The sequence below is a fragment of the Mycolicibacter engbaekii genome (genome assembly GCF_002101585.1).
In the GTDB taxonomy this organism is placed as follows: Bacteria; Actinomycetota; Actinomycetes; order Mycobacteriales; family Mycobacteriaceae; genus Mycobacterium; species Mycobacterium engbaekii.
In genome coordinates this window covers 1-57003 of the sequence record NZ_LQOT01000043.1, presented here as the reverse complement: position 1 = coordinate 57003, position 57003 = coordinate 1, and the positions used below count along the sequence as shown (strand labels likewise).

The following is a 57003-nucleotide window of genomic DNA, read 5'->3' as shown; positions in this document are numbered from 1 at the left end:
GGGCGCACTGCGCACCGTCACCGAGGGAGGTCAGCCGCCCTCTTGCTGATCCCGGAGTTGGCTACAGTGGGGCCGTCAGGGACAACTGAGCTAGGGAGCGTGGCACGTGGGGATGCGGCCCACCGCGAGGATGCCGAAATTGACCGCGCGCAGCCGGATCATGGTTGGCAGCGCGTTCGTCGTGATCGCGCTGCTGTTGGTGGGGCCGCGGCTGATCGACGGCTATGTCGACTGGCTGTGGTTCGGCGAGCTGGGCTACCGCTCAGTGTTCGTCACGACCTTGCTGACCCGGCTGATCACGTTCGTCGTGGTGACGTTGCTGGTCGGCGGGATCGTCTTCGCCGCGATGGCCACGGCCTTCCGGGCCCGGCCGGTCTTTGTTCCCAGCAACGGTGTCAACGACCCGGTGGCCCGCTACCGGACCACGGTGCTCTCGCGGCTGCGGCTGTTCGGGTTCGGGATTCCGGCCGCGATCGGTGTGCTGGCCGGGATCGTGGCGCAGAGCTACTGGGTGCGCATCCAGCTGTTCCTGCGGGGCGGTGACTTCGGGATCACCGATCCGCAGTTCGGCAAGGACATGGGCTTCTACGCCTTCGACCTGCCGTTCTACCGGCTGGTGGTGGGGCTGGCGCTGGCGACGCTGTGCCTGGCCACCATCGCGAATCTGACGACCCACTACATCTTCGGCGGCATCCGGCTGTCCGGGCGCGCCGGTGCCCTGAGCCGTCCGGCGCGCATTCAGGTGGTCAGCCTGATCGGCACCCTGGTGCTGCTCAAGGCCGCCGCCTATTGGCTGGATCGCTACGAGCTGCTCAGCCACACCCGCACGGGCAAACCTTTCACCGGGGCCGGCTACACCGACATCAATGCGGTGTTGCCCGCCAAGATGATCCTGCTGGCGATCGCCCTGATCTGCGCGGTCGCGGTGTTCTCCGCGATCGTGCTGCGCGACCTGCAGATCCCGGCGATCGGTCTGGTGCTGCTGCTGCTGTCGTCGGTCGTGGTCGGCGCGGGCTGGCCGCTGATCGTCGAACAGTTCAGCGTCAAGCCCAACGCGGCGCAGAAGGAAAGCGAATACATCTCCCGCTCCATCACCGCCACCCGGCAGGCCTACGGGCTGACCGAGGATGTGGTGACCTACCGGGACTACCGCGGCGACGCGCGAGCGACGGCGGCGCAGGTGGGCGCCGACGCGGCGACCACGTCCAATATCCGGCTGCTGGACCCGACCATCGTCAGCCCCGCATTCACCCAGTTTCAGCAGGGCAAGAACTTCTACTTCTTCCCCGACCAGCTGACCATCGACCGGTATCGCGACAATGACGGCCAGCTGCGTGACTACGTGGTGGCCGCCCGCGAGCTCAACCCGGGCCGGCTGATCGACAACCAGCGCGACTGGATCAACCGGCACACCGTGTACACCCACGGCAACGGCTTCATCGCCTCGCCGGCCAACACCGTGCGCGGGATCGCCAACGACCCCAACCAGAACGGTGGATACCCGGAGTTCCTGGTCAACGTGGTCGGCGCCAACGGCGGGGTGGTCTCCAACGGTCCGGCCCGGCTCGAGCAGCCGCGCATCTACTACGGCCCGGTGATCGCCGACACCGTCTCCGACTACGCGATCGTGGGGCGCAACGGTCCCGACCGCGAGTACGACTACGAAACCAACACCGAGACCAAGAACTACACCTACACCGGCACCGGCGGGGTACCGATCGGAAACTGGCTGGGCCGCAGCGTGTTCGCCGCGAAGTTCGCCGAACGCAACTTCTTGTTCTCCTCGGTGATCGGCGCCGACAGCAAGATCTTGTTCAACCGTGACCCGGCAAAACGGGTGCAGGCGGTGGCGCCGTGGCTGACCACCGACTCCACGGTGTATCCCGCGATCGTCAACAAGCGGCTGGTGTGGATCATCGATGGCTACACCACGCTGGACAACTACCCGTACTCCGAGCTCACGTCGTTGTCCTCGGCGACCATGGACTCCAAAGACGTCGAGTTCAATCGTCTGTTGCCCGACCGGCGGGTGTCCTACATCCGAAACTCGGTGAAGGCCACCGTCGACGCCTACGACGGAACCGTCAGCCTCTACGCCCAGGACGAGCAGGATCCGGTGCTGCAGGCCTGGATGAAGGTCTTCCCCGGGACGGTCAAGCCCAAGGCGGACATCTCGCCTGAGCTCGCCGAGCATCTGCGCTACCCCGAGGACCTGTTCAAGGTGCAGCGCATGCTGCTGGCGAAGTACCACGTCAACGATCCGGTGACCTTCTTCTCCACGTCGGACTTCTGGGATGTCCCGCTGGACCCCAACCCGACGGCCAGCAGTTTCCAGCCGCCGTACTACATCGTGGCGAAAAACCTTGTGAAGGAAGACGGTTCGGCTTCCTACCAGCTGACCAGCGCGATGAACCGGTTCAAGCGCGACTACTTGGCCGCCTACATCAGCGCCAGTTCGGATCCCGACACCTACGGCAAGATCACCGTGCTCACCATTCCCGGGCAGGTCAACGGTCCCAAGCTGGCCAACAACGCGATCACCACCGACACCACGGTCAGCCAGGACCTGGGTGTGATCGGGCGTGACAACCAGAACCGCATCCGATGGGGCAATCTGCTGACCCTGCCGGTCGCGCAGGGCGGCCTGCTCTACGTCGAACCGGTCTATGCCTCGCCGGGCACCAGCGACGCCGCGTCGTCGTACCCACGCCTCATCCGGGTGGCGATGATGTACAACGACAAGATCGGTTACGGGCCAACGGTCTCCGATGCGCTCACCGGGCTGTTCGGGCCCGGCGCCAGCGCGGCGGCCACCGACATCGCCCCCACCGAAAGCGGCGGTGCTGCGCAGGGCACGGCACCGGCACCTCCGGCGCCTGCCGCGGCGGTACCGACGCCGCCGTCCGCCGAGGCCGGCTTGTCCCCGGCCAAGGCCGCCGCGCTGCGCGAGATCGACGCAGCCATCGCGGCGGTGCGCGACACCCAGCGCCGCGGCGACTTCGCGGGCTACGGCGCGGCGCTGCAGCGCCTCGACGACGCCATGGCCAAGTTCAACAACGCCAAGTAGGGGCCGCGGCACTCAGCGCGGGTCTGCGCCAAGCGGTGTCCTGCCGCCGCGTGCAGCGGCGGCGCCCAGCGCGGCGCGTGCCTTGGCGTTCCAGTGGTGCCGGGGCGTCATCGGCGACAGCCGGCTCAACGTGACGAACTGCCGCAACGACCACCGGTCCGCGGCAGTCACGTTGACACCGGTGAGTTCTCGGGCGCGGGGATGCTGCAGGGCACGGATCGCCGGCTGGGGGACCGCGCGCATCCACCAATCGGTGGGCGCGAAGATCTGCTCGCGGAACGGCTCGAAGTGTGCCCCGGCCACCAGGTGCGCCGAGCAGTAGTCCTCGAAGTAGTCGACGAATTCCAGCCAGGTCGCCGGCAGCGGCCGCGTCGAAATGCCGTATCGGCGATACCAGTCGCAGCACTGCCGATAGAGCTGCTCGTGTTCCTCGGCGTCGAGGGGACGAATGAAGGTGTTGGCCATGAACACCAGCGATTCGACGTAGGCGGCGTGCTGAAAATGAAACAGGTCGGGATTCAGCGCGTGGTACTTGCGTCCCAAATCGTCGACGCCCTTGACATGTTCGTGGGCATAGCGCATCTGGGGACGCAGGTCGAGATCGGAATACGCGTAGTTGACCGCCTGGGTGAACGTGCGCTTCTTGTGTAGCCAGATGCGCCGGGGCGTCAAGGCGTGCTCGCTGATGCCGGCGGCGATGCCGGGATGCAGCAGCAGCAGGCACACCGCCCTCGGGAGTACGAAAAGGTAGCGCCGGTCGGCCACGAGGTGCCACAGCATGCTGTCGGGCCCCAGGGTGTCGTCGTGGTCGGCCGGCATGGTCACAGTGCCGCCCTGTGGCGGCAGCGCAGCGAATCGTCGCGCTCGATGGTCGATACCGGAGCCTTCATCCGGACAGCCTCCTTCGTCGCCGGGTGCAGTTGCGTTGTGGGTCACTGTAGACGGCTGATGTTGGCGACAAGTCCACTGCCACGGCGCTCCGGGACGCGGCATGGCTAGCGGGGTCAGGCCGCCATCGACGGCGCCAACGCGCCTTAGGCCAGGCGATTTGGCCCCAGGCCACTCGTTCGGTAGCCTCATAGATACCGACGCGGGGTGGAGCAGCTCGGTAGCTCGCTGGGCTCATAACCCAGAGGTCGCAGGTTCGAATCCTGTCCCCGCTACTATGCGATGTCGCAAGGCATCGGAATGACCGCGGACCTGGCTTAGGTCCGCGGTTTTTCCGTTTCGGGCCTTTCGGCTTCCGGGGATTCGCGGTCCCCGGCGCCAGTGGAGTCGTGCAGGACCGCATCGGGATCGTGGCGAACCGGCCTCTCTCCGCAGCGCTGCTCGCCGGCCTAGCAGCAGTGCGGCGCTGGCGACGGCGTGGCGCAAGGCAGGCTGCAGAAGCATGAGGAGCGGATGTCGTCGTCAGCCCGGGCCAGGGCGATGTCGCGTTGCGGCCTGATGGCGCGGGCCTGGTCGTGTCTGCCCAGTAGCTCATAGCATCGGTGCAGCCCCACCAGCGCCCACACGTTGTTGGGATGCCGGTTGGCTCGGATCACATCGTCGTTGAGGCCGAGATCGGCTTCGTAGGCGCGGGTCGCCTCTTCGACGTGGCCCTGCTCGAGCAGCAGCGCGCCCAGCGCGTGCCGGCTGGGCATCATCCATCCCCACGGCTCGTCGTAGGGCAGTAGATCTTCGAGTCGCACCGCCTCGCGCAGGTGGCTGAAGGCGGTATCGAACTCGCCTCGGTGGTAGGCGATCTCGCCGGCCAACAGTTCGCGGGCGACGCCGAGTATGTCGACGCAGCGCACATTGTGCAGATGCCGGCTCTCGGGAACCGTGGCCGCGGTCCGTTCGAAGAGGCGCTGCGCGGCCGCCGCGTCATCGTGTTGTTTGAGTGCGGCGTGGGCGACACCCTTGCCGTAGTAGTTCATTGCCGCGGTCATGCAGAACAGTGCCGGATTGTCGGGCAGCGGTGCGGCGATCAGGTCGTGCCAGCGCCCGAAGCGGACGAGCGCATGGGTGCCGATGGACTTGTAGCCTTCGAGCCAGTCCGCCATCGGCGGGCTTTCGATCTCCACCAGTTCGTCGGGGATGGTCTCGTGCATGTCGCGCACCGCGTCCATCGCGGGACCGAACCGGCCGAGAAACATCGCACCGTACAGCTTGAAGTGGTAGTTGTGCACGCGGTAGTTCGAGTAGAAGTTCTGTGCGCCCGCATAACGCCAGTACTTGACGTCTTTCTCAATACCGGTGTCGTTCCAATCGACGACATCCTGGTAGTGCCCGCACAGGATATCGATGTGGGTGGGCATGTGCGCCAGATGTCCCGCATCGGGTACCAGGCGGCGCAATTCGTCAGCAACGCGCAGGGCGGCCTCGGGCGTGGCGGACATTTCCATGAGGTGGATGTACAGGTGCCACAAACCCGGATGGGCAGCCTCACCCCGCGTGCGGCGCCGGGTGATTGCGGTCTCCAGCACCTCTCGGCACTCCAGGGTGTGTGACCCTGCGGTGGGCTCACCGGTACGCAGATCCCACATGTTCCACGGGTTGAGGTTCATCAACGCTTCCGCGAAGAACGTTGCGATGTCGGGGTCGTCGCCGAATCGCGTATAGACCTGCCGCATCGCGTGCGCGTACTGCTCATTCCACCCCTGCAGATCCCCCGAGGGACGCTGCGCCTGATAGCGGAACTGAAGGGCCTCGATCAATGCCTGGTCAGCGGGTGACGCATCCGCGGCGTGGGTCAGCGCCTGGGCGCTCGCCCGCCGTGCGAGCGCGAGCGCCTCCAGGGTCTCGCGCTCGTCGAACAGCTCCCAGGGCTTGTTGTAGTTGGGTCCGGCCGCGTACGCGACGCCCCACCACGCCATGGCGCAGCCGGGGTCGTGGCGCAGCGCCTCTTGGAAGCACGTAGTGGCCTCTTCGTGGTTGAATCCGAATAACCAGTTCAGGCCCCGGTCGAACCAGAGTTGACTCTCGGCGGCGGACGAAGTGGTGGCGCGACTGTAGCTGCCGAGGTCGAAACCATACCTGCTCAACGTGTCTGCTCCTCGTTCATGGCTCATCGCAAGGCCTGATTCCACCAAATGACGGTCGGTCACGTCACCGTGGGGGACCGTGAGCGCTCAGGAGGGCAGCAGGACGGGATCGTCAGTGGTGGACAGCTCCTTCCAGGCGACGAGCACGGCTTCGAGTTGTTCGGGGGAGTGCCGTCCGAGGCCGCACTCGGTGGACAGCCCGAACCGGGGCAGGAATTCGGCAGCGATAGCCGCCCGCCGCCGAGCACCGGCGGCGCCGTCATCGGCGTTGAGCAGGCCGAGATAGAACTCCGTTTCAGGTTCCAGGGCCAGCCCTGCGAGCGGCTGCCAGTGGGCGCGTTTGGTCCAAGTGACCACGGTGGCGGCCTGAATCGCGTTGATAGGGCGCGCGATGTGACGAGCCAGGCCGTTGGACAACGCGACGATCGCGGACGTATCACGCGGCAGGATGTGTCGGCCGCCGCGCGCGGCGGCCTCTTCGGTCGGCGGCTCGCCCATAAACGGTGACGCGCCGAACTTCGAGTCTCCGTAGCACAGGTGAAACGTCAGGTCGACGTCGTCAGCGACCCAGGCCGCCAGCCGTGCGGTAGCCGCGAAGATCGATTCGTGGTCAGGGTAGGGATTGGGGAACCACCCTTCGATGGTGGCCAGCTCGGTGGGCAGGTCCCACTGGATGGCCAGGTCGGCGGCCGGGATCGCTTCCTGGATCGCGTCGACGCTGCGCCGCAGTGCAGATTCGTAGGCCAGGGCCACTTCGACCTGTGATTCGAAGTGGACGAACGAGTTCACCGCGTTGAACGGGGTGGCGATCGACACCAGGAACCTACTGTCGGGCGCAAGGACACCGGAGTCGCGGGCGGTGCGAAAGTCGCGGTAGGACGCAAGCGCCGGCGAGTGGTAGTCGACGTGGCCGAAGGAGACCGCCGTTGCCGGCCGGACTCTGGCGCGGTTGTCGGAAACGTCCAGGGTGGTGTTGGACAGGAAATGGGCCGAATGGTTGAGCACCCAATTCGCGCGGTCGCCGGGCTCACCGTCGGGGACACGGCGCACGCCGGGCTGCAGGCGTTCGCCGACGAGGTGGAACGCGGCCTGGGTCGTGGGGACGTTGATACTGCCGGTCAGATAGAAGCTGGTCACCAGCGCTCCTTCGGATTGTCTTGTCACAGGAGCAGGCCCAGCCGAGGCGGAAGAATTCCGTCGAGGGTATGCCGTCCCAGGTGGACGTATTTCCATCGCGCGGGGTCGTGCAGGGTGTGCACGCGCAGGTTGCGCCAGTGCCGGTCGAGCGCGAATTTGGTGTCGGTTGCCGATGCTCCGGCGAGTTCGAAGATTCCGTTGGCGATCTCGACGGAGTACTCCTGAGCGAGCGCCTTTGCGGCAGCCACCTGAAGAGAGGCGGCCGCCGCTGCCGGGCGAGTCAATACCGGTGCCGCCAGCGCGTCGTCGACCAGGCGCGAGCCGTGGGCCAACAAAGCTTCCAGGGCGTACAGCTTGGCTGTCAGCTCGCCGAATCGGCGGACGACGTGTGGTTCGTCGGCGGCGCGCTCGACCTGCGCCTCGAACCAGGGCCTGCTGCGCGATGCGACGAATCGCGCACCGTCTTCGAGGGCGGCGCGAGCGGCGCCGACATCAATGGCCGTGTGCAGCGCCTGGTCGAATGCCCCCAACACCGACGGGTCCGCCGTGATGGGGTCGGGGTCGGGTCCTTCGTCGATGACGAGATCATCGGCGACGTGCACCTTGTCCAGAACAACTTCCCCGCTGGCCGTGCCGCGCTGCCCGAAGGCTGACCACGCATCCAGGCTCAACGTGACGCCCGGGTCGTCGGGGCGAACGAAGACGGTCGCACCGTGGTCGGTTCCACTGATACGTGCGGCCACTGCGATCCACGTCGCGCCGAGTGATCCGGTGGCGTAGAACTTGGTGCCCTCGAGCACCCAACCACCGTCGGAATGGCGGGTCACGGTGGTCTTGCGTTCCACGCTGGTGCGGGTGCCGCGCTCGACGCTGGCGTTACCGAGTTGGGCGCCGTTGAGGACGTCTCGATAAATCCTCGGGGCGGGTTCACGCGACGCGAGACCGCTGAGAGCGGCGGTCAGGACGTAATGCGACAGCAGTAACTGGCCGACTGAGGCGTCGGCTTGCGCGAGAACGCGCAGCACCTCGACGGCGGTGGAGCGCGGCAGATCCGGTCCGCCGAAGCTTGCGGGCACCAGAATGCCCAGCAGGCCCGAGTTGCTGATCTGCCTGAGTGCTTCGGTCGGCAGGGTGCCGTCGATCTCACGCTGGACGGCGCCCACGGCAACTGACGCTGCGATGGTGGCCGCGGTGTCCAAAACGTCCTCGACCGACCGCAGAACGGGTACGGCGGTGTCGCTGATGGGCATCGCTGATGACTCCTGATGGTGTAGTTCGAGCCTGTCGGAGGAGAAACCTAGGAAAGCGGGGCGGAGTTGAACAGTCGGTTCAAGCGACGCTGGAAGCGTGTGCAGCAACACTGCACACGGCGCTTTCCGCGGTTGCCGCCCCGGCAGCGGCGATGAAACCGATCACGGCCGCCAGAACGCTGGCCGGCGCCGGGGGAGAGGTGGTGGCGATGGCGACCGTGCGCGCGGGACGATGTCCAGAAACCCTTCGCACGGCGACGTCGGGGCGCGACCCCAACGCGGCCAGCGACGGTACCAGGGATACGCCGAGCCCAGCAGCGACGAGGCCTTGCACGGTTGCGTATTCTTCCGCGCGGTAACTGACCGTCGGCTCGAATCCAGCACGCTGGCAAGCACTCCGGAAAACGCGGGTGTCTGGACACTGACCCGTCTGGGTGCTCACCACCCAGTTGTCGCGGGCGAGTTCTGCCAGCGCTACTTCGGCCCGCCCCGCGAGGCGGTGTCCGAGTGGCAGAACAACGAAGAACTCGTCGTTGTACACCCCCATGGTGCTGATGCCCGGAAATTCGGGTCGCTCGCCCGGGACTTCGGTGACCATTGCGGCGTCGGCGTCTCCGCTGCGCAACATTTCGACTCCGTCGTCGGGGTCTACGGCCACCAACTCCACCCCCACCCCGGGCAGCGCGCGGCGGACCTGGGCGATCGCGGGCGGAAGGATTACCGCGGCGGCGCTGGCGAACGACGCAATGCGCACCACACCGGGTCTCGCAGCGGTGATCGATGCGAGGTCGCGTTCGGCGGCGGCAACCGCACCCATGATCGCCGGAGCATGCTCGAGCAGCTTGCGTCCCGCCAGTGTCAGGCGCGCACCCGAGGGGCCGCGCACCAGCAGTGAGCAGCACACATCGCGTTCCAGAGCAGTGACCTGCTGCGACACCGCCGAAGTGGTGTAATTCAGCGCGACGGCTGCCGCGCTCAACGATCCGGCACGCGCGATTTCCTGCAGCACCACCAGCCTGCGCACGTCGAACATCCCGGGAAGGCTAGGGCAGGAGTCTCGTCGTCGATAGGTTTGCGATCACGGCGACGCCAATGCTCAGTAGCTCGAAGCGCCGGAGAGCGGCGGGGTGATTCCGTGATGAAGTTCGGCGACGTCGGGATGCGCTCGGGTGCGGGACTTCCAGGCATTCTCGCCGTAGGTATTGAAGATGGGATTGTCAGGATCGGCCTCGACACCGCGGGCCAGTCTGGCCAGTTCCGGCGGCAAGGTGATCACGGGGATCGTGGCGTCCAGGGCAGGGTTGAGGAAGTACGGGATGGACACCCGGTCGGTGCCGGGCTTTGGTGACAGCACCCGGTGCTGGGTGGCCCGCAGATAACCACCGGTGGCGACCTCGAGAAGTTCGCCGATGTTGACGATGAAGGCACCCGGGAGTGGCGGTACGTCGACCCATTCACCGGTGGTGAGCTCCACCTGCAATCCGTCGGATTCAGGCTCTACCAGCAGCAGCGTCAGCACCCCCGAATCCTTGTGCGCGCCAACTCCCTGTTCGCCGTCGGCGCGGCCGGGGTAGCGCACGACCTTGATCAGGGTCGCCGGCAGAACGAACGCGGCGTCGAACAGGTCTTCGGTTGCCCCCAGCGACACAGCCCACTGCCTGAGCAGCCGCAAGCCGACCGCCGACAGCTGGCGGTCCCACTGCTCGAACGCCTCCCGGAACCCGGCCGGTTGATCGGGCCACAGGTTGGTGCCCTGCAAGCGCCAGTAGCCCTGCGCCTCGGGCACCACGGGTCGCTCTGGACCGATGTCGATCTGCTCGCGCCAGTCGACCAGGCCGTTCGTCAGCTCACCGCCCAGCCGTGAGTAGCCGCGGAACTGCGGACTTTGCAACTGACTGATTCGGTTCTTCTCGGGTACCGGCAGGGCGAAGAACGTCCTGGCCAAGGCCAGGGTGTTCGTGATCTGAGCGGCCGGGACACCGTGTCCGGTCAGGTAGAAGAAACCGAACGTGTGTGCCGCCTCCCGCAACGCAACGCGGAAACGCTCCGGGTCGGTCTCAGTGTCAGACAGGTCGAGCACGGGCAACATGTCATCGACACTGCACCATCGCGAACGTCACGCCAAACCGCGTCAACGAGTCCTTCACAGGTGTGAAGAACTGCCACACAGCCTCGGCGTCGAGGACCCACCAGCGCTCGCCGCCTATCGTGAACAGACCAAATCGATGAGCGGTCGACGTGGGGGATCTTCAATGCCGGACGAGCCGCAGATGCCGGTGCCAGGCGGGGCGCCGCATGCGCCATTGCGGCGCCAGCTGGGTGTCTTCGACGCGGTGCTGATCGGCCTGGGCTCCATGGTGGGGGCGGGAATCTTTGTGGCGATGGCGCCGGCCGCTCAGGCGGCGGGCGGGGCGCTGCTGTTCGGATTGGCCATCGCGGCGGTGATCGCCTACTGCAATGCGACCTCGTCGGCCCGGCTGGCGGCGCTGTACCCGGCCTCCGGGGGCACCTACGTGTACGGCCGGGAGCGGCTGGGCCCCTTCTGGGGATACCTGGCCGGCTGGGGTTTCGTGGTCGGCAAGACGGCCTCGTGTGCGGCGATGGCGCTGACGGTGGGGGTTTATGCGTGGCCGGCGCATCCGCATGCGGTCGCGGCGGCCACGGTGGTCGCGCTGACCGCGGTGAACCTGGCCGGTGTGCAGAAATCGGCGTGGCTGACCCGGGCGATCGTGGCCGTGGTGCTGGCCGTGCTGGCCGCGGTGATCGTGACCGCGTTCGTCGGTACTCCCGCTTCGCTCCCGGTCACACCGGTGCCCTCGGCCCGCCTGGGCGGGGTGCTGCAGGCGGCGGGGCTGCTGTTCTTCGCGTTCGCCGGCTATGCGCGCATCGCCACGCTGGGTGAGGAGGTTCGCGATCCGGCCCGCACCATTCCCCGCGCTATCCCGATCGCTCTGGGGGTGGCCCTGGTGTTCTACGCGCTGACAGCGGTAGCTGCGTTGAATGTCCTTGGCCCGCAGCGCCTTGCCGAATCACCGGCGCCGCTGGGGCAGATCGTCGTCGACGCCGGGGCGCCGTGGCTGGCTCCGGCGGTACGCGTGGCGGCGGTGGTTGCGGCGACGGGATCACTGCTCGCGCTGATCTTGGGGGTGTCGCGGACCACGCTGGCAATGGCCCGGGACCGGTATCTGCCGACTGGGCTGGCGGCGGTGCATCCGCGGTTCGGGGTACCCCATCACGCCGAGCTGGCGGTGGGGGTTGTGGTCGCGGTGGTGGCCGCCACCGCCGATCTTCGGGAAGCGATCGGGTTCTCGTCGTTCGCGGTTCTGGTCTACTACGCGCTGGCGAACGCTTCCGCCTTGACCTTGTCGGCCCGCGAAGGCCGTCCGCCGCGGCTGATTCCGCTCGTCGGGCTGGCCGGGTGCCTCATCGTCGCGTGCGCCATGCCGCGGGTCTCGGTTCTGGCCGGGCTGGCGGTCTTCGCCGTCGGGATCGCCGTCTACGGCGTGCGCCGGTATGCCGCGGCGGCAAGGCGCCGTTGAAGCGTCAGATCACCAACGGGGCAATCAGCGTCATCGCTCCCAACACGGTGAAACCGATGAAGAACGCCACCAGGGTGAAACCCATGACCTGGCGGACATGCAGCTTGGCGATCGCCAGCAACGGCAGCAGCCAGAACGGCTGGATCATGTTCGTCACGCCCTCGCCAACGGCGACGGCCATGGAGACCAGCCCCAGATAACCGGGGGAGTGCTGGCCGATCGCCAGCGCGGAGTCGACGGCGATCGGCCCCTGCACCGCCCAGTGGCCGCCACCGGACGGCACGAACAGGCTGATGATCACCGACCCGACGAAGGTGAGAAACGGCAACGTGTACACGCTCGCGCCGTTCACCAGGGTTTGGGCCAGCAGGGTCTGCAGTGGCTTGGCGCCCTCGGCGCCCTGATAGGCCAACAGCCCGACCAGACCGCCGTACAGCGGATATTGCAGCAGGAGGGGCCCGGAGACCTTCGCCGCACCGGTGAACGCCCGGATGAATCGGATCGGAGTGCGGTGCAGTAGGGCGCTGGTGACGGTGAACAGCATGATCATCGAGGAGACATTGAGCACAAAGCCGCTGGCGGCGAAATAGGTGATGCCCGCGGCGAAGAGCACGACGTTGAGCACCCACAGGTTCTCCAGCCATTCGGCGAACGTCCGGTTGCCCGCACTGTCGACGGCACCCTGGTCGTCGAACACCGCGGGGTCGGGAGCAAGGCTTTCGGAGGGCTCCATGCGCCATAGCGCGACCGCGAGCACGGCCAGTACCACGATCGCCGACAGCCAGCTGTACGGCTGGAAGATGGTCTGGCTCAACGGCACGGTGAATCCGGCGATCTTGTGGATCACGTTGATGGGGCTGCCGGGATCGGTGTTGGCCAGCGCGATCGATGAGGACAGGCCTTGGGTCCAGACGATGAACCCGGTGAACGCCGCGGCGACCAGGTAGCCGAAATGCGAATCGGGGAAGCGGCGTGCGACCTGGCGGGCGATCAGCGCGCCGGAGACCAGGCCCAGGCCCCAGTTCAGCAGGGACAGAACGGCGCTGACCGCAAAGCAGAGCAAGGCCGCCTGGGTTTGGGTGCGTGGCTTTTCCGCGATGCTCGCGATGGCCCGCTTCAGCACGGGCGCTTCGGCCAGCGTGTAGCCCGTCACCAGGATCAGCACCATCTGGAAGGCGAAGGTGAAGATGTTGTCCGGTCCCCACACGCCCGCGTACCAGGCCTGCAGCATGCCGCTGCCCGAGGCGCCATCGACCAGCGTCGCGACCAGTCCCGCGACGATGAGCGTAAGTATCACCGCGAACAGATACGGGTCGGGCATGAGGCGCTCCACATAGCGGACACTGAGCCCGGTGAGCGACTGCATGACGCTGTGCCGCCGTGCCGGTGCGGTCATCGCGCCAACCTCTCGTCTGAACTGCGCGCGCAGCGGTCTAGTGGCGCGTTGTGCCACGATAGATGCCGCAATGGCTCGGGCCGGTGTTTCAGCGCATTGTGGCGTGCAGGGCGTCGGTCATCGCGTCGATGGCGGCTTCGCGCTCCAGCGGCCAGCCGTCGACCAGCCACAGATGCATGAACGAATCGACCATGGTGTACATCATGGCGATGGCCAGCCGCAGCTTGGCCTCGGTGGCGCCGGGCATGACGCCGGCCTCGGTCCACTCGACGACGTTGGCCTCCATCGTCTCTCGATGCGCCGCGGCGAATTCCGGGTCGGCCGCCCGCGCCTGATGCAGGGCCATGTAGAGCTGCGGCGTCCGGGTGTAGAAGTCGACCAGCTTCTCGAAGAACGCCCTGATCGACGGCCGGCCGGACGCGCCACCGCGCGGGGCGTCCTGCTGGGCCCAGACGGTCATCGCGGTGCTGCGCAGCTCGCGCAGCACCGCGGCTTTGGAGTCGAAATGGAGATAGAACGTCGCCCGGCCGATGCCGGCACGGCGCACGATGTCGTCGATGGTGACCGCGACGTAGCCGCGCTCGGCGAAGGCCTCCAGTGCGGCGGCCATGATGTGGTCGCGGGTCATGATGCGCTGCCGGTCGCGCATCGTCAATTTCGCAGCGGCCGGGGCGGTTCCGGCGGCCGGCGCCGGCCCGGTCATTGCAGGATCACCCCGTCGAGCCGGCCCGAGCAGCGCCAGGCGTGCAACATCGCGAAGAAGTCGACGGGCTTGCCGCCGAAGTTGGTCGAGAGCATGCCGTGCGGATTCTCCCGATCGCCCTCGGAGCTCAGGTAGCTCGGCGTGCACTCGGCGTAGAAGGCCTTGGGCTTTTCCGACGCTTCGTCCATGGCGGCCAGCCACTGGTCCTCGGCGGCCTTGGTGGCATCGATGGTGCGTGCGCCCCGCTGTACGAATGTGCTGACCAGGTAGGCGAAGTGGCGGGCGCGTTCTTCGGCGGTGTGGGTGTAGTTGGGCGAGACCCCGGACTGGGTGTAGCCGAGGAAGAAGCAATTGGGAAAGCCGTGGGCCTGCAGGCCGTGCAGGGTCCGCATGCCTTTGGCCCAGGCGTCGCTGAGCCGTACGTCGTTGCGGCCGATGATCTCGAAGCCCAGCCGTCGGGTGAATTCGGTGCCCACCTCGAAGCCGGTCGCGAAGACCAGTGCGTCGACCTCGTACTCGGCCCCGTCGACTACGACGGCGGTCTCGGTGAAGCGCTCGACGCCGCGCCCGTCGGTGTCGACCAGCCTGACGTTGTCCCGGTTGAAGGTGTCGAGGTACTGGTCGTGGTAACCGGGGCGCTTGCAGTTCAGCCGATACCAGGGTTTGAGCGCCTCGGCGGTCTTGCGGTCGCGCACGGTTTGGTCGATCCGCGCGCGCAACCGCTCCATCGCGAGGTAATCGGCGTGGAACAGAAAGTCGGCGATCTCGGTGGCCGTCATCTCACGGCCCAGCCGCTGGGTCTCGCGCACTACGGCGGCCTCGCTCAGTTCGAGTGCCTTGTGTGTCCAGCCGTCGTCGGTGAGGTCGAGTTCCATCTCCACTCCGCAGGTGACGCGGGTGAAGTTCTCCATGCGTTCGCGTTGCCAGCCCGGCTTGAGGCTGGCCGCCCATTGGGGGTCGGTGGGGCGGTTGCCGCGCACCGACACCGTGCTCGGGGTGCGCTGGAACACGTAGAGCTGTTGCGCCCACTCACCAAGGTGCGGGATGCACTGCAGTCCCGTCGACCCGGTACCGATGACGCCGACCCGTTTGTCGGTGAGCTTGGTAAGCCCGCCGGATTCGTCGCCGCCGGTGTAGCCGAAGTCCCACCGGCTGGTGTGGAAGGTGTGACCGCGGAATTCGTTGATGCCCGGGATACCCGGAAGCTTCGGCCGGGTCAGCGAGCCGGGCGATACGGCGACCAGGGTGGCGGTGAAGGTGTCGCCGCGATCGGTGGTGATCTGCCATCGCGTGGCGGCTTCGTCCCAGTGCAGGCCGGTGACCGTGGTGCCCAGCAGCGCGTTGTCGTAGAGCCGATAGTGCCGGGCGATGTTCTGCAGGTGCTCGCGGATCTCCGGGCCGTGCGCGTAGCGCTCGGTGGGGACGTAGTTCAGCTCTTCGAGCAGTGGCAGATAGATGTAGGACTCGACGTCGCACTGCACACCGGGGTAGCGGTTCCAGTACCAGGTGCCGCCGACGTCGCCGGCGGTGTCGATCAACCGGATGTCCTCGATGCCCGACTCCCGCAGTCGCGCGGCCGCGACCAGGCTGCCCAGGCCGGCGCCGATGATCGCCACCTGGACGTGGTCGTGCACCGGGGCCCGCTCGGCACGCTCGGTCCACGGGTCGTCGGCGTAGTGGGAGAAATCCGCGGTGACCTCGATGAACTGGTCCACGGCGTCGGGTCGCAGCCGCTTGTCGCGTTCGAGCGCGTACTTGGCGCGGACCCATTCGGGATCGTAGTGCGCCGGCTGGGGTCCCAGGCGATCAGCCGTCGAGGCCATCGTGTCGCGCTCCTCCCGCCGCAGGGGGCTTAGCTGGACATTGTGTCTAGCGAATGGACTGTCTGACATCTTGGCAGACGAACTGTCTGAAGTGTGCGGATCTGACTTTCGGCGCCCCGCTACCCCCCGTACAGTCGTCGCCGGGGAGGTCACCATGCCGTTCGAAGCGCACCTGGACCGGCGCAAAATCGCCGTGCTGCTCGCCATCGCCGTCACGCTCGTCCTGGCCGGCGTGCACCTGGCCGGGGGATTCGGTCCGGTCGGCCCCATCCGGGGCTGGTCGCCGCAGGCGCTGCGCATCGTCGGGTGGTGCGCGATCGTGTTCTTCGGCCTCGGCGCGGCGGTGCTCGTGGCGCGGCTGGTGCAGTCGGGTGTGGAGGTCCGCATCGACGCCGACGGTGTCTACCGGCGGCGCAACGGCAACCGGGTGATCCCCTGGAGCGCGATCGAGCGGGTCAGGACCGTGGACGCCGGCCGGGTGCAACTGGCGTGCCTCTACCTCAACGACGCGGCCGCGGCCGGCGGCCGCAGCAGGCCGGGAGCGGCGTCATTCGGCGACGTGACGCTCTCGCTGCAGGGCACCGACAAGACGGTGGGCGAGATGCGGGCCGCCTTCGACTACTTCGCGCCCGGCCGGCGTGAAGACGCCAGGAACAACTAGTCGCGCATCCGCAGCACGACCTTGCCGGCCGCGGTGCGATTCTCCAGAGCGGCCAACGCCTCAGCTGCTTGATCGAGGCCGAACACGTGGGGCTGCGGCGGCGCCACCTGGCCCGATGCCAGCAGCAGCTTCAGGGTCTCCCACTGTCGCTCCAGCTCGCCCGGATGGGACGTCACCCAGGCACCCCAGCCGACCCCGACCACGTCGATGTTGTTGAGCAGGAGCCGGTTGACCTTGACCGTCGGGATGTCGCCGCCGGTGAAACCGACCACCAGCAACCGGCCGGCGGGAGCCAGGGACCGCAGCGAGTCGGTGACCCGGTCGCCGCCGACAGGGTCGAGCACCAGGTCCACGCCGCGCCCCCTGGTCAGCTCGGCGACCGCCTCGCGGAACCCCTCGGCGAGCACGGTGTCCGTGGCCCCGGCAGCCCGGGCCACCTCGGCTTTGGCCTCGGTGGACACGACGGCGATCACCCGTGAGGCGCCGAGCGGTCCGGCCAGCCGCAGCGCGGAGGTGCCGATGCCACCGGCGGCGCCGTGCACCAGCACGGTGCTGCCCTCAGTCAGATGACCGCGGGTGGTCAGCGCGAACAGCACCGTCAGGTCGTTGAACAGCAGTCCGGCGCCGGCCTCCAAGGACACCGAGTCCGGCAGCGCGAACACCTGTGCGGCGGGCACCGCGATCACCTGCGCCATTCCGCCGTTGAGCATGGTCAGCACCGCCACCCGGTCGCCGGGGCGCACATGCGCGCCGGCCGGGGCGCTGCGCACCACGCCGGCGGCCTCGCCACCGGGCACGAACGGCAGCTCCGGTTTGTGCTGGTAGAGCCCACGGGACTGCAACACGTCGGGAAACGCCACCCCGGCCGCGTGCACGTCGATGACGACCAGGTCCTCACCGGCCGGTTCGTCCAGCTCGACCACCTGGGCCGCAGCCGGCCCATCGAGTTGGGAAATCTGTACCGCGCGCATCGGCGAGCCCTCCGTCCGTAGTGCCTCCCCGAAAACCTAGTCCACTCCGGCGTATGCTCGCGATGCGGCAGTGTTGCCGCATTACCGATGAGGTGTGGCGATGAGTGCTCAACGGTCCAGCCGGCGGCGGAATGCCGGCACGTTCCCGGCGGCGTTGCCGCCGGCTCGCACCCTGGAGGTCCGGGCTGCCGACGGAACCCGGCTGCACACCCAGGTCTTCGGCCCGCCAGACGGCTATCCGATTGTGCTCGCGCACGGCATCACCTGCGCCATCCGCGTGTGGGGCCACCAGATCGCCGACCTGAGCACCGACCACCGGGTGATCGCCTATGACCACCGTGGTCACGGACGCAGCGGGGTACCCCGGCGCGGCGGATACAGCCTGACCCACCTGGCATCGGATCTGGACTCGGTGCTCGAGGCCACCCTGGCACCGGGGGAGCGTGCCGTCATCGCCGGCCACTCGATGGGCGGTATCGCGATCAACGCCTGGTCGGACCGGTTCCGGCACCGCGTTCAGGAGCGCGCCGATGCCGTCGCGCTGATCAACACGACCTCCGGCAATCTGCTGGCCGAGGTGGACCTGTTCCGGGTGCCGCCGCCGGTGCAACGGGTGCGCGTGGAAACCGCGCGCCGCGCGCTGCTGACCTTCGGCAACGTCCCGATCGCCGGGCCGGCGCACGTGGCGGTTCGGCGATTCGTGCGCATGCTTGCCGTCGGCGGTGAGGCCGACCCGTGGGTCAACGCGCTGATCTGCGACTTGTTCGCCAAGACTCCGGCGGCCGGCCGCGGCCACTGGGTGCGGGTGCTGGCCGACTCGCTCGGGCAGGGGTCTTTCATCAACCTCGACGGGCTGACCGTGCCGACGCTGGTCATCGGCAGCACCCGCGACAGGTTGTTGCCGCTGCGGGTGTCGCACCGGATCGCCGACGCCGTGCCCAACCTCGCCCGATTCATCGAACTCAGCGGGGGACACTGCTCGATCCTCGAGCACCCTGCCGTGGTGAACCGAGAGCTGCGCGCCCTGGCCGCCATGGCCACCGGGTCGGCGGGCGACGTCGCCGTCGGCGCCGAATTCGGCTCGTAGGGACCCCGGAACTGCGTTGAAGGTCCTGGCTGCCCTCAGCGGGCTGACCGGTGTCGTCGCTCAGGCCCGTGAGCTTCGCGATGCCGGCGTCGACGGGGTGTTCACCTTCGAAGGCCCCCATGACGTGTTCGCCCCGTTGACACTGGCTGCCGGCGTGGGCGGCCTGGACCTGATGACCAACGTCGCGATCGCGTTCCCGCGTAACCCGATCCATTTGGCGCATCAGGCCAACGACCACCAGCTGCTCAGCGGCGGGCGCTTCATTCTCGGTTTGGGCACGCAGGTGCGCACCCAGATCGAGAAGCGATTCGGGGCCGCGTTCGACCGGCCGGTGGACCGCATGGTGGAGCTGGTCTCGGCGCTGCGGGCGATCTTCGAGTCCTGGAACACCGGTGCCCGCTTGGATTTTCGGGGCGACTATTACCGGCATACGTTGATGACCCCGACATTCTCGCCGGGGCCGAACCCCTATGGCGCACCGCCGATCTTCGTCGGCGCGCTGGGTCCGCGGCTGACTCGGGCCGCCGCTGAGCATGCAGACGGACTGCTGGTGATGCCGTTCTCCACCAAGCGATTTCTGCACCAGAACACCCTGCCGGCGGTGCGTACCGGGCTCGACCGCGCCGGGCGCCGCGCCGAGGACTTCACCGTGGTCCCCGAGATCATCGTGGCCACCGGCGCCACCGAGGCGCAACGGCAGGCCGCCGAGGCCGCCACCCGGACACTGCTCGGGTTCTATGCCTCGACTCCGGCCTACGCCCCGGTGCTGGCCGCACACGGCTGGCAGGACCTGCAACCCGAACTCAACGCACTGTCCAAGCAGGGCAGGTGGGCGCAGATGGGTCCGCTGATCAACGACGAAATCCTGCACACCATTGCCGCCTGCGGCACGCCGGCGCAAGTGGCAGAGCGTATCCGCGACCGGGTCGACGGAGTCGCCGATACGGTATGCGTCTACCAGGCGGCGCCGATCGCACCGGCGCTGATCGGTGAGATCGTCGCCAACCTGCGTTGACGGCGGCTACACCCTAGGGCGCCATCGTGACCCAGTCGGGGAACCCGCTCGGGTCGTGACGGCCCAACACACCGTGCTCGTAGAGGCCCCAGCCCTCGACCGGGTCGGCGTCGCCCTCGCGGCATACCGCACGCCCCACGTGGTCGATCATTCCGAAACTGGCGCGCCCCAGGATGGCCGGATCGGTCATGTCGTAGGTCAGGCGCTCGGTGAACTTCTCGCCCTTCCACTCGCCGTGCAGCCAGTCGATGTCGCCGCCGTAACCGCCACCGACGTGAATGGGGACCGTCAGTTTGGATTCCACCTCGAACACCACCGGCGTGCCGTCCGGGCGAGTGGCCACGATGGTGGCGCCGGTGGCGATCCGGGTGCCCGATCGGTAGCGGGTCGAAATCCGCGGCCAGCCAAGCTGTTCGACACGGCCGTCGCGCCAGATCCGGCTGCAGTCGTTGAGTGAGCGGAACCCATCGGGTTCCTCCTGGACGATCATCACCACCGCGAAGTCCTCGAATGCCATAGGGACGTAGAGCCACCACATCCCGTCGAACGGCGGGTCGGCCGGCCGTCCCGCGGGCTCGCGTTCACCGACCGGGCGGATGCCCCAGGAGCGGTCGCGCGATCCGATCCAGACCGCGGGGTCCACGGCGATCTCCTCGCCGTCGATCGCGATTCGCCCGCTCCAGGAGCCCAGTTGGGCGAAGCGCTGCGCGTCCAGTGTCACCCTGGTGCCGGTCCGCAGGATGTGACGCTGCTCCTGCACCGGGTCGAACAGGCCCTCCCACGCCAGATCGAGGGCGATACCGTCGGTTTCGTCCATGACCACGCGCAGTGAGCGCAGGGGATCGGTGACCTCGATGCGGTAGGCGCCGACGCGCTGATTGAGCCGGTCGGAGTCGATGCCGTCGGACAGGTGTACCGCGGTCTGGGTATCGCCCCGGCGCACCAGCACAAAGGCGTCTTTGACGCCGAGGTTGGGATAGTAGCCGCATCCGGTGATCACGAAGATGTCGCCGGTTCGGTCGTGGGCGTTGAGGTAGCAACGGTCGTAGAAGTTGCGGTCCGAGGATCCCGGCCAGGCGATGGGCTGCGGTAGTTGATGGACCGGGTATTCGTCGAGTGGCCCCAGCATCAGTTCTGTACTCCCATCAACTTTCTGAGCAGTCCGGCATGGTAGAACAGCGCTTCGGGGCTCTCCGGCTTCTCCATCTCCCCGAAATGCACACGCCGGGCGCCGGTGCGCATGAAGACGATCCCCCACATCACGCCGGCGTAGACGTAGAACCAGTGCAGGTCGCCGAGTTCGACGCCGGTCAGGTCCCGGTAGGTGGCCCGGACATCGTCTTCGCGCAGCACCTGCGGAAGCCCGGGCAGCCCCGCCAGCCCAGCGAGTTCCTCAAACACCAAGTGCGCGAAGATGAGCCACGAGACGTCTAGCTCGCGTGGCCCTAGCGTCACCATTTCCCAGTCCAGCACCGCAACCGGGTGGAAATCACGGTAAAGCACATTGCCGATACGGGAGTCGCCCCAGCACAGCACGGTCTCGCCGGCTGCCGCGTCGGCCGGCCAGTTCTGCTCCAGCCAGGTCATGGCCCGGTCGAGCAGCGGCGAGCGGCCCATGTCGGGCACCGCGAACTCGTACCATTGCCGCACCTTTTCGAAGTGGCGTCGCAGCGCGGTGTCACCGTCGGCGGGCTCGTCGAGAAAGGAGAAGGTCTGTGCTGCATCGCCGATGGCGTGCAGCTTGGCGAGCACCTCGACGGTGCGGTCTTGCAGGCTCCGCTGCTGCTCGGCCGTCGCGTCGGCGAACCAGTTGCTGCCGAATGTGTAGGGCATGACATCGGGTGGCACGTCGCCGTCCACCCGATCCATCAGGAAGAACGGCCGGTCCAGCACATCGCCGGTCGGTTCGAGCCAGCGGACCTTCGGCACCGGGACGTCGGTGAGCTCGCCAACTAGGCGCATCACCTCGAATTGGTGATCGAGGCGGTAGGCCGGAAACACCGGAACGTCTTCGGGTGCCGGTGCCACCCGCATCACCCAGCGCTGTTGCTCCGCACCGTCATCGGCCGCCCAGTGCGCGGCGAGCATGATGGTCTCCGACGACATGCCGTTGGTGTCCACGCCGCTTTCCACACTGATCTCCGGCGTGATCTCGCCGGGCAACTGCGTGGCAAGCCAGCGAGACATTACCGTGGGCAGGGTGGTGACATCGCGGCTGGAACGTTGGAGCCGGCCGACGTCCTTTTCCACTTCCACAGTCGGTTGGTCGACCACGGCGGTATCCTCCGTCAGGTAATTACGATACGACAGGTAGCGGTATGAAAGCAGAACCTTCAGCCCTTGACAAGGGACCCGGCGCCGGACGGCCTCGTGACCCTCGCATTGACGCTGCCATATTGCAGGCCGCCGTGGAGCTGGTTGCCGAAGTCGGCTACGCCAACCTGAGTCTGGCGGCTGTCGCGGAGCGTGCGGGCACAACCAAGACCGCGCTTTACCGCCGCTGGCCCAGCAAAGCCGAATTGGTGCACGAAGCCGTCTTCTCGGTTCCGCCGAGCGCGGTGACGTCCGGACCCGGCGATGCGTTCGGCATTCTCCAGGCGATGATGGCCGGTGCGCGTGACTCATTCACCGATCCGGTGGTGCGGGCCGCCCTGCCCGGCCTGATCGCCGACATGTCGACCAACGCTGAGCTGACCGCCCGGGTGCTGTCACGGTTCCAGGGCCTGTTCGAGGTGACCCGTCACTGGGTGGCCGAGTCGGTGAGCCGAGGCGATGTGCGCGCGGGCGTGGACGCCGGCCGGCTGGTCGAGATCATTGGCGGAGCAGTGCTGTTGAGCATGATGCTGCGCCCACAGGACGCCCTCGACGACGACTGGGTACAACAGACGGCGGACATCATCGCCCGCGGTGTGCTCACCTAGACCATGACCGCACCGAACGAACCGCTGCCGTTCCCGGCGGACTGGGCCTCGATGCTGGTGCTGGTTCCGCATCCCGACGACCCCGAGTACGGCATCGCGGCAGCGGTGGCGAAGTGGACCGCCGCCGGCAAACGGGTGCGCTACGCGCTGGCATCGCGGGGCGAGCGGGGTATCGCCGGGATGGATCCGCAGCAGGCGGGCCCTCTGCGGGAGGCCGAGCAACGGCGGGCCGCGGCGATCGTGGGGGTGGACCCGGTCGCCGGCGTCGAGTTCTGGGACTTTCCGGACAGCAACATCGTCAACACGCCGGCACTGCGGGCCAAGATCGCCTCGGTGATCGCGCACGTGCGCCCCGACGTGGTGGTCGCGGTTTACGGAGCTCCCGAGTTCGGGCCGGGGATGCCCAATCAGCGTGACCACATCGAATTCGCTGCCGCCGTCACCGACGCCTGGGACGCCATGGCGTCCACGCCCCGTTGGCTTTTCCAGGGCGGGCCGGGACCCAGTCACGTCGAGGACGTGGACGCCTACCTCGACACCGCGGTGGAGTCGCTGGCCGCCCACGAGGTCTACCTGTCGGTGCTCGACCCCGCCACAGCGGTAGGTGAGCAGGCACGCAAGGTGGTCGATATGACGACGTCGGCGCTGCCCGGCCGCCGGTTGGCCGGTTTCCGACTCATCCGGAGCGCCGAGGCATGACCGGAATCACCCCGGTGCTGCGCATCGGAGTGCTGGGGGCGGCCCGGATCGCCCCGGATGCACTGCTCAAGCCCGCCGCCGCCAACCCGGAAGTGGTGGTCAGCGCCGTGGCAGCGCGCGACGTCGGTCGCGCCCGTGCCTTCGCCGGCAAGCACCGCATCGAGCGGGTCCACGACAGCTACGACGCGCTGATCGCCGACCCGGCCGTCGACGCCGTGTACATCCCGTTGCCCAACCACCTGCACGGCAGGTGGACGCGCGCAGCGCTGGATGCCGGCAAGCATGTGCTGTGCGAGAAACCGTTCACCGCCAACGCCGAGGAGGCCCGGGCGATCGCCGCGGCCGCCGCGCGCACCGACCTGGTGGTGATGGAGGCGTTCCACTACCGCTATCACCCGATGACACTTCGCATCGAGGAGATCATCGCCTCGGGTGAATTGGGCAAGCTCCAGCGGGTCGACGCCGCGCTCAGTTTTCCCCTGCCGTGGTTCTCCGACATCCGTTACCACTACCCGCTGGCCGGCGGAGCGTTGATGGACGCCGGCTGCTACGCGGTCCACATGGCCCGTACCTTCGGCGGCGGGACCCCCGACGTCGTGCAGGCGCAGGCGAAACTGCGTGATCGGTTCGTGGACCGGGCGATGACGGCGCGGCTGCAGTTTCCGGGCGGGCACACCGGGACGATCCGTTGTTCGCTGTGGTCGTCGAACCTGTTGCAGATCAGCGCCCGCGTGATCGGCGAACACGGCGAGCTGCGCGCGCTCAACCCGTTGATGCCCCAGTACTTTCACCGATTGGGGGTTCGCACCCGGCGGGGCAGGCGGGTGGAGCGGTTCAGCCATCGGGCTTCCTATGCCTACCAGCTCGACGCGTTCGCCGCCGCCGTGCTGCGCGGCGCCCCGGTTCGGACCACCCCGCAGGACGCGATCGAGAACATGGCGGTCATCGACGCGATCTACCGGGCCGCGGGTCTGCCGCTGCGCGAACCGGCCTGAGCGCTGCGGCGGTGAGTGCTCAGGCGCTGTGGCCCGGTTCCAGGTCCACGACGTCGGCAAGCGACAGCAAGTCGGGGGTGCGCGTCTCGGCTTCCGCGGCGACCGGCTCCAACAGGTAGCCGAGATGGTCGCCGAGGTCGATGCGGCGCAGGGTCTTGCCGACGAACCATCCCGGTGCCGCATCGAGGATGGGCATTCCCTCCGGACCGCGGTGCCAGGCGCAGTGCTCGAATTTGTTGATGTCGTCCCCGGTCTGGCTGCCGAACAGCCGGGCCAGCTCCATGTCGTCGCGGGCCAGTACGTGGACGGCCAAGTGCTCGGATGCGGCCGCCACGGCGAAGGTGTGGTTGCGTTTGGAAATTCCCACCAGGAATCTGGCCGGATCGATGCTGGTCTGGGTGGCGAAGCCCACCAGGCAGCCCGAGGTCTCGTCGTGTGCCCGGGTGGTGACCACGAACATGGTGTAGTCCAGCATGCTGACCAGCTGCTGAAATGACTCGTCGCCCATATCCGGGGGTGTACCCGCCCGGGGCGACGGGCATACCCCGCTTACTGCGCGAATTGCGTTGCCGCGTCCACCAGGTCCAGCAGTGGCTGCGGGAACACTCCCAGCAACACCGTCACCGCTGCGCACAGGGCGATCGCCGCCTTGCTCCAGACGCTGGGTAGAACCAGGTTCGGCGGATCGGCAGGGGAGTCGGTGAAGAACATCAACACGATCACCCGGACGTAGAAGTAGGCGGCCACACCGCTGGCGACCACGCCCACCACCACCAGCGGTGCGGCGCCGCCTTCGGCGGCGGCTTTGAAGACCGCGAATTTACTGATGAAGCCACTGGTGAGCGGAATGCCGGCGAAGGCCAGCAGGAACATCGAAAACAGCAAGCCCACCACGGGATAGCGCCGGCCCAGCCCTGCCCACCGGGCCATGTCGAGTTCCTCTTCACCGCTGGAGCCACGGATCAGATTCACCACGGCGAAGGCGCCCACGGTGGAGAAGCTGTAGGCGACCAAGTAGAACAGCGTCGCAGAGACGCCGGCCGGGATCGCGGACAAGACGCCGGTCAGCACGAAACCCGCGTGCGCGATCGAGGAATAGGCGAGCATCCTCTTGACCTCGGTCTGGGTGATCGCTGCGATGGTGGCGACCACCATGGTCACAATTGCGATCAGCCACAGCAGGGGACGCCACTGGTCGTGCAGCGCCGGCAGCGCGACGTAGAGGATGCGCAGCATCGCCCCGAAGGCGGCGACTTTGGTGGCGGCCGCCATGAATCCGGTCACCGGTGTCGGCGCTCCGACATAGACGTCGGGCACCCATGAATGGAAGGGCACGGCGCCGACTTTGAAGAACAGGCCGACCAGGATCAGGCCGGCGCCGATCAGCGCCAGCGGGTCGCCGCTGTGGGCGAACAGCCGCTCGCCGATCTCTGTCAGGGTCAGCGTCCCGGTGGCGCCGTAAAGCAAAGCCGCACCGAACAGGAACAGCGCCGAGGAGAACGCGCCCAGCAAGAAATACTTCAGTGCTGCTTCCTGGGAGAGCAGGCGGCGGTAGCGGGCCAGACCGCACAGCAGATACAGCGGCAGGGAGAGCACTTCCAGTGCCACGAACATGGTGACCAGATCGTTGGCGGCGGGGAACACCATCATGCCACCGATCGCCAGCACGGTCAGCGGGAACACCTCGGTCTGGGTCACCCCGGCCCGGGCGGCGTCGAGTTCGGCGACGCTGTCGGGCACCGCCGACGCCTGGGGCGTGAACGCGTCCATACCCGCGCGCGGCGGTGCCGTCGGCGCGGTCGCGGCACCCGGACCTTCGACAACGCCGGTGCCGATGTTGCGCTCCGCCATGAACACCACGGCCATGATCCCCACCAGTGCGATGGTGGCCTGCAGCACCAGCACCGGCCGGTCCACCGCCACCGCGCCCAGTACCGCGACGCGGCCGTCGGCCGGCAGTTCGCGGCCCACTTCGATGATTGCGGCGAACGCGGCGGCCAGGCCGCCGACGGCGAGCAGCACTTGGGTCGCATAGCGCGCCCGGCGCGGGACGAACGCTTCGACGGCCACGCCGGCCACCGCGGTGCCGAAGACGATCAGCAGCGGCAGCACGAGGCCGTATTCGACAGATGGGATTGGCATGCCCGCCATGGTCAGTGCGCCCCCTCAGCGGTCAGCGGTGCCGGGTCGGTCTGACCGATCGTGGTCAAGGTGTGCTCGACGCCCGGATTGATGATGTCCAGCGCCGGTTTGGGGTAGAAGCCGAGGAACAGCAACAGCGCGATCAACGGTGTGACGACCAGCAGCTCGCGCGGAACCAGATCGTGGATGCGTTCATTGCCGTGCGCGACAGGTCCGGTCATCACCCGCTGGTACAGCCACAGCATGTAGATCGACGACAACACCAACGCCGTGGAGCCGACCGCCGCCGCCACCCAGTACCGGTTGAACGTGCCGATGAGCACCAGGAATTCACTGATGAACGGGGCCAGGCCCGGCAGTGAGAGGGTGGCCATCGCGGCGACCATGAAGGTGCCGGCCAGCACCGGGGCCACCTTCTGCACGCCACCGTAGTCGGCGATCGCCCTGGTGCCGCCGCGCCGGGCGATCAGGAACCCGGCGATCAAGAACAAGGCCGCCGTGGACAATCCGTGGTTGAGCATGTACAGCGTCGAACCGCTCTGTCCCTGGCTGGTCATCACGAAGATCCCCAGAATGATGAACCCGAAGTGGGAGATCGAGGTGTAGGCGATCAACCGCATGATGTCGCGTTGCCCGATCGCCACCATCGCGCCGTAGACCACTCCGATGACCGCGAGCGCGATGATGGTCGGCCGGAAATAGGTGGATGCGTCCGGGAACAGCTGCAGGCAATAGCGCAGCATCCCGAAGGTGCCCACTTTGTCCATCACCGCCATCATCAGCACCGCGGTCGCGGGGGTGGATTCCACCGCCGCGTCGGGCAGCCACCGGTGCAGCGGCCACAGCGGAGCTTTGACGGCGAAGGCGAACATGAAGCCGACGAACAGCAGCTTGAGGACGCCCGGATCCACGGTGGTGGTCGCCGGCGAGAAGATCGAGACCAGTTCGCGGAAGTCGAAAGTGCCGCCGGACGAGCCTGCCCCGGAACTGGCCACGTACACCCCGATCACGGCGGCCAGCATGATCAGGCCACCGAACAGGTTGTACAGCAGGAACTTCAGGGCCGCCTGGGAACGCTTTGCGCCCCTGCCGAAGCCGCCGATCATGAAGTACATCGGGATCAGCATGGCTTCGAAGAACACGTAGAACAGCAGGACGTCCAGCGAGACCAGCGAGATCAGCACCATCGCCTCGACGGTCAGCGTCAGCGCCGCGAATGCGTGCGGTCCCCGCGCGCGACCTGCCGGGCGCGGCGCGTCGTCAGCATCGTCGCCGGTCTCCCCGTCGTTCCACCCGGCCAGCATCAGCAGCGGCACCAGCCCGGCGGTCAGCAACGCCAGGATCACCGCGATGCCGTCCACCCCCAGGGTGTAGCTCGCCCCGAACGCCGGTATCCAGGAATGGGATTCGACGAACTGGTAGGGGGCGGACACCGGAGTGGTGTCGAACCCGACGGTGACCACGACGGCCACCCCCAGCGTGGCAAGGCTGACCAGCAGGCCGGTGTACTTAGCCAGGCCCGGCCGGCCGGCCGGCAACACGATCACCAGCCCGGCGCCGACCAGCGGCAGCAGCCACAGCAGGCTCAGCCAGGGCACGCTCGCGTTGGCGTTCACAGCTGCACCGCCAGCACCATCGCCACGACCAGGACCGCACCGGCGAGCATCGTCAGCGCATACGAGCGCACGAAGCCGGTCTGCAGGCGCCGCACCAGATATGAGGCGATCGCGACCAGCCCCGCTCCGGTGTTGACCGAACCGTCGATCACCCCGTCGTCCACCTTGACCAGGTCTTGGGCAAGTCGGTTACCCGGACGCATCAGCACCTCCTCGTTGAAGGCATCGCCGTAGAGATAGTTGCGGGCCGCCACCGTCAGCGCCGAGACGTCGGTGGGAGCGGTGATCGGTATCGGCTTGCGGCCGTACATGTTGTAGGCCACCGCGACACCGACCAGGACGACTCCCAGGGTGATGGCTCCGGTAAGCCAGGCCGGGATGGCGTGCGCCGCGTGGTCTTCGCCGACCGCCGCCACCGAGCTGACCACCGGCTCCAGCCAGTGCTCCAAGCGCCCGCCGACGGCCAGCGCGCCGCCGGCGAAGACGGCGCCGACTGCCAGCACGATCATCGGCCAGGTCATCACCGACGGCGATTCGTGCGGGTGCTGCAGTGCCCGTTCCGCGGTCACCTCGCTCTCGTCGGCCGCCCAACGGCGTTCGCCGCCGAACGTCATCAGCATCACGCGGGTCATGTAGAAGGCGGTGATACCGGCGCCCAGGATGGTCACGGCCCCCAGGATCCAGCCGCGGGTGCCGCCGGTGGCCAGGGCGGCCTCGATGATGGCGTCCTTGGACCAGTAGCCGGCGAACGGCGGCACCCCGATGATCGCCAGGTAGCACAACCCGAACGTCACGAAGGTCACCGGCATGAAGCTGCGCAGGGCGCCGTAGCGACGCATGTTCTGCTCGTCGTTCATCCCGTGCATCACCGACCCGGAGCCCAGGAACAGTCCGGCCTTGAAGAAGCCGTGGGTGAGCAGGTGCATGATCGCCACCGCGTAGCCGGCCGGGCCCAGGCCTGCGGCCAGCACCATGTAGCCGATCTGGCTCACCGTGGAGGCGGCCAGGGCTCGTTTGATGTCGTCGTTGGCGCAGCCGATGATGGCACCGAACAGCAGCGTGAGGGCGCCGACCACGACCACGGCCAGGCGGGCGTCGGGGGACAGGTCGAACACCGGGCCCGACCGCACGATCAGGTAGACGCCGGCGGTCACCATGGTGGCGGCGTGGATCAGCGCCGATACCGGCGTCGGGCCTTCCATCGCGTCGAACAACCAGGCCTGCAGCGGCACCTGTGCGGACTTGGCGCAGGCACCCACCAGCAGCAGCAGGCCGATGGCAGTGGTCAGGCCGCTGGGGCCGGCCTCGCCGACCGCGCCGAACAGGCCGTCGAAGGACAGCGTGCCGAATCCGGCGAACATCACGAACATCGCCAACGACAGTCCGATATCGCCTACGCGGTTGGACACGAAGGCCTTTTTGCCCGCCGCGGCCGCCACCGGCCGGGCGTACCAGAAGCCGATCAGCAGGTAGGACGCCAGGCCGACGCCTTCCCAGCCGACGTAGAGGCCCAGGTAGTTGTCGGCGACCACCAGCAGCAGCATCGCGGCGACGAACAGGTTCAGGTAGGCAAAGAAGCGCCGGCGGTCGGGATCGTGCTTCATGTAGCCGGTCGAGTAGATGTGGATCAACGCGCCCACGCCGGTGATCAGCAGCACGAAGCAGATCGAGAGCTGGTCGATGAGCACTCCGAAGTCGACCTGCAGGGCACCCACCGGCACCCAGCTGAACAGGTGGGTGTGGATCGACCGGTCGTCGGGGCCTCGGCCCAGCATGTCGGCCAGCAGGGCCAGCCCGATCCCGAACGAGCCGAGCACCGTGGCGCAGGCCAGCAGGTGCCCCCACCGGTCGGTTCGGCGCCCGCCGAGTAACAGGATCAGCGCACCGGCGGTCGGCAGGGCAACCAGCAGCCAGCTCAGCTGGCTCAGATTCGTCATAGGGCTCCCAAACTCCTAGCCGCGCAGTAGGTTCGCGTCGTCGACCGAGGCCGATCGCCGGGCCCGGAAGATCGTCATGATGATGGCCAGGCCGATCACCACCTCACAGGCGGCGACGACCATGGTGAAAAACGCCACCATCTGGCCGTCGAGCGCAGAGTGCAGCCGCGCGAAGGTGACGAACGCCAGGTTGGCGGCATTGAGCATCAGCTCGACACACATGAACATCACCAGGGCGTTGCGGCGCAACAGCACTCCGGTGGCGCCGATGGTGAACAGCATCGCCGACAGGTACAGGTAGTTCTCCGGATTCACTGGTCCTCCCCGTTGCCGGCTGGAGTTCCCGCGGACGTGTCGGCGGCGTGTTCGGCGTTGCCGGTGGCGCCGACCCAGCGGTGGGTCAAGGTGTCTGACACCGACAGCGCCGAGAACGTCCCGTCGGGCAGGCGGGCGGCGACGTCCACGGCGTTGTGGCGCGCGTAGACACCGGGGGTGGGCAGTGGTGTGGGCCGCCGGCCGGATTGGAAGCGCTGGATAGACAGCTCCCGCTGGGTCATTCGGGGCTGCAGTCGCTCACGGTGGGTCAGCACCATCGCTGCGAGCACCGCGGTGATCAGCAGCGCGCTGGTGAGCTCGAACGCCCACAGATAGCGGGTGAAGATCAGCGCCGCGAGGCCTTCGACGTTGTGTTGGCTCAGGTCCGCCGATCCGGTCGGGGTCGCTGCGGGTGTGCTGATGCCGCGCAGGTGCATGGTGGCTCCGCCGATCCCGGCGATCAGCAGCATCCCGAACCCGATGCCCGACAGCGTGGCGGCGATCCGCTGCCCGCGCAGGGTCTCCGCCAATGACTCGGCCGAGTCGACACCGATCAGCATCATCACGAACAGGAACAGCATCATCACCGCGCCGGTGTAGACCACGATCTGCACCACGCCGAGGAACATCGCGTCCTGGACGAAGTAGAACACCGCCAGGATCAGCATCGTCATCGCCAGAAACAGTGCCGAGTACACCGCTTTGGCGGCGGTGACCACCCCGATGGCCCCGATGACGGCGACCACGCCGAGGATCCAGAACGTGACCGCCTCTCCGGTGGAGGTGCGCACGACGATGTCGGCGGCGAGCAGTTGGCCGCCCATCAGGCTTTGCCCTGCTTCACTCGGTCCAGCATGACGAACAGATCAGGGTCGGCGTCGAGTCCGTTGGGGCTGACCCTGCCCAGGTAGTAGTCCTTTTCGGTGGCGCCGGGCGGCATCGCGTGCGGTGGGGCCACCATGCCGGGCTCCAGCGGTGCCAGCAACTGCTCGCGCTCCCAGATCAGCTCGGCACGGTTATCGGCGGCCATCTCGTATTCGTTGGTCATGGTCAGCGCGCGGGTGGGGCAGGCTTCGATGCACAGCCCGCAGCCGATGCAGCGCAGGTAGTTGATCTGGTAGACCCGGCCATAACGTTCGCCGGGGGAGAAACGCTCCTGGTCGGTGTTGTCGGCGGCCTCCACATAGATCGCGTCGGCGGGACAGGCCCACGCGCACAGCTCGCAGCCGATGCACTTCTCCAGCCCGTCCGGGTGCCGGTTGAGGCGGTGCCGGCCGTGGTACCGCGGCGCCGTCGGCTTCTTGCGCTCGGGGTAGCCGTCGTTGATCGGCCGCTTGAACATCGTCTTCCACGTGACGCCGAACCCGGCCAGGGCGTCTCTGATGCTAGCCATGGATGTCCTCCTTGGCCCGCGACGACGGGCGTTGCGGCAGCGGTGGGGTGGGGAATGATCCTTCGGATGCGACGACGGGAGGCGCCGGCGCCGATTCAAGACGGGTGTTCAACGTGCTGAATCGCCGGTGCAGCGCCAGCAGCACCACGACCGTGGTCAGTGTGCTCAGGCTGGCCAGTGCCAGTTGCCAATTCTCGTAGCCGTCGTTGCGCAGACTGCGCATCCCGGCGGCGAGCAGCACCCAGGTCAGCGCCACGGGGATCAGGATCTTCCAGCCCAGCGCCATGAACTGGTCGTAGCGCAACCGGGGCAGGGTGCCCCGCAGCCAGATGTAGACGAAGATGAATCCCCACAGCTTGGCGGTGAACCACAGCAGCGGCCACCAGCCGGTGTTGGCGGCCGGCCACAGGTTGAACGGGAACGGGGCGTGCCAGCCGCCGAGGAACAGCGTGACGGCGAGCGCGGACACCGTGGTCATGTTGATGTATTCGGCCAGGAAGAACAGCGCGAACTTCAGCGACGAGTATTCGGTGTGAAAGCCTCCGACGAGTTCGCCCTCGGCCTCGGGCAGGTCGAACGGCGCCCGGTTGGTCTCGCCGACCATCGCGGTCAGGTAGACCAGGAAGGCCGGCATCAACAGGAAGGCGAACCACACCCGGTCCTGGGCCGCCACGATTCCCGAGGTGGCCATCGTCCCGGCGTAGAGGAACACCGAGGCGAATGCCAGTCCCATCGCGACCTCGTAGGAGATCACCTGGGCGGTGGAGCGGATCCCGCCGAGCAGGGGATAGGCCGAACCCGACGACCAGCCGGCCAGGATGATTCCATACACCCCGATCGAGGACATCGCCAGCACGAACAGCACCGCGATCGGAAGGTCCGCCAGCTGCAACGCGGTGCGGTGGCCGAAGATGCTGACCTCGGGACCCAGGGGAATCACCGCGAAAGCCGTGATCGCCGGCACCGTCGAAATGACCGGGGCCAGAGCGTAGATCGCCCGGTCGACGTTGAAGGGGGTGATGTCCTCCTTGAGTGCCAGCTTGATCGCATCGGCGAGGCTCTGCAGCCAGCCTTTGGGCCCCACCCGGTTGGGGCCGGGGCGCATCTGCATGCGGCCCACTACTTTGCGTTCGATGACGATTGCCAGGACAACCGTCAGAAGCAGAAACAAGAAGATGCCCAGCACCTTGACCAGCATCAACCACAAAGGATCGCTCATGGTGTGCGTCCAATCTGTACTGTCGCGCCGGGGCTGACCCCCAGGTCCCGGTGTACCGCCGAGCCGGCCGAGTTCATCGGCAGCCACACCACGTTGTCCGGCATGTCGGTGATGGCCAGCGGCAAGGTGATTCGGCCGCGTTCGGTACTGACGGTGACCGGATCCCCTGCTGCCGCACCGATGTCGGCGGCCGTCGCGGCCGACAGGCGCGCCACCGGCGTGCGGGCGGTGGCCGCCAGGTTGCGTTCACCGGCCTGCAACCGTCCCTCGTCGAGCAACATGCGCCAGCCGGCCAGTACCGCTTCACCGCTGCCGGGCTGCGGCGGCGGGCCCGCGGCCACGTCGGGCCCGGCGGGCCGGTCACCGGCCCAGCTGCGCAGCGCCGCCAGCTCCTCGCGGGCCGCTTCCACGGTGGACAGGCCCAGCGGCACGCCCATTTCCTCGGCGATGACGTCGAGCACGCGCCGGTCCGGGAGGGCGCCGCTGTCGCCCAGGGCGACGCCGAACCGACGGTGCCGGCCCTCCCAGTTGACGTAGGTACCGGCTTTTTCGGCCGCGACCGCGACCGGCAGCACCACGTCGGCGCGTTCGGTGACTTCGCTGTGCCGCTGCTCGAGGCTGACCAAAAAGCCCACCGCGTCGAGGGCCGCCAAAGCCGCTGCCGGGTCGGCCAAGTCGGCCGGTTCGACCCCGCCGACCAGCAGTGCCTGCAGGGTGCCGTCGCCGGCGGCCGCCAGGATGGCGTCGGTGGTGCGCCCGGCCTGCGACGGCAGGCCGTCGGGGCCGTCGAGGCCCCATGCCCGTGCGACCTCGGCTCGCGCCCCCGGGTCCTCCAGCGGCCGACCGCCGGGGAGCAGCCCGGCCAGCGCGCCGCTGTCCAGCGCGCCGCGCTCGCCGGCGCGTCGGGGCACCCACGCCAGCTTGGCGCCGGTGGCCTCGGCCAGCCGGGCCGCCGCAGACAGGGCTCCCGGCGAAGTCGCCAGGCGTTCGCCGACCAGGATCACCGCGCCCGGCTGGCGCAGCGATTGCCCGAGGTCGGCGGTGTGCAGGTCGTCCAGTGCGGCGGCCTCGCCGCCGGGAACGACGGCCAGCAGGGTGCCGGACACCTTGGCCAGGCCGCGGTCGGCGAACGGGGCGACGCTGATCACCTGGGTGGCGTTCTTGCGGGCCGCCTTGCGCAGCCGCAGGAAGACGATCGGCGATTCTTCCTCGGGTTCCAGCCCGGCCAGCAGCACTACCGGCGCGGTCGCCAGGTCGGCATAGCTGACCTCGATGCCGCGGCCGGCCACCCGGGCGGCCAGGAACGCGGCCTCCTCGGCGGAGTGCGCCCGCGCCCGGAAGTCGATGTCATCGCTGTGCAGTGCCAGCCGGGCGAATTTGGCGTAGCTGTAGGCGTCTTCGGCCGACATCCGGCCGCCGACGAGCACCCCGGTGCGGCCGCGGGCCGCAGCCAGGCCCCGAGCGGCAACCGCCGCCGCGTGCGGCCAGGAGGTGGGAACCAGGTTTCCGCTGTCGTCGCGGACCAGCGGTGTGGTGATGCGGTCGCTCTGGGTGGCGTAGGTGAAGGCCCAGCGGCCCTTGTCGCAGTTCCACTCTTCGTTGACGTCCGGGTCGTCGCCGGCCAGTCGCCGCATCACTTTGCCGCGCCGGTGGTCGGTGCGCTGGGCGCAGCCCGACGCGCAGTGTTCGCAGACGCTCGGCGTGGACACCAGGTCGAAGGGCCGGGCCCGGAAGCGGTAGGAGGCGCCGGTGAGCGCGCCCACCGGGCAGATCTGGACGGTGTTGCCCGAGAAGTAGGAGTCGAACGGGGTGTCGCTGTAGATGCCGACCTGCTGCAGGGCGCCGCGGTCCATCATCTCGATGAGTTTGTCCCCGGCGATCTCGTTGGCGAACCGGGTGCAGCGTGCGCACAGGATGCAGCGGTCCCGGTCCAGCAGCACCTGGGCGGAGATGTTGATCGGTTTGGGGTAGTGGCGCTTGGCCTCTTCGAAGCGAGTCTCGGAGCGCCCATGCGCCATGGCCTGGTTCTGCAGCGGGCACTCTCCGCCCTTGTCGCAGGTCGGGCAGTCCAGCGGGTGGTTGATCAGCAGCAGCTCCATCACCAGGTGCTGGGCCCGGTCGGCCTCGGCGGAGGTGTGCTGGGTGCGTACCACCATGCCGTCGGCGGCGGCCACCGCGCACGACGGCTGCGGCTTGCGCTGGCCTTCCACCTCGACCATGCACTGCCGGCACCAGGCCACCGGGTCCAGCAGCGGGTGGTCGCAGAACCGCGGGACCTCGATGCCCAGCTGCTCGGCCGCGCGGATGATCAAGGTGCCCTTGGGGACGGTGATCTGTTGGTCGTCGATGGTGAGGGTGACCGTTTCCTGACCATCGGGCTGAGCGTTTTGAGTCACGCCACACCGCCGTGGGATCCACCTGCCACGTACATGCTCGCTTTCGGGTCGAACGGGCAGCCCCCGTCGAGGTGGGCGATGTATTCGTCACGGAAGTACTCGATCGACGACTTCACCGGCATCGCCGCGCCATCGCCCAAGGCGCAGAAGGACTTCCCGAACAGGACGTCGGCGATGTCGAGCAGGGTGTCGAGGTCTTCGGGGGTGCCCCGGCCGGATTCCAGCCGTTCGTAGATGGGCACTAGCCAGTAGGTGCCCTCCCGGCACGGCGTGCATTTCCCGCAGGACTCGTGCTTGTAGAACTCCGACCACCGGGCGGCCGCGCGGACCACGCAGGTGGTCTCGTCGAAGATCTGTAACGCCTTGGTGCCCAGCATGGATCCGGCCGAGGCCATGCCCTCGTAGTCCAGCGGGATGTCGAGATGCTCCTCGGTCAGGATCGGGGTCGACGACCCACCCGGCGTCCAGAACTTCAGCCGGTGCCCGTCGCGTATCCCGCCGGCGTAGCCGAGCAGTTCGCGCAGTGTGATGCCCAGCGGCGCTTCGTATTGGCCGGGCCGGTTGACGTGCCCCGACAGCGAATACAGGGTGAACCCGCGGGACTTCTCGGTGCCCATGGAGCGGAACCACTCCGCTCCGTTACGCAGGATGGCGGGAACGCTGGCAATCGATTCGACGTTGTTGACCACCGTCGGCGACGCATACAGCCCGGCCACGGCGGGGAACGGCGGGCGCAGCCGGGGCTGGCCCCGGTAGCCCTCCAGCGACTCGATCAGCGCGGTTTCCTCACCGCAGATGTAGGCCCCCGCCCCGGCGTGCACGGTGATGTCCAGGTCGAAGCCGCTGCCGCCGATGTCGGTGCCCAGCAGCCCCGCCGCGTACGCCTCGGCTACCGCGGCCTGCAGCCGGCGTACCACCGGAACCACCTCGCCGCGCACGTAGATGAAGGCGTGGCGGGCCCGGATGGCGTAGCAGCACACGATCATGCCCTCGATGAGCACGTGCGGCGTGGCCATCAGCAGCGGCATGTCCTTGCAGGTGCCGGGTTCGGACTCGTCGGCGTTGACCAGCAGGTAGTGGGGGCGGGCCCCGGCGCCATCGCTGCCCTGCGGGACGAAGGACCATTTGGTACCGGTGGAGAACCCGGCGCCGCCCCGGCCGCGCAACCCGGAGTCCTTGACCAGTTCGATGACCTCGTCGGGGGTCATCGCCAGCGCGCGCTGCATCCCGGTGTAGCCGTCGTGGCGGCGGTAGGTCTCAAGCGTCCACGATTCGGGGTCGTCCCAGTAGCTGCTGAGCACCGGTGTCAGCGGTGTGCCCTCGGCGCGTGTCATTTCTGGCCCCCACGGTCCTCGGCGTCTGGCTCCGGTGCTGTCATCCCGTGCTCGCGCGCCACCTGCAGGCCGGCCAGCGTCGCCGCACCGGCGCCGCCCTGGCCGTCGTCGGGGCGCTCGTCGGGGAAACCGGCGAGAATTCGTTCGTTGGCGGCGAAACTGCACAGCGGCATCCCGCGGGTGGGCCGCACCTCGGCGTCGTCGCGCAGCTTGTCGACCAGCTCGCGGGCCGATTCCGGGGTCTGATTGTCGAAGAACTCCCAGTTCACCATCACCACGGGTGCGTAGTCGCACGCCGCGTTGCACTCGATGTGCTGCAAGGTGATGGCCCCGTCGTCAGTCGTCTGATCGTTGCCGACACCCAGATGACTCTTGAGCTCGTCGTAGATGGCGTCGCCGCCCATCACCGCGCACAGCGTGTTGGTACACACCCCGACCAGGTACTTGCCGGTGGGATCACGGCGGTACATCGAGTAGAACGACGCCACACCGGAGACGTCGGCACTGGTCAGCCCGAGCAGCTCGGCGACGAACGCCAGCCCGGCCGGGGTGATGTAGGTGTCTTGCGCCTGCACCAGATGCAGCAGCGGCAGGATCGCCGAGCGGGGCTGCGGGTAGCGCCCGATGATCTCCTTGGCGTCGGCCTCCAGCCGGGCCCGAACATCGGGGGCGTAACTGGTCGGAGCGTCCGGGTGGTTGAACTGGTTGGGTTCTTCGGGCTGGCGGCCCAACTGCAGGAAGACCCGGTTGCCATCGGTTCCGGCGGTGGGCGGCATCAACCGGCCGCGCCCGGTCTTGTTGACGCCGGCCCGGTCGAACTCGCCGGCCGCCGCGCTCACCGGTCCACTCCGCCCATGACCGGGTCGATGCTGGCAACCGCGGCGATCACGTCGGCGATCAGCCCGCCCTCGCTCATGGCGGCCACGGCCTGCAGGTTGGTGAACGACGGGTCCCGGTAGTGCACCCGGTAGGGGCGGGTACCGCCGTCGCTGACCATGTGCACCCCCAGTTCGCCGCGGGGCGACTCCACGGAGACGAACACCTGTCCGGGCGGCACCCACAGGTCCTCGGTGACTCGCTTGAAGTGGTGGATAAGCCCTTCCATCGAGTGGCCCATGATCCAGCCGATGTGCTCGCGCGAGTTGCCGAGCCCGTCCTTGCCGAGTTTGAGGTCGGCCGGCCAGGCGATCTTGCGGTCGGAGACCATCACCGGCTCTCCGTGCAGCTTGGCCAACCGTTCTACACACTGTTCGACGATTTTCAGGGACTCCTTGATCTCGGCGATGCGGATCAGGTAGCGGCCGTAGGCGTCACAGCCGTCATCGGTGATCACATCGAATTCGTAGTCCTGGTAGCCGCAATACGGTTCGGCGCGCCGCACGTCATAGGGCAGGCCGGTCGAGCGCAGGACCGGGCCGGTGATGCCCAGCGCCATGCACCCGGTCAGGTCCAGATAGCCCACCCCTTTGGTGCGGGCCTTCCAGATGTAGTTCTCGGTCAGCAGATCTTCGATGTCCTTGAGCCGCTCGGGCATCAGTTTCAAGAAGTCGCGGATCTGCGGAATCGCGTCGTCGGGGAGGTCGACCGACACCCCGCCGGGCCGGACGTACTGGTGGTTCATCCGCAGACCGGTGATCGCTTCGAAGATGTCGAGCACCAGTTCGCGTTCCCGGAAGCCGAACAGCATCACCGACAACGCTCCGAGCTCCATGCCGCCGGTAGCGAGCGCCACCAGGTGCGAGGAGATCCGGTTGAGCTCCATCATGAGAACCCGGATGACACTGGCACGCTCGGGGATGTCGTCGGTGATGCCGAGCAGCTTTTCGACGCCCAGGCAGTAGGCGGTCTCGTTGAAGAACGGCGAAAGGTAGTCCATCCGCGTCACGAACGTGACGCCCTGGGTCCAGTAGCGGTTCTCCAGATTCTTTTCGATGCCGGTGTGCAGGTAGCCGATGCCGCAACGGGCTTCGGTCACCGTCTCGCCCTCGAGTTCCAGGATCAGCCGCAGCACGCCGTGGGTGGAAGGGTGCTGCGGGCCCATGTTGACCACGATGCGCTCGCCGGGGTCAGCGGCCTTTGCAGCCTCGACAACCTGATCCCATTCCTGCCCACCGACATTCAAGACGGTGTGCGGTGTGTCGGTGCTCATTATTTGTAAGCCCTCCGCTGGTCCGGCGGCGGTATGTGCGCGCCCTTGTACTCGACGGGGATGCCGCCCAATGGGTAGTCCTTGCGCTGCGGGTGGCCGTGCCAGTCGTCGGGCATCTCGATTCGGGTCAGCGACGGATGGCCGTCGAAGATGATCCCGAAGAAGTCATAGGTCTCTCGTTCGTGCCAGTCCGTGGTCGGATAGATCGCGAACAATGACGGAATGTGCGGATCCGCATCGGGGGCAGTCACTTCCAGCCGGACTCGGCGGCTGTGAGTGATGGACCGCAGCGGATAGACCGCATGCAATTCGCGGTCGACGTCGCCGGGGTAGTGCACACCGGAGACCCCCAGGCTCAGCTCGAAGCGCAGCGCCGGATCGTCGCGCAGGAGCTGGGCCACCGCCGGGAGCTGCGCGCGACGGACGTAGAGGGTGAGCTCGCCGCGGTACACCACGACCTTCTCGACCGCGTCATCGAATTCAATCCCGTTGCGCTGCAAGCCCGCGGCCAGGGTGTCGACGAGCTCGTCGAAGTATCCGCCGTAGGGCCGCGGCGTCTCTGCGGGCAGGGCCACCTCGGCCACCAGTCGCCCGTATCCGGACGTGTCGCCGCTGCCCGGCGCGCCGAACAGGCCGCGACGCACCTTGATCACGTCTTCGGGGCTGCCGTTGGGTTCGGTCATCGCAGCAGCCCCTTCAGCTGCCAGGTGGAGGGGGCCGACAGGGCCGCCTCCTCGGTCGCGGAGATCACCTGCTCCCGGTTGGCGCCCAAGGGCATCGCGCGAATCTTCTCGTGTAACTTGAGGATTGCATACATCAGCATCTCCGGCCTCGGCGGGCAGCCGGGCAGGTAGATATCGACCGGGACGACATGGTCAACTCCTTGCACTATCGCGTAGTTGTTGAACATGCCGCCCGAGGAGGCGCACACCCCCATCGACAGCACCCACTTGGGCTCCACCATCTGGTCGTAGATCTGGCGCAGCACCGGCGCCATCTTCTGGCTGACCCGGCCCGCCACGATCATCAGGTCCGCCTGGCGTGGGGAGGCGCGAAACACCTCCATCCCGAACCGGGACAGGTCGTAGTCGGGCGCCATCGTCGACATCATCTCGATGGCGCAGCAGGCAAGCCCGAAGGTCGCCGGCCACAGCGAACCGGTGCGGAAGTATCCGGCCAGGTCCTCCACGGTGGACAGCAGGAGTCCGCTGGGGAGCTGCTCTTCTAATCCCATGTCTGCCGCCTACTCCAAATCAGTCCCAATTCAGGCCCCCGCGCCGCCAGACGTAGGCGTAGGCGACGAACACGACGGCGGCGAACAGCACCATTTCGACGAGGGCGAATACGCCCAGTCCGTCGAAGGCAACCGCCCAGGGGTAGAGAAAAACGATCTCGATGTCGAAGACGATGAACAGCATCGCGGTCAGGTAGTACTTCACCGGGAACCGCTGCCCGGGTGGGGCGTGCGGGCCGCTCACGGGCTGGTCGGTGGGCTCGATGCCGCATTCGTAGGCTTCCAGCTTCGACCGGTTGTAGCGCGACGGGCCGATCAGAGCGGTGATGACCACGGAAAATACGGCGAAACCGGCGGCGAGCGCGGCAAGGACCAGGATCGGCAGGTACAGGTTCATGCTCAGTGACGTAGTTCCCTTCCGGGCGCCGATGTGATTTCACGCACAGCCTAGCCCGCTGCCACGAGGCGGTTATTGGAAATTGCCACCAACTGTGACGGGCATCACCTGTAGCGGTAACGGCGACAGGGGAATTCGCCCCTGAGCTGCCCTAACCCGGCGGGTCAGCGAGGCTCGACGTAGGAGAGCCGAAGCTGGGGCCGCTGTGTCAGCCCGGGCGGGTCAGCGAGGCTCGACGTAGGAGAGCCGAAGCTGGGGCCGCCGTGTCAGCCCGGGCGGGTCAGCGAGGCTCGACGTAGGAGAGCCGAAGTTGGGGCCGCCGTATCAGCCGGGCGGCTTGGCGAAGCTGGGCGCCCGCGTCAGCTGGGCGTCGGCGTGCGCAGCAGTCCCAGCACCGCATGGCTCAGCGCCATGGGGTCCACCGGGTGGGCCACCGCGGCGTCCGCGCGCGACCACTTGGCCAGCCAGACGTCGTCGGCGCGGCCGGTCAGCACCACGATCGGGGGGCACGGGGAGAGCTCGTCCTTGAGCTGTTTGCAGATGCCCATTCCGCCGGCCGGCGTGGCCTCGCCGTCGAGGATGGCCAGGTCGATTCCCCCGGCATCCATCTGCCGGATCACCACCGGCTCGGTCGCGACCTCGACATAGCTCAGTTCCGGCAGGTCGGGGTGCAGGTGCCTGCCCAACGCGGTGATCACCCGTTCACGAGTCGCGGCGTCGTCGCTGTAGACAAGGATTCGCAGCGCGGCATGGGAGTCGGACACGGTGCAGATGCTACTGCGCGGGTGCCCCCGACACACCGGGTTTGGCGCAGCACCGTCGAAGCGACTGTCGCACAGTCACTCTTGGGAGCTATTGGGCGTATCCCGGGTGGTCGATTGCCAGCCGATGCTCCACCAGGGTGTACAGGCAGGCCGTCAGCTCCGCCGGCCGGTCGTCGAGGTCGCCGGCCCGGATGGCCGCGGCCAGCTCGTCTTCGTCGGCGAAGCCCAGGCCTGCCAGTGCGTCGGTGACGACACCGGCGGTGGTGTCGTTGAGCTCGCGCTCGACGATTCGCAGCGCGTTGGCCGCGACTCGGGCGTGGAATCTGACCTGGCCGTCGGTGCCGGCCTGGGCGTTGTTCACCAGCGCCGTGTCCAGGAACTCGGTGACCGCGGCGACCAGTTCGGCAGCGGTGGGCCGGCGGCCCCCGGCGCTCACGGCCGGACCCCGTCGAGCAGCCGCAACAGATCCCACTCGGTCTCGGAGACTCGCCGGCCGATGGTGGCCAGTTCCACCGAACGGGTCTGACCGCTCAGGTGACGATGCGCCTGGTATCGGCAGATGATGCCCCATCGCAGTGTGCCCAACATCAACCACCAGTCGAATCGATCTTTATCCACTCGGGTGTCGGTCGCCTGCTCGTAGGCGGCCAGCAGAGCGTCGATTCCGCCCAGCCCACCGGCGGCGCGTTCCAGGGGCGCACCGAAGCGCCAGGCCCGCAGGCAGAACCAGGCCAGGTCCTCGCACCCGTCGCCGACGTGTACCAGCTCCCAGTCCAGTACGCCTGCCAGGTCGCCGTCGCCGCTGACCATGAGGTTGCCCATCCGGAAATCGCCGTGGACCAGCTGCGCCGGCACCGGCGGGGGGCGGTGCGCGGCCAGCCGCCGAAACGCCCACTCGAACGGTGCGGTGGTGTCGGGCATGCTGTCGAGCTGCGCCCGGCAGGCGGTGAGCTGATCTTCGGCGCTGAGCGCGATACCGCCCGGGTCGGCCCGGTGGATAGCGGCCAGTGCCTGTGCGCATTGAGTCAGCAACCGCTCACGGCCCGGGTCGTCGAGCTGGCGCTCGATTCGTCGAACGACCGTCTCCCCACTGATCAGGTCACAGATCAGATACGGGTTTCCCACTGCCGCAGGAGAATTGTCGGCGATCAGCACATTCGGCACCGGCGCACCGGCCTCGCCTGCGGCGCGCTGCGCCTGCGCCTCGAGTTCCATGCTGGCATGGATCTCATCGAGCGGACCGGTGCGCAAAATCAACGACCGGCGCTCGCCGGTCGCCGGTACGGCGTCGAAAGCCCAGGTGGCCCGGCTGGCGCCGCCGGTCAGGGCGCGCAGGCCCTCGACCGTGACGGAGCCCAGGACCGGCTCCAGCACCCCGGCCAGCCGGTCGGCCAGCTGCTCGACGCTCATCGCCGCCGGTCGAACCCGAACAGCCGCTGCGCAACGCGGCGAATCTGGATCTCCTCAGCGCCCTCGGTGATCCGGTAGCGGCGATGGTGCCGGTAGATGTGCTCGAACTGCTCGTGGCGCGAGTAGCCCAGGCCGCCGTAGATCTGCATGGCTCGGTCGGCGGCCTCGCACACCAGCCGGTTGGCCCGGTAGTTGGCCATCGACACCTTGTCCGAGACCTCCAGGTGGTGGTCTCGGTCCAGGTGCCAGGCCGCGTAGTTGACCAGCAGCCGCACCATCTGCGCCTCGGTCTGCAACTCGGCCAAGGGCCACTGCACCGCCTGGTTGACCGACAGCGGCTTGCCGAACACGATGCGCTTGCGGGCGTACTCGGCCGCGCGGTCGATGCAGTATTGCGCGGCGCCCAGACTCGAGGCGGCCTGGCGGATCCGGTTCTCGTGCAGGAAGGTCTGGGCCACGTCAAGACCGCCGTCGACCTCGCCGAGCACCGCGCCGGCCGGAACGCGCACGTCGCGCAGCTCGACCTCGCCGTGATCGGAGGGCATGTTGAAGGTCCACCAGTAGAACGGGACGGTGAACCCCGGAGTGTCGGTGGGCACCAGGAAAGCGGTGATGCCGCGTGCCGATCCGGCCTCGCCGGAGGTTCGGGCGAAAACCAGGTCGTGAGTGGCCCGATGCACACCGGTGTTGAAACGCTTGGCGCCGTTGATCACCCAGGTGTCGCCGTCGAGCACCGCGCGGGTCTCCAGCCAGGTCGCATCCGAACCGTGGTCCGGTTCGGTCAGGCCGAAGGCCATCGATCGCTCGCCGGTGATCAGCGCCTCGGAGAACTCCTTGCGCTGCTCGTCGGTGCCGAATCGCTCCATCATGATGACCTGGGGGAAGTTGCCCACGATCGACGACTCGTCCTGCAGGTCGTTGTGCAGGCCCAGGCCCTTGTGCGCCAAGTGCTCCCGGATCACCGCCATGTCCACGTTGGTGCCGTCGCGGCCGCCCAGCGAGGACGGCAACGCGTAGCGCAGCCAGCCGGCGGCGTCGGCCCGCCGGCGCATCTCATCGAGCAGCTCCTCCCACTCGCGCCGGGGGACTCCACCGCGCTCCACATCGGTGCGGGCGAACTCCCGGCGGTGGTCGAAATACTGCATGTGATCGGCCTGCAGCGGCGCGATCTCGCGCTCGATGAACTCGTCCATCTCGGCGAGCAGTCCGGGAAGGTGTTCCGGCAGTGTGAAGTCCATTGCTTCTCCTTCAGATGGTCTTTTGGGCGGCCACAGTCAACGGCCGTACAGCGTCTTTCTCCAGATCGTCGACAGCGTCGCGATGGCGTCGCTGTCGCTGATTCGCCAGTCCGGACCCGAGGGTCCGACGAACACGACGGTGAAGTTCTCGAACAGCAGCGCGATGGCGGCCGCGATGTGGTCGGCGTCGAGGTCGAGAGCATAGCCCTGCTGCTGGGCGCGTCGCACCGATTCGGCCACGATGTCCCGGCCGAACCGCCGGAACTCGTTCTGCAGCGCGGCAAATCTCTCGCTGGTCGCCGCCAGCTGAGCGACCGCGATCATGACACCGATGTTCGGCTTGAACATCGACCAGTAGGCATTGACCACCGACGAGAAGAACTCGGTGTCCTCCGGGGACTTCGGCAGCCGCATGTTCAGCCCCGACGGCTCGACAACCTCGGTGAGGAAGGACTCCGCCAACGCGGCGAGCAGATCTTCCTTGTCGTTGAAGTAGCGGTAGAGCACCGCCGTGGACTTTCCGGCCGATGACGTGATGTCGGCCAGCGTGGTCCCGTGAAAACCGCGTTCGGCGAACAACTCCCGGGCGGCTTGCTCGATCGCCCCGCGCGTCAGGCGTCCTTTTGAACTGAGCTCACGCTGGGTGGACATCGAGGCGCTCAGTCCCGCTTCCGGTCGCCGGCGGCCAGCAGGGCGCTGGGCAGCGTATGGCCGACGACCGAACTGGCCACGCCGGCCGCGGCAATGGCGGCGTCCAAGTCGATACCGGTCTCGATACCGCAGTCGCCCAGCAGGTAGACCAGATCCTCGGTGGCGATGTTGCCGGTGGCGCCGGGAGCGAAGGGACAACCGCCCAGGCCGCCGGCGGAGGCGTCGAGCCGGGTGATTCCGGCCTGAATCGCGGCGTAGGCGCAGGCCAGCCCCGCGCCGCGGGTGTTGTGGAAGTGTGCTCCCAACGGGATGTCGCCGATGAGCGGCGCCACCGCCGCGATCAGGTCGGTGACCCGGCGCGGCGTGGCGGTGCCGATGGTGTCGGCGATCGCCAGCCGGTCGACACCCAGCGTGCTTGCCGTGGCGGCGATGTCGGTGACGCGCCCGGGCGCGGTCGGGCCGTCGAACGGGCAGTCCCACGCGGTGGCGATGATGACCTCGACCGAGGCGCCGGCGTCGTGGGCGATGCCGGCGATGTCGCTGATCGCTGCGACCGCCTGCGCGGTGGGCCGGCCGACGTTGGCGGTGCTGAAGGTATCCGAGGCGCAGACCACGTATTCGAGCGACTTCAGCCCGGCGGCCACCGCCCGGGCGGCGCCGCCGGGACTGGCGACCAGCGCGGAGAACTCCAGCTCGGGGTAGCGCCAGAGTTCGGCGGCGAGCTCGGCGGCATCAGCCAGGGCGGGGACCTTGGTCGGGGAGACGAAGGAGGTCACCTCGACCTCGCGCACTCCGGTGGCGGCGATCGCGGCCAGCAGTTCGAGTTTGGCGCTCAGCGGGATCGGCGCCTCGATCTGCAGGCCGTCACGCAGTGCCACCTCGCGGATGCTGACCTGGCTGGGCAATGTGCTCACAGCACCCCCTCGGAGCGCAGGGCGTCCAACTCGGCCGTGGTTTTGCCGAGCAGGCCGGTGTAGATCTCCTCGTTGTGCTGCCCGGGGCGTGCCGAACCGGCGTTGCGGATGGTGCCCGGGCTCTCCGAGAGCACCGGGATGACACCGGGCCCCAACACCGTGCGCTCGGCGCCTTCGTCCCAGTGCTCGGCGAGCATGCCGCGCGCCCGCAGCTGGGGGTCCTTGACCACCTCGGCCACGGTGTTGATCGGGCCGGAGATCACCCCCGCGTCGCTCAGCGTCGCGATGATGACGTCGGGCTGCCGCTGCGCGGCCCATGCGGCGATGATGGCGTCCAGCTCGTCCTGGTTGCGGCCGCGCGCGGTGTGGTCGGCGAACCGGGGATCGGTCGCCAGCTCGGGGGTGCCCATGGCCTGGCACAGCCTGGCGAACACGCTGTCCTGGTTGGCGGCGATCACCACCCAGCTGCCGTCGGCCGACTGGTAGATGTTCGACGGGGCGATGCCCTCGAGCCGGGTACCCGACGGCCCGCGCACCACGCCGCCGACGTCGTAGTCGGGGATGGTGGATTCCTGAATGGCCAAACAGGATTCGGTCAAGGCGACGTCGACTACCTGGCCTTCGCCGGTGACGGTGCGCCGGTACAGGGCCGCCAGCGCGCCTTGGGCGGCGAACATGCCCGCGAGGCTGTCGCCCAGCGAAAGCGCCAGCCGGGGTGGGGGCCCGCCGGGAAAGCCGTTCATGTGCCGCAACCCGCTCGCGGCCTCGGCGACCGAGGCGTATCCGGCCTTGTGGGCGTCCGGACCGGTCTGTCCGTAGCCGGAGACCCGCACCAAGATGATGCCCCTGTTGCGTTGGCGCAGGACGTCGAAGCCCAGCCCCCAGCGCTCCAGCGTGCCCGGCCGGAAGTTCTCCACCACGATGTCGGATGCGTCGATGAGTTCCAGGAACAGCTCGCGGCCCGCGTCGGTGCGCAGGTCCAGCGTGACGGCCTTCTTGTTCCGGGCGTGCACGGTCCAGAAGAAGTGGTGTCCGTCGAGTTCGGCCTGTCCCCAGGTGCGCAGCGGGTCGGGTTTGCCGGGCAGTTCGATCTTGATGACCTCGGCGCCCATGTCGCCGAGCAGGCGTCCGGCAAACGGCCCGGAGATCAGGGTGCCCAGTTCCAGCACCCGGATACCGTCGAGCGCGCCGGTGGCAGACGTCATGCCGACGAGCCTACGAAATCATGTCGGCCCAGCCAATCGCTGACGATCTGCACGGCCTGCCGCAGCGCGTCACGCTGGTCCGGCCCGGCGTAATAGTGGTTGGCGCCGGGGATTTCGTGCATCTCCTTGTCCTCGGTGCCGATCGCCTCGAACAGCCGGCGGGTGTGGCTGGGGGTGCAGGCGTCGTCGGCCATGTTGCCGATCACCAGTGCGGGCACCGTGATGTCGCGTCCGCAGTCGACCCCGTCGCCGTGCGCGTCGTCATAGCTCCACTGTGACAGCCAGCTGCGCAGGGTGCAGAACCGCGCCAACCCGACCGGACTCATGTTGACCACCGCGGGGTCGCCCAGATAGCAGCTGCCGGGGGTGCGTTCGTTGGGATCGACCGTCGGGTCCAGCCAGCGCGGGTCGGCCATGGTGCCGTGCACCACGAATCCGAACTCCTGATCGGGCAGGCCGGCTTGTTTGAACTCGGCCAGCTTCGCCTTGACCCAGGCGGTGATCCGGCGGTTGCGGTCGATCTGGGCGGCCCGGTAACGCTCCAGGAACTCCGCGGTGTATGGCGGCTGGTTGGGGTTGTCCGGGTTGTAGAGGTCGAGTTCGGGATCGCGCTTGGTCGGGTCGGACTCGTCGAGGATCGAGGCGTCCAGCCACTCGGTCAGGGTGCCGTGGCGGCTGATGTGCGCGGCCAGCAGCATCACCCCGTCGGCCGGGATCAGGTTCAGCTTGGTCAGGTCGGGCCCGTCACCCGACGGGCTCGACGTCACCGTCGGGCGCTGGGCCTGCTGTTGGTAGAACATCGACAGCGATCCACCGCCGCTCCAGCCGGCCAGCACCACCTTGCGGTAACCGAGCCGGTTCTTGGCGTCTTTGATGCATTCGCCGAGGTCTTCGACCACCTTCTCCATCAGCAGGGCGGAGTCGGTGCCGCGGAATCGGCTGTTGCAGTAGATGACGTGGTTGCCGGCGCGGGCCAGGGCGTTGACCATCGGCAGGTAGGCCCCGCCGCCGATCGGGTGCATGAACACCAGCACGGTGTCGCTCGGGGTGTCCGGGCGCAGCAGGTAGCTCTCCAGCACCACCAGTTCGGCGACCCCGCCGTAGACATCGCGAACGCCCGAATTGTTCTGATAGGCGATCAGATAGGGGATTCGTTCATAGGCGTGCTTGGCGGTCATGCGTGTTGTCCTAAGTCGGCGGCCAGTACTTCGGGGGAGGGGATGAGGCGGCGGCGGGTGTCGATGGCGATGACCTGCCAGTCCACCCGGTCGTAGTCGTCGAATTTGCGGCGGGCCCGCTCCCGGGCTTTCTCCGGGGCGCCGTGATGCACGCCTTGTGGGGCGTGGCTGATCAGGCCCGGCGGCATCGGGACGCCGTAGAGCGAACCGCCGTGGAAGAACGCGATCTCGTCGAAGTCGACGTTGCGGTGATACCACGGGGTGCGTTCGGTTCCGGCCACCTGCTCGGCGGGTTTGGGCAGGAAGTTCATCACGTAGACCCCGGTGGCCTCCATGAACAGATGCACCGTGGGCGGCAGGTGCACGCTGTCGGAGGTCACCACGTTGTAGTCGGCGATGTTGAACGAGAACGGGAAGTTGTCGCCACGCCAGCCTTCGACGTCGATCGGATGGTGCTGGTAGTGCAGCGTCGTAGGCCCGCCGTCGTGGATCAGCCGGACCTCGTAGTTCTCGCGGCCGTCGTCGTCGATGGGTGCCGGCTCGGGGATGACCACCAGGGAGGGGTCGAACGGGAAGTGCCGGCCCAGCGGCCCGGGGGAGGGGACCCGGAACTCGTCGGTGGCCTCGATCATCAGCAGCGTGGTCTCGGCGGAGGGAATCTGTCGCCAGGTGGTCGCCTTGGGCAGGTAGAGCCAATCGCCCTCGCGGTAGTCCAGCGGGCCGAATTCGGTCTCCAGCCGGCCCGATCCGGTATGGACGAAGCAGAGCAGATCGCCGTCGACATAGCGGACGTGAAACGGCATCTCGGCGGTGCGCCGCGAGAGCCGGATGCGGCAGTCGGCATTGCTGAACAACAGCAGCGGGTCGCCGGCGGCGTCGGAGGCGTCGGTCGGCTGCAGGAGTGCGCCCAGCACGTCGACGGGCCGCAGCGGGCCCTCGGCGCGGTAGGCGGTGGGGTCGTTGCGGCGGTACATGTTGGCCGTGCGGCCGGTGAAGCCGCCACGGCCCAGCTCGTCGTCTTTGAGTCCGTCGAGGTCGGCGTGTATGCGACGCGGGGTCGTGCCTTTGCGCAGGTGGACGAAGGATTCCATGGGCGACTCCCGGAGATCGGCCTCAATAAGTAAAAGCGACATTACTTTTTCTTTTGAGCCGGGGCAAGGGGGAGTTCCCTGCCCTGAGCAGACGCCAAAGCCCCCTGGAAACGGTGTTACAGGGGGCTTTGGTGTCTGCTCGGCGAAGGAACGCTACTTGAGCTCGGCGGAGGACAGCCCCAGCAACCGGCGGGCCACCACCAGCAGCTGGATCTGCTGGGTGCCTTCGAAGATGTCGAGAATCTTGGAGTCGCGGCTCCACTTCTCCAGCAGGGTCTGCTCGGAATAGCCCAGCGTGCCGGCCATCTCGACGGCCTTGAGAGTGATGTCGCTGGCGACCCGGCCGGCTTTGGCCTTGCCCATCGACGCCTCTTTGGAGTTGGGGATGCTGTTGTCGGCCTGCCACGCCGAGCGCAGCGTCAGCAGGTTGGCCGACTCCCAGTCCGCCTCCATCCGCAGAAATTCCGCGGCCGGGGCGCTTTGGGCGTGTGCCGGCTTGTCGTAGGAGATCTCGATGCCGGCGGCGGTGAGCATCGCGCGCAGCTCTTCGAGCGCGGCGCGCGCGACCCCGACCGCCATGGCGGCCACGATCGGGCGGGTGTTGTCGAAGGTCTCCATCACCCCCGAGAAGCTCTTCTCCGTGTTGATCTCCGGGCTGCCCAGCAGGTTGTCCTTGGGGATGCGGGCATTGTCGAACCGGATCACAGCGGTGTCGGAGGCCTTGATGCCGAGCTTGTGCTCCAGCCGCTCCACGATCACGCCGGGGTGTTCGCGCGGCACGATGAACGACTTGATCGCCGCGCGGCCCAGCGACTTATCCAGCGTCGCCCACACCACGATGTGGGTGGCCCGCGAGCCGGCGGTGACGAAGATCTTCTCGCCGTTGATGACGTATTCGTCCCCGTCCAGGGTCGCCGTGGTGCTCACCGCCGCCGAGTCGGAGCCGAAGCTGGGCTCGGTGATGGCCATCGCGGCCCACACCTTGCCCAGGCGCTCGAGCTGTTCGTCGGTCGCCACGCCGGAGATCGCCGCATTGCCCAGGCCCTGGTAAGGCACCGACAGCATCAACGCGACGTCGCCCCAGCTCATCTCGAGCACCTGCAACAGCGCCGCCATGTTGGCGCCGTTGCGGTTCCCGGTCTGCTCGCCGGAGGACCGGAAGGCCTCAGCGCCGGCCATCGCGTTACCGCCGGCCCCCGAGACGCCTTCGAACAGGGTTTCCAAAGTGTCCAGCTCGACGGGGTAGGCGTGCTCACGTGCGTCGTACTTGCGCGAGATGGGTCGCAGCATCTCGGCCGCCCCGGCATGGGTCATCTCGATGACTTCCTGCAGCTTGCGGGGCAGTTCCAGATTGATTGCCATGATCAGACTTTCGTGTTCGCAGCGGAGTTTGCTTGGTGTGGTGGGCGGCTCAGATGACCAGAACGCCCTCGGCGACGCCGAGTGCCCGCAGATCGCGGTACCAGCGCTCCACCGGGTGCTCCTTGGTGTAGCCGTGGCCGCCGAGCAGCTGCACCCCGTCGAGGCCGATCTGCATGCCCTTGTCGGTCGCCAGCCGCTTGGCCAGTGCGGCTTCCCGGATGAACGGCAGCCCCTGGTCGCACCGCGACGCGCCGCGCCAGGTCACCAGGCGCAGGCCGTCGAGCTCGATGGCGATGTTGGCGCACATGAATGCCACCGACTGACGGTGGGCGATCGGCTCGCCGAACGCCTCGCGCTCCTTGATGTAGGGCATGACGTGGTCGAGGACCGCGTGGCAGGTGCCTACCGCCAGGGCGGCCCAGCCCAGCCGGGACAGCGCGAGGGCCTGCGAGTAATCGGAATCGGTCGCGGCGTCTTCACCCAGGCGGGCGCTCAGCGGAACCGTCACCTTGTCCAGCTCGAGCTGCCCGAGGGCGGCGGCCCGCAGGCCCATGCTGGGGTCTGCCTTGACGGTCAGGCCCGGTGTCGAGGACTCCACGAGGAACAAGGCGGGCTTGCCGTTCAGCTGGGCCGCCACGATGAACAGTTCCGCGTCGGCGGCGGCGGGCACCAATGACTTCACGCCGTCGAGGCGGTAGCCGCTGGGCGTGCGCACCGCGGTGGTCTTGAGGCTGGTCGGGTCGAACAGCGGTTGCGGCTCGGTGATCGCGACGCAGGCCTGCGGGACGTTCTCGCCGGCGAACTCGGGCAGATAGGTGGCCTGCTGATCGGCGCTGCCCCAGTGGGTCAACGCCGCGGCCACCCCGCCGGGCGCCAGGATCGGCAGCGCCAGGCCCATGTCGCCGTACCCCAGCGCCTCGGCGACCAGCACGTTGGTCACCGCGGAGCGGTGCGCGGCGATTCCGTCGAAGTCCTCCGGGATGTTGATGGCCGTGACGCCCAGTTCGGCTGCCTTGCCGAGCAGTTCGCGCGGGTAGTCGAGTGCCTCGTCGGCATCGTGCGCCGCCGGCCGCAGCAGCTCGGCGGCGAACTCCTCGACGGTGTCGATGATCATCTGCTGATCGTCGTCGGGGGTCAGGTCGAAGTAGTCTGCGCCTTTGCCGCCGGCGGGGACACTGAGCCGGGTCGGCGCCTTGCCCAGACCCTGGACCTTCTTGAACTGGCGGGTGGAGGCGCCGGCGACGGAGAACACCGTCTTCACGCCGTAGTTCAGGCCGCGGTTGAGCGGCTCGCGGAGGCGGTAGCGGTCCAGGAATTCCCGGCTGACCAGCGGGGTGACGAGGGAGAGGGCGGTCGCGATCGGTGTCCGCTTGTGCGGGACCGAACCGACGCCGCTGGCGCGACTGTTCAGCCGGGGCTTGGAGCCGTTGCGGGCGGGGGCGATATCAGTCATGTCAGAGCCTCACTCGATGGAAGGTGCCGATGGCAGTCACCTTACTCTGAAGTAAGGTGACTCGTAAGTAAGGTGTGACGAAGTCCGCAGCCGGCCGCCCGCCCCGGCTGGCGGCTACCGCGGCGTGAGCGCCGCCAGCACCTGCGGGTGCAGGGCGGGATTGGCGGCCACCGCGCAGTTGCCGTGCGGGCCGGGGTTACCGGACAGGTCGGTGAACACGCCGCCCGCCTCGCGCACCAAGATGTCGACGGCGGCCAGATCCCACACCGACACCGCCGGCTCGATGGCCGCGTCCACCGCACCCTCGGCGACCAGGCAGTACGCCCAGAAATCGCCGTAGGAACGGGCCCGCCACACCGCCTCGGTCAGCCCCAGGAACTGCTCGCGCAGGCCGCGCGGACCCCAATAGTTCAGCCCGGCGAACGTCAGGCTCGACGAGCCCACCTCGGCCACCGAGGACACCGACAGCCGCCGCGCCGGCGCGCCGGCGACCGAGCCGAACGCGCCCTGACCCCGGGTTGCCCACCAGCGCCGGTGCAAGGCCGGGGCGCTGACCACCCCCAGGATCGGCACGCCGTCCTCCAGCAGGGCGATCAGAGTGGCCCACACCGGCACACCCCGCACGAAGTTCTTGGTGCCGTCGATGGGGTCGATGATCCATTGGCGCCCGGTGAACGTGGCGGTGCCGCCGAATTCCTCGCCCAGGATCTCGTCGTGCGGGCGCTGCGCCACCAGCACCTCGCGCAGTGCGGTTTCGACGGCCTGGTCGGCGTCGGTCACCGGGGTCAGATCCGGTTTGGTGTCGACCCGCAGGTCGAGTGCACCGAAGCGCGCCAGGGTGATTTCGTCCGCCCGATCGGCCAGGGCCAGGGCGAGCGTGAGGTCTTCGTGGAGCTGCGAGTCGAGATTGTCGTTGATCTGCGCCATGGCGAAAGTCCTACCATGGCCGCATGTGGGAGTTCGGGGCACTGCTGTTGCTGGTGGCGATTCTGGCGGTGTTCCTGGCACCGCGGTTTCTTCGATCGGGGCCGCGTGGGGAAGCCCAGGAGGGCACCGTGCTGGTCACCGGTGTCAGCCCGCGGCCCGAGGCCACCGGTGCGCAGTACGTCACCATCACCGGTGTCCTGCACGGTCCGACGGTGGCCGAGCACGAGGTCTATCAGAGATATGCGGTCGACGTCAGCAACTGGCCGAGCGTGGGCGACCTGTTGCCGGTCAGGTACTCACCGCGCAATCCGGACAACTGGGTGATGACCGGGCCGCCGGGGGAGTGACCTTCGCGCTACGGCGACTGCGACTCCGGTAACGGCACCGTCAACGACGTGGGCCCCGCGCAGTCGCACTCCGGGCAGGACTCGGTGGCGCCGGACCCGTGCGCGATCTGCAGCATCTCGTCGACGCTGGCCAGCTTGACCCGGGGCCGGCCATGCGGCTCACCGGTGGATCGCTCGTGGGCGTCGATCAGCTGCCAGTGGTCGGCGGTGACCAGCTCCGGCCGTCGTGACAGCAGCCACTGCTGCAGGGTCGTCTCGTAGTCGGCACCGCGGTCGGGCAGAGCACCCGCCGCCGCGCGGGCGGCCAGGTCGGCGGCGAGCGTGTCGACGGTGGCCTGCGAGTCGCTCTTGTTGGAGCCGATGACCCCGGAGGGTCCGCGCTTGATCCAGCCCACCACGTATTGATCGTTGGTGCCTTCGATCCGGCCGTCGGTGTGGGGAATGGTGCAACTGCGTTCGTCGAACGGCAGCCCCGGCATCGGCACGCCGCGATAGCCGACCGAGCGCACCACCAGCTGGGCCGGCAGCACCTCGCGCTCCCCGGTGTCGCGCGCGCTGACCCGGCCCTGCTCGTCGGTCGTCAACTCATTGCGGCCCAGCACGATCTCCTCGACCCGGCCGTTGCCGCGGATCTCGATCGGCGATGTGGCGAACCGGAACACGATCCGGCGATGCCCCGGGCGGGTCGGGCGCCCGACATAGGTCTGCAGCACCTTGAAGTTCTGCCGGGCATGCTTGCCGGCCGCTTCGATGTCCGCATCGGTGATGCCGGCGAACTCGGCGGGGTCGATCACCACGTCGACGTCGTCGAGGCCTTTGAGGTGCCCGAGTTCGCGCAGTTCCGGGCTGGTGAAGGTGGCCTGCAGCGGGCCGCGCCGGCCCACGATCACCACCTCTTCCACGCCGCGCGAACCGAGCAGATCCAGGGCGTGGTCGGCGATGTCGGTGCGGCGAAGCTCGTCGGGCTGGCTGACCAGGATGCGGGCCACGTCCAGCGCCACGTTGCCGTTGCCGACCACGATGGCGCGGGTGCACGACAGGTCGGGTGCGTGGTCGGTGAAGTGCGGATGCGCGTTGTACCAGCCGACGAAGTCCACCGCGGCGACGCTGCCGGGCAGGTCCTCGCCGGGGATGCCCAGTTGGCGATTCGACTGCGCACCGATCGCGTAGATCACCGCGTCGTAGCGTTCGGCCAGTTCCTCGGGCTGCACGTGCTCGCCGACGGTGATGTTGCCGAAGAACCGGAATCGGGGATCGGCGGCGGTCTTCTCGAACTGCGCGCTGATCGACTTGATCTTCGGGTGATCGGGCGCCACGCCCGAGCGCACCAGCCCCCACGGTGTCGGCAGCATCTCCAGCATGTCCACGCGCACGTCAACCTCGCCGCCCCCGGCCAGCTTGAGCAGGGCCGCCGCGGCGAAGTAGCCGGACGGGCCGGAGCCGACGATCGCGACGTGGTAGGGCCGCATCACTGGAACCTTCTTTCCTCATCGGAAGTCGTTCATGCACCGCGCAACCCCGATGCTAGAGGTCGCGTGCCAACGGCCGCCGGTAACCTCGATAAACGTGGAAACAGACCGCCAGCCTGAGATTGCCGCCCTCGACACCACCATGACCACGGTGGAGCGGGTGGTCGACGTCGACGGCCTGCGCAGCCGCATCGAAAAGCTTGAGCACGAGGCGTCCGACCCGAACCTGTGGGACGACCAGACCCGCGCGCAGCGCGTGACCAGCGAGTTGTCCCACGCTCAGGGAGAGCTGCGCCGCGTGGAGGAACTCCGCCGCCGCCTCGACGACCTGCCGGTGCTCTACGAGCTGGCGGCCGAGGAGGAGGGCGCGGCCGCCGCTGAAGCGCTGGCCGATGCCGACGCCGAGCTCGCGTCGCTGCGCGCCGATGTCGAGGCCATGGAGGTCCGCACCCTGTTGTCCGGCGAGTACGACGAGCGCGAGGCGCTGGTGACGATCCGCTCGGGTGCGGGCGGTGTCGATGCCGCGGACTGGGCCGAGATGTTGATGCGGATGTACATCCGCTGGGCCGAGCAGCACAACTACAGCGTCGAGGTGTTCGACACCTCCTATGCCGAAGAGGCCGGGATCAAGAGCACCACCTTCGCGGTGCACGCGCCCTTCGCCTACGGAACCCTGTCGGTGGAGCAGGGCACCCACCGGCTGGTGCGGATCAGCCCGTTCGACAACCAGGGCCGCCGGCAGACGTCGTTCGCCGAGGTCGAGGTGCTGCCGGTGGTGGAGACCACCGATCACATCGACATCCCCGAAGGGGACGTCCGCGTCGATGTGTACCGCTCCAGCGGGCCCGGCGGACAGTCGGTGAACACCACCGACTCGGCGGTCCGGCTCACCCACATCCCCACCGGAATCGTCGTCACCTGCCAGAACGAGAAGTCGCAGTTGCAGAACAAGGTTTCGGCGATGCGGGTGCTGCAGGCCAAGCTCATGGAGCGCAAGAGATCCGAGGAGCGCGCCGAGATGGATGCGCTCAAAGGTGACGGGGGCAGCTCGTGGGGCAACCAGATGCGCTCCTACGTGCTGCACCCGTACCAGATGGTCAAAGACCTGCGCACCGAGTATGAAGTCGGCAATCCCGCCGCGGTGCTCGATGGTGACATCGACGGATTCCTGGAGGCCGGAATCCGCTGGCGCAACAGGCCCGAAGGCGACTGAGCGCATGGTCTTGGCGTTCTCCCCGGGACTGCGCTGGCACGACCTGTGGCGCGGTCAGATCGGCGAGTGGGTCATGACCAAGGGCCTGCAGATCGTCCTGTTGCTGATCGCGGCGGTGCTGGCGTCCCGGTTCATCAACTGGGCGGCGCATCGCGTCACCCGGCGGCTGGAGCTGGGATTCCAGGCCAGTGACGCGCTGGTGCGGTCGGAGGCCTCCAAACACCGCCAGGCAGTCGCCTCGGTGATCTCCTGGCTCTCGGTGGTGTTGCTGTGTGTGATGGTCGCCGTCCAGATCACCAGCATTCTCGACATTCCGATCGGGTCGCTGGTGGGGCCGGCCGCGGTGATCGGCGGCGCGATCGGCTTCGGCGCCCAGAAACTGGTGCAGGACCTGCTCAGTGGGTTCTTCATCATCACCGAAAAGCAATACGGCTTCGGCGATCTGGTGCAGCTGAGCATGATCGGGGCATCGGTGGAGGCGCTGGGAACCGTCGAGGACGTGACATTGCGGGTGACCAAGCTGCGCACCCCCAACGGGGAGGTGTTCACCGTTCCCAACGGCAATATCGTCCGGTCGCTGAACCTGTCCAAGGACTGGGCTCGCGCCGTCGTCGACATCCCGGTACCCACCAGTGCCGACCTGACCCGGGTCAACGAGGTGCTGCACCAGGTGTGTGTGAACGCCCGCGAGGCCGACGCCCCGCTGCGGGACCTGCTGCTGGACGAACCGTCGATCATGGGGGTCGAAAGCATCGAGCTCGGTGTGGTCAACCTGCGCATGGTGGCTCGCACCCTGCCCGGCAAGCAGTTCGAGGTGGGCCGGCGGTTGCGCATCCAGGTGGTCCGGGCGCTGGCGTCGGCCGGCGTCGTCACCGCCGGTGACGTCAAACCGGTGGAGGCGCTGTGATGAGCGACGCGGCACAGCCCGCTGAGGCGCCACAGCCGTCGGACAACTCCGACCGCCGGCGATGGCGCTGGCCCTCGCACCTGTTCGGGGGGCGCGTCCGCACCTCCACATTGGTGCTGATCATCGCCTTCGTCGCGGTGTGGTGGCTCTACGACAGCTACCGCGAGGAGCCGGCGCCCCCGCCCGCACCCCAGGTGGTGCCGCCGGGCTTCATCCCCGACCCGGCCTATACCTGGGTGCCGCGCACCCGGCTGCAGCAGCCGCCGGTGACCATCACCAAGACCGTGACACCCACACCCACCACCACCGAGGCACCGGTCCCGGCCGAACCGCCGCCCACCGAGCCGCCTGCGCCGACCCCGGTTCCGGGGTTCCCGTTCTGTCCGCCGCTGTGCCCGCCGGCCCCGGTCGCGCCGGAGCCGGCCGAGCCCGGCCCGCCGGCACCCCCACCC

At 68.0% G+C, this 57003-nt stretch carries 52 protein-coding genes, 1 tRNA gene and 1 pseudogene (1 of these 54 only partly in view); 14 read left to right on the top strand and 40 right to left on the bottom strand.

Features of this window, described 5'->3' with window-relative positions:
* Both AWC02_RS13735 and AWC02_RS13730 read left to right on the top strand, forming a co-directional pair.
* Positions 1–49, top strand: the 3' portion of a protein-coding gene (locus tag AWC02_RS13735) for a YlbL family protein (protein ID WP_085129315.1). 971 nt of this gene lie to the left of the window's left edge; only the last 49 of its 1020 coding nucleotides appear in the window; its start codon lies beyond the left edge, outside the window; the stop codon is at positions 47–49.
* Between the two features lie 57 nt (positions 50–106).
* Complete coding sequence (locus AWC02_RS13730; RefSeq protein WP_085129314.1) at positions 107–3067, top strand: UPF0182 family protein; 2961 nt, start codon at positions 107–109, stop codon at positions 3065–3067.
* A gap of 12 nt (positions 3068–3079) precedes the next feature.
* On the opposite strand, the gene AWC02_RS13725 is transcribed toward AWC02_RS13730, so the two are convergent.
* The gene (locus tag AWC02_RS13725) at positions 3080–3886 is read right to left on the bottom strand and encodes an oxygenase MpaB family protein (RefSeq protein WP_237160468.1); all 807 of its coding nucleotides are present in this window, start codon (positions 3884–3886) and stop codon (positions 3080–3082) included.
* Positions 3887–4156: 270 nt separating this feature from the next.
* On the opposite strand from AWC02_RS13725, the gene AWC02_RS13720 reads away from it, so the two are divergent.
* A tRNA-Met gene (locus AWC02_RS13720) sits at positions 4157–4230 on the top strand.
* Between the two features lie 174 nt (positions 4231–4404).
* Here AWC02_RS13720 and AWC02_RS13715 read toward each other — a convergent pair.
* The 5 genes from AWC02_RS13715 to AWC02_RS13695 all read right to left on the bottom strand — a co-directional run bounded on the left by AWC02_RS13715 (position 4405) and on the right by AWC02_RS13695 (position 10569).
* Entirely contained in the window at positions 4405–6093 is a 1689-nt protein-coding gene (locus AWC02_RS13715; RefSeq protein ID WP_109561010.1) for a tetratricopeptide repeat protein, read from the bottom strand.
* An 87-nt stretch (positions 6094–6180) separates the two neighbouring features.
* Positions 6181–7230, bottom strand: coding sequence for a hypothetical protein (locus AWC02_RS13710; protein WP_085129312.1), 1050 nt, complete (start codon positions 7228–7230; stop codon positions 6181–6183).
* A gap of 23 nt (positions 7231–7253) precedes the next feature.
* Entirely contained in the window at positions 7254–8480 is a 1227-nt protein-coding gene (locus AWC02_RS13705) for an acyl-CoA dehydrogenase family protein (RefSeq protein ID WP_085129311.1), read from the bottom strand.
* Positions 8481–8559: 79 nt separating this feature from the next.
* Positions 8560–9513: a LysR family transcriptional regulator gene (locus AWC02_RS13700; RefSeq protein WP_085129310.1), complete on the bottom strand. Its 954-nt coding sequence runs from the start codon at positions 9511–9513 to the stop codon at positions 8560–8562.
* 63 nt (positions 9514–9576) lie between these two features.
* Positions 9577–10569, bottom strand: a complete 993-nt coding sequence (locus AWC02_RS13695; RefSeq protein WP_085129309.1) for an isopenicillin N synthase family dioxygenase — start codon at positions 10567–10569, stop codon at positions 9577–9579.
* Positions 10570–10750: 181 nt separating this feature from the next.
* On the opposite strand from AWC02_RS13695, the gene AWC02_RS13690 reads away from it, so the two are divergent.
* Entirely contained in the window at positions 10751–12019 is a 1269-nt protein-coding gene (locus AWC02_RS13690) for an APC family permease (RefSeq protein WP_085129354.1), read from the top strand.
* Between the two features lie 4 nt (positions 12020–12023).
* Here AWC02_RS13690 and AWC02_RS13685 read toward each other — a convergent pair whose 3' ends face one another.
* The 3 genes from AWC02_RS13685 to AWC02_RS13675 form a co-directional block, all read right to left on the bottom strand.
* Entirely contained in the window at positions 12024–13415 is a 1392-nt protein-coding gene (locus AWC02_RS13685; RefSeq protein ID WP_085129308.1) for a TIGR00366 family protein, read from the bottom strand.
* An 88-nt stretch (positions 13416–13503) separates the two neighbouring features.
* A complete protein-coding gene (locus tag AWC02_RS13680; RefSeq protein WP_085129307.1) occupies positions 13504–14118 on the bottom strand; it encodes a TetR/AcrR family transcriptional regulator in 615 nt (204 codons plus the stop codon).
* A complete protein-coding gene (locus AWC02_RS13675; protein WP_085129306.1) occupies positions 14115–15941 on the bottom strand; it encodes a flavin-containing monooxygenase in 1827 nt (608 codons plus the stop codon). Before AWC02_RS13675 ends, AWC02_RS13680 begins: the two co-directional genes overlap by 4 nt.
* 154 nt (positions 15942–16095) lie before the next feature.
* Between AWC02_RS13675 and AWC02_RS13670 the strand changes: the two genes are divergently transcribed.
* Positions 16096–16602: an STM3941 family protein gene (locus AWC02_RS13670; protein ID WP_085129305.1), complete on the top strand. Its 507-nt coding sequence runs from the start codon at positions 16096–16098 to the stop codon at positions 16600–16602.
* Here AWC02_RS13670 and AWC02_RS13665 read toward each other — a convergent pair.
* Positions 16599–17573, bottom strand: a complete 975-nt coding sequence (locus tag AWC02_RS13665) for an NADPH:quinone oxidoreductase family protein (RefSeq protein ID WP_085129304.1) — start codon at positions 17571–17573, stop codon at positions 16599–16601. The two genes, AWC02_RS13670 and AWC02_RS13665, sit on opposite strands and share 4 nt — an antisense overlap.
* Before the next feature lie 100 nt (positions 17574–17673).
* Here AWC02_RS13665 and AWC02_RS13660 point away from each other — a divergent pair, with 100 nt between their 5' ends.
* Together AWC02_RS13660 and AWC02_RS13655 are read left to right on the top strand one after the other, a co-directional pair.
* Positions 17674–18660, top strand: coding sequence for an alpha/beta fold hydrolase (locus tag AWC02_RS13660; RefSeq protein ID WP_085129303.1), 987 nt, complete (start codon positions 17674–17676; stop codon positions 18658–18660).
* 16 nt (positions 18661–18676) lie between these two features.
* Entirely contained in the window at positions 18677–19675 is a 999-nt protein-coding gene (locus tag AWC02_RS13655) for a TIGR03617 family F420-dependent LLM class oxidoreductase (RefSeq protein ID WP_085129302.1), read from the top strand.
* A 13-nt stretch (positions 19676–19688) separates the two neighbouring features.
* Here AWC02_RS13655 and AWC02_RS13650 read toward each other — a convergent pair whose 3' ends face one another.
* Both AWC02_RS13650 and AWC02_RS13645 read right to left on the bottom strand, forming a co-directional pair.
* Positions 19689–20804 (bottom strand): Rv3169 family protein, encoded by a 1116-nt coding sequence (locus tag AWC02_RS13650; RefSeq protein WP_085129301.1) that lies wholly within the window; start codon positions 20802–20804, stop codon positions 19689–19691.
* A complete protein-coding gene (locus tag AWC02_RS13645; protein ID WP_085129300.1) occupies positions 20804–21949 on the bottom strand; it encodes a phosphotransferase family protein in 1146 nt (381 codons plus the stop codon). Before AWC02_RS13645 ends, AWC02_RS13650 begins: the two co-directional genes overlap by 1 nt.
* 44 nt (positions 21950–21993) lie before the next feature.
* On the opposite strand from AWC02_RS13645, the gene AWC02_RS13640 reads away from it, so the two are divergent.
* The 3 genes from AWC02_RS13640 to AWC02_RS13630 are packed head-to-tail and all read left to right on the top strand — an operon-like array spanning position 21994 to position 24290.
* Entirely contained in the window at positions 21994–22596 is a 603-nt protein-coding gene (locus tag AWC02_RS13640; RefSeq protein WP_085129299.1) for a TetR/AcrR family transcriptional regulator, read from the top strand.
* A 3-nt stretch (positions 22597–22599) separates the two neighbouring features.
* Positions 22600–23295, top strand: coding sequence for a PIG-L deacetylase family protein (locus AWC02_RS13635; RefSeq protein WP_085129298.1), 696 nt, complete (start codon positions 22600–22602; stop codon positions 23293–23295).
* Complete coding sequence (locus tag AWC02_RS13630; RefSeq protein WP_085129297.1) at positions 23292–24290, top strand: Gfo/Idh/MocA family protein; 999 nt, start codon at positions 23292–23294, stop codon at positions 24288–24290. The genes AWC02_RS13635 and AWC02_RS13630 overlap by 4 nt, the downstream gene beginning before the upstream one ends.
* A gap of 19 nt (positions 24291–24309) precedes the next feature.
* Here the strand turns inward: AWC02_RS13630 and AWC02_RS13625 are convergent, their stop codons facing one another.
* From AWC02_RS13625 to hisN, 27 genes are all read right to left on the bottom strand, one after another.
* Positions 24310–24798: a flavin reductase family protein gene (locus AWC02_RS13625; protein WP_085129296.1), complete on the bottom strand. Its 489-nt coding sequence runs from the start codon at positions 24796–24798 to the stop codon at positions 24310–24312.
* 41 nt (positions 24799–24839) lie between these two features.
* Positions 24840–26441 carry an NADH-quinone oxidoreductase subunit NuoN gene (gene nuoN / locus AWC02_RS13620; protein ID WP_085129295.1) on the bottom strand — a complete coding sequence of 534 codons (1602 nt, stop codon included), beginning with the start codon at positions 26439–26441 and terminating at the stop codon, positions 24840–24842.
* Positions 26442–26443: 2 nt separating this feature from the next.
* Complete coding sequence (locus AWC02_RS13615; protein WP_085129294.1) at positions 26444–28048, bottom strand: NADH-quinone oxidoreductase subunit M; 1605 nt, start codon at positions 28046–28048, stop codon at positions 26444–26446.
* Entirely contained in the window at positions 28045–29985 is a 1941-nt protein-coding gene (gene nuoL / locus AWC02_RS13610) for an NADH-quinone oxidoreductase subunit L (protein ID WP_085129293.1), read from the bottom strand. The genes AWC02_RS13615 and nuoL overlap by 4 nt, the downstream gene beginning before the upstream one ends.
* Positions 29986–30000: 15 nt before the next feature.
* Positions 30001–30300, bottom strand: coding sequence for an NADH-quinone oxidoreductase subunit NuoK (gene nuoK, locus AWC02_RS13605; RefSeq protein WP_046320487.1), 300 nt, complete (start codon positions 30298–30300; stop codon positions 30001–30003).
* Positions 30297–31124, bottom strand: a complete 828-nt coding sequence (locus AWC02_RS13600) for an NADH-quinone oxidoreductase subunit J (protein ID WP_085129292.1) — start codon at positions 31122–31124, stop codon at positions 30297–30299. Before AWC02_RS13600 ends, nuoK begins: the two co-directional genes overlap by 4 nt.
* Positions 31124–31693, bottom strand: a complete 570-nt coding sequence (gene nuoI, locus AWC02_RS13595; protein WP_085129291.1) for an NADH-quinone oxidoreductase subunit NuoI — start codon at positions 31691–31693, stop codon at positions 31124–31126. Before nuoI ends, AWC02_RS13600 begins: the two co-directional genes overlap by 1 nt.
* Positions 31686–32912 (bottom strand): NADH-quinone oxidoreductase subunit NuoH, encoded by a 1227-nt coding sequence (gene nuoH / locus AWC02_RS13590; RefSeq protein ID WP_085129290.1) that lies wholly within the window; start codon positions 32910–32912, stop codon positions 31686–31688. The genes nuoI and nuoH overlap by 8 nt, the downstream gene beginning before the upstream one ends.
* The gene (locus AWC02_RS13585) at positions 32909–35308 is read right to left on the bottom strand and encodes an NADH-quinone oxidoreductase subunit G (protein WP_085129289.1); all 2400 of its coding nucleotides are present in this window, start codon (positions 35306–35308) and stop codon (positions 32909–32911) included. Before AWC02_RS13585 ends, nuoH begins: the two co-directional genes overlap by 4 nt.
* Positions 35305–36642 (bottom strand): NADH-quinone oxidoreductase subunit NuoF, encoded by a 1338-nt coding sequence (nuoF, locus tag AWC02_RS13580; RefSeq protein WP_085129288.1) that lies wholly within the window; start codon positions 36640–36642, stop codon positions 35305–35307. The genes AWC02_RS13585 and nuoF overlap by 4 nt, the downstream gene beginning before the upstream one ends.
* Entirely contained in the window at positions 36639–37418 is a 780-nt protein-coding gene (gene nuoE, locus AWC02_RS13575) for an NADH-quinone oxidoreductase subunit NuoE (protein WP_085129353.1), read from the bottom strand. Before nuoE ends, nuoF begins: the two co-directional genes overlap by 4 nt.
* 59 nt (positions 37419–37477) lie before the next feature.
* Complete coding sequence (gene nuoD / locus AWC02_RS13570) at positions 37478–38791, bottom strand: NADH dehydrogenase (quinone) subunit D (RefSeq protein ID WP_085129287.1); 1314 nt, start codon at positions 38789–38791, stop codon at positions 37478–37480.
* Positions 38791–39474 (bottom strand): NADH-quinone oxidoreductase subunit C, encoded by a 684-nt coding sequence (locus AWC02_RS13565; RefSeq protein ID WP_085129286.1) that lies wholly within the window; start codon positions 39472–39474, stop codon positions 38791–38793. The genes nuoD and AWC02_RS13565 overlap by 1 nt, the downstream gene beginning before the upstream one ends.
* Positions 39471–40025 carry a NuoB/complex I 20 kDa subunit family protein gene (locus AWC02_RS13560; RefSeq protein ID WP_085129285.1) on the bottom strand — a complete coding sequence of 185 codons (555 nt, stop codon included), beginning with the start codon at positions 40023–40025 and terminating at the stop codon, positions 39471–39473. Before AWC02_RS13560 ends, AWC02_RS13565 begins: the two co-directional genes overlap by 4 nt.
* A gap of 19 nt (positions 40026–40044) precedes the next feature.
* Positions 40045–40422: an NADH-quinone oxidoreductase subunit A gene (locus AWC02_RS13555; RefSeq protein ID WP_046322134.1), complete on the bottom strand. Its 378-nt coding sequence runs from the start codon at positions 40420–40422 to the stop codon at positions 40045–40047.
* Between the two features lie 359 nt (positions 40423–40781).
* Positions 40782–41186 carry an Rv3143 family two-component system response regulator gene (locus tag AWC02_RS13550; protein ID WP_085129352.1) on the bottom strand — a complete coding sequence of 135 codons (405 nt, stop codon included), beginning with the start codon at positions 41184–41186 and terminating at the stop codon, positions 40782–40784.
* A gap of 88 nt (positions 41187–41274) precedes the next feature.
* Positions 41275–41622, bottom strand: a complete 348-nt coding sequence (locus AWC02_RS22180; RefSeq protein ID WP_207568055.1) for a DUF6285 domain-containing protein — start codon at positions 41620–41622, stop codon at positions 41275–41277.
* A complete protein-coding gene (locus tag AWC02_RS13545; protein WP_207568054.1) occupies positions 41619–42596 on the bottom strand; it encodes a phosphotransferase family protein in 978 nt (325 codons plus the stop codon). Before AWC02_RS13545 ends, AWC02_RS22180 begins: the two co-directional genes overlap by 4 nt.
* On the bottom strand, positions 42593–43834 hold the full coding sequence (locus AWC02_RS13540; RefSeq protein ID WP_085129284.1) for an acyl-CoA dehydrogenase family protein: 1242 nt from the start codon (positions 43832–43834) through the stop codon (positions 42593–42595). The genes AWC02_RS13545 and AWC02_RS13540 overlap by 4 nt, the downstream gene beginning before the upstream one ends.
* A gap of 36 nt (positions 43835–43870) precedes the next feature.
* Positions 43871–44485 (bottom strand): TetR/AcrR family transcriptional regulator, encoded by a 615-nt coding sequence (locus AWC02_RS13535; RefSeq protein WP_085129283.1) that lies wholly within the window; start codon positions 44483–44485, stop codon positions 43871–43873.
* 8 nt (positions 44486–44493) lie between these two features.
* Positions 44494–45399: a hydroxymethylglutaryl-CoA lyase gene (locus AWC02_RS13530; protein WP_085129282.1), complete on the bottom strand. Its 906-nt coding sequence runs from the start codon at positions 45397–45399 to the stop codon at positions 44494–44496.
* The gene (locus AWC02_RS13525) at positions 45396–46604 is read right to left on the bottom strand and encodes a CaiB/BaiF CoA transferase family protein (RefSeq protein ID WP_085129281.1); all 1209 of its coding nucleotides are present in this window, start codon (positions 46602–46604) and stop codon (positions 45396–45398) included. Before AWC02_RS13525 ends, AWC02_RS13530 begins: the two co-directional genes overlap by 4 nt.
* Positions 46601–47782 carry an alpha/beta hydrolase family protein gene (locus AWC02_RS13520; RefSeq protein WP_085129280.1) on the bottom strand — a complete coding sequence of 394 codons (1182 nt, stop codon included), beginning with the start codon at positions 47780–47782 and terminating at the stop codon, positions 46601–46603. Before AWC02_RS13520 ends, AWC02_RS13525 begins: the two co-directional genes overlap by 4 nt.
* Positions 47779–48873: a homogentisate 1,2-dioxygenase gene (locus tag AWC02_RS13515; protein WP_085129279.1), complete on the bottom strand. Its 1095-nt coding sequence runs from the start codon at positions 48871–48873 to the stop codon at positions 47779–47781. The genes AWC02_RS13520 and AWC02_RS13515 overlap by 4 nt, the downstream gene beginning before the upstream one ends.
* A gap of 153 nt (positions 48874–49026) precedes the next feature.
* Entirely contained in the window at positions 49027–50235 is a 1209-nt protein-coding gene (locus AWC02_RS13510; RefSeq protein ID WP_085129278.1) for an acyl-CoA dehydrogenase family protein, read from the bottom strand.
* 49 nt (positions 50236–50284) lie between these two features.
* On the bottom strand, positions 50285–51688 hold the full coding sequence (locus AWC02_RS13505; protein ID WP_085129277.1) for an acyl-CoA dehydrogenase family protein: 1404 nt from the start codon (positions 51686–51688) through the stop codon (positions 50285–50287).
* A gap of 114 nt (positions 51689–51802) precedes the next feature.
* The gene (gene hisN / locus AWC02_RS13500; protein WP_085129276.1) at positions 51803–52615 is read right to left on the bottom strand and encodes a histidinol-phosphatase; all 813 of its coding nucleotides are present in this window, start codon (positions 52613–52615) and stop codon (positions 51803–51805) included.
* 23 nt (positions 52616–52638) lie between these two features.
* Here hisN and AWC02_RS13495 point away from each other — a divergent pair, with 23 nt between their 5' ends.
* Positions 52639–52962, top strand: coding sequence for a hypothetical protein (locus AWC02_RS13495; protein WP_085129275.1), 324 nt, complete (start codon positions 52639–52641; stop codon positions 52960–52962).
* A gap of 95 nt (positions 52963–53057) precedes the next feature.
* On the opposite strand, the pseudogene AWC02_RS13490 reads toward AWC02_RS13495, so the two are convergent.
* Positions 53058–54431 (bottom strand): annotated as a pseudogene (locus AWC02_RS13490) (FAD-dependent oxidoreductase); the annotation flags it as partial.
* A gap of 97 nt (positions 54432–54528) precedes the next feature.
* On the opposite strand from AWC02_RS13490, the gene prfB reads away from it, so the two are divergent.
* From prfB to AWC02_RS13475, 3 genes are all read left to right on the top strand, one after another.
* Positions 54529–55644: a peptide chain release factor 2 gene (prfB, locus tag AWC02_RS13485; RefSeq protein WP_085129273.1), complete on the top strand. Its 1116-nt coding sequence runs from the start codon at positions 54529–54531 to the stop codon at positions 55642–55644.
* 4 nt (positions 55645–55648) lie between these two features.
* Complete coding sequence (locus AWC02_RS13480) at positions 55649–56551, top strand: mechanosensitive ion channel family protein (RefSeq protein ID WP_085129272.1); 903 nt, start codon at positions 55649–55651, stop codon at positions 56549–56551.
* The coding region (locus AWC02_RS13475) for an Rv3103c family proline-rich protein (RefSeq protein WP_085129351.1) at positions 56551–57003 on the top strand (453 nt) is incomplete at its 3' end. The genes AWC02_RS13480 and AWC02_RS13475, both read left to right, overlap by 1 nt.

Excerpts from the sequence above, each read along its gene's own strand:
- nuoF (WP_085129288.1), bottom strand. The coding sequence starts at position 36,642 with ATGACACGCGCCGAGGGCACACCGCTGACACCGGTGCTCAGCAGCTAC.
- AWC02_RS13700 (WP_085129310.1), bottom strand. The coding sequence starts at position 9,513 with ATGTTCGACGTGCGCAGGCTGGTGGTGCTGCAGGAAATCGCGCGTGCC.
- AWC02_RS13510 (WP_085129278.1), bottom strand. The coding sequence starts at position 50,235 with ATGGCAATCAATCTGGAACTGCCCCGCAAGCTGCAGGAAGTCATCGAG.
- nuoI (WP_085129291.1), bottom strand. The coding sequence starts at position 31,693 with ATGGCTAGCATCAGAGACGCCCTGGCCGGGTTCGGCGTCACGTGGAAG.
- nuoD (WP_085129287.1), bottom strand. The coding sequence starts at position 38,791 with ATGAGCACCGACACACCGCACACCGTCTTGAATGTCGGTGGGCAGGAA.
- AWC02_RS13600 (WP_085129292.1), bottom strand. The coding sequence starts at position 31,124 with ATGGGCGGCCAACTGCTCGCCGCCGACATCGTCGTGCGCACCTCCACC.
- AWC02_RS13660 (WP_085129303.1), top strand. The coding sequence starts at position 17,674 with ATGAGTGCTCAACGGTCCAGCCGGCGGCGGAATGCCGGCACGTTCCCG.
- AWC02_RS13670 (WP_085129305.1), top strand. The coding sequence starts at position 16,096 with ATGCCGTTCGAAGCGCACCTGGACCGGCGCAAAATCGCCGTGCTGCTC.
- AWC02_RS13650 (WP_085129301.1), bottom strand. The coding sequence starts at position 20,804 with ATGCTGGGGCCACTCGACGAATACCCGGTCCATCAACTACCGCAGCCC.
- AWC02_RS13685 (WP_085129308.1), bottom strand. The coding sequence starts at position 13,415 with ATGACCGCACCGGCACGGCGGCACAGCGTCATGCAGTCGCTCACCGGG.
- AWC02_RS13480 (WP_085129272.1), top strand. The coding sequence starts at position 55,649 with ATGGTCTTGGCGTTCTCCCCGGGACTGCGCTGGCACGACCTGTGGCGC.
- AWC02_RS13690 (WP_085129354.1), top strand. The coding sequence starts at position 10,751 with ATGCCGGTGCCAGGCGGGGCGCCGCATGCGCCATTGCGGCGCCAGCTG.
- AWC02_RS13640 (WP_085129299.1), top strand. The coding sequence starts at position 21,994 with ATGAAAGCAGAACCTTCAGCCCTTGACAAGGGACCCGGCGCCGGACGG.
- AWC02_RS13625 (WP_085129296.1), bottom strand. The coding sequence starts at position 24,798 with ATGGGCGACGAGTCATTTCAGCAGCTGGTCAGCATGCTGGACTACACC.
- AWC02_RS13505 (WP_085129277.1), bottom strand. The coding sequence starts at position 51,688 with ATGACTGATATCGCCCCCGCCCGCAACGGCTCCAAGCCCCGGCTGAAC.
- AWC02_RS13665 (WP_085129304.1), bottom strand. The coding sequence starts at position 17,573 with ATGCGCGCGGTACAGATTTCCCAACTCGATGGGCCGGCTGCGGCCCAG.
- AWC02_RS13565 (WP_085129286.1), bottom strand. The coding sequence starts at position 39,474 with ATGACCGAACCCAACGGCAGCCCCGAAGACGTGATCAAGGTGCGTCGC.
- nuoE (WP_085129353.1), bottom strand. The coding sequence starts at position 37,418 with ATGCCGCCCACCGCCGGAACCGATGGCAACCGGGTCTTCCTGCAGTTG.
- AWC02_RS13675 (WP_085129306.1), bottom strand. The coding sequence starts at position 15,941 with ATGGCCTCGACGGCTGATCGCCTGGGACCCCAGCCGGCGCACTACGAT.
- nuoN (WP_085129295.1), bottom strand. The coding sequence starts at position 26,441 with ATGGCGGGCATGCCAATCCCATCTGTCGAATACGGCCTCGTGCTGCCG.
- nuoH (WP_085129290.1), bottom strand. The coding sequence starts at position 32,912 with ATGAGCGATCCTTTGTGGTTGATGCTGGTCAAGGTGCTGGGCATCTTC.
- AWC02_RS13705 (WP_085129311.1), bottom strand. The coding sequence starts at position 8,480 with ATGCCCATCAGCGACACCGCCGTACCCGTTCTGCGGTCGGTCGAGGAC.
- AWC02_RS13545 (WP_207568054.1), bottom strand. The coding sequence starts at position 42,596 with ATGAGCGTCGAGCAGCTGGCCGACCGGCTGGCCGGGGTGCTGGAGCCG.
- nuoL (WP_085129293.1), bottom strand. The coding sequence starts at position 29,985 with ATGACGAATCTGAGCCAGCTGAGCTGGCTGCTGGTTGCCCTGCCGACC.
- AWC02_RS13495 (WP_085129275.1), top strand. The coding sequence starts at position 52,639 with ATGTGGGAGTTCGGGGCACTGCTGTTGCTGGTGGCGATTCTGGCGGTG.
- AWC02_RS13630 (WP_085129297.1), top strand. The coding sequence starts at position 23,292 with ATGACCGGAATCACCCCGGTGCTGCGCATCGGAGTGCTGGGGGCGGCC.
- AWC02_RS13560 (WP_085129285.1), bottom strand. The coding sequence starts at position 40,025 with ATGGGATTAGAAGAGCAGCTCCCCAGCGGACTCCTGCTGTCCACCGTG.
- AWC02_RS13555 (WP_046322134.1), bottom strand. The coding sequence starts at position 40,422 with ATGAACCTGTACCTGCCGATCCTGGTCCTTGCCGCGCTCGCCGCCGGT.
- AWC02_RS13725 (WP_237160468.1), bottom strand. The coding sequence starts at position 3,886 with ATGCCGGCCGACCACGACGACACCCTGGGGCCCGACAGCATGCTGTGG.
- AWC02_RS13635 (WP_085129298.1), top strand. The coding sequence starts at position 22,600 with ATGACCGCACCGAACGAACCGCTGCCGTTCCCGGCGGACTGGGCCTCG.
- hisN (WP_085129276.1), bottom strand. The coding sequence starts at position 52,615 with ATGGCGCAGATCAACGACAATCTCGACTCGCAGCTCCACGAAGACCTC.
- AWC02_RS13695 (WP_085129309.1), bottom strand. The coding sequence starts at position 10,569 with ATGTTGCCCGTGCTCGACCTGTCTGACACTGAGACCGACCCGGAGCGT.
- AWC02_RS13525 (WP_085129281.1), bottom strand. The coding sequence starts at position 46,604 with ATGACGTCTGCCACCGGCGCGCTCGACGGTATCCGGGTGCTGGAACTG.
- AWC02_RS13515 (WP_085129279.1), bottom strand. The coding sequence starts at position 48,873 with ATGGAATCCTTCGTCCACCTGCGCAAAGGCACGACCCCGCGTCGCATA.
- AWC02_RS13540 (WP_085129284.1), bottom strand. The coding sequence starts at position 43,834 with ATGGACTTCACACTGCCGGAACACCTTCCCGGACTGCTCGCCGAGATG.
- AWC02_RS13535 (WP_085129283.1), bottom strand. The coding sequence starts at position 44,485 with ATGTCCACCCAGCGTGAGCTCAGTTCAAAAGGACGCCTGACGCGCGGG.
- AWC02_RS13680 (WP_085129307.1), bottom strand. The coding sequence starts at position 14,118 with ATGACCGGGCCGGCGCCGGCCGCCGGAACCGCCCCGGCCGCTGCGAAA.
- AWC02_RS13520 (WP_085129280.1), bottom strand. The coding sequence starts at position 47,782 with ATGACCGCCAAGCACGCCTATGAACGAATCCCCTATCTGATCGCCTAT.